The following is a 56,391-nucleotide window of genomic DNA, read 5'->3' as shown; positions in this document are numbered from 1 at the left end:
CTCATCCACGAGAACGAGGGTGTCGGCGCCAAGGCCCTCGAGGCCCTCGGCGTCACCCTCGACGCGGTGCGCGAGCAGGTCCGGGACATCATCGGCGAGGGCAACCAGACCCCGTCGGGGCACATCCCCTTCACCCCGCGCGCCAAGAAGGTGCTCGAGCTGAGCCTGCGCGAGGCGCTGCAGCTGGGCCACAACTACATCGGCACCGAGCACATCCTGCTCGGCCTGCTGCGCGAGGGCGAGGGCACCGCCGTCAAGGTGCTCTCCCGCCTCAAGGCCGAGCCGTCGGCCGTGCGCCAGGAGGTCATCGAGCGGCTCTCGGGCTACCAGGGCAAGGAGCCGGCCACCGCCGGCGGCCCCGCCGAGGGCCAGCCCGCCGGTTCGCTGGTCCTGGACCAGTTCGGCCGCAACCTCACGCAGGCCGCCCGCGAGGGCAAGCTCGACCCGGTCATCGGGCGCGAGAAGGAGGCCGAGCGGGTGATGCAGGTGCTCAGCCGCCGCACCAAGAACAACCCGGTGCTGATCGGCGAGCCCGGCGTCGGCAAGAGCGCCGTCGTCGAGGGCCTCGCGCAGTCCATCGTCGCCGGGGACGTCCCCGAGACGCTCAAGGACAAGCAGCTCTACACCCTCGACCTCGGCTCCCTGGTCGCGGGCTCCCGCTACCGCGGCGACTTCGAGGAGCGCCTGAAGAAGGTTCTCAAGGAGATCCGCACCCGCGGCGACATCATCCTGTTCATCGACGAGATCCACACCCTCGTCGGGGCGGGTGCCGCCGAGGGCGCGATCGATGCCGCGAGCATCCTCAAGCCCATGCTGGCCCGCGGCGAGCTGCAGACCATCGGGGCGACCACCCTCGAGGAGTACCGCAAGCACATCGAGAAGGACGCCGCGCTCGAGCGCCGCTTCCAGCCGATCCAGGTCGACGAGCCCTCCGTGGCCCACACCGTGGAGATCCTCAAGGGCCTGCGCGACCGCTACGAGGCGCACCACAAGGTGACCATCACCGACGGCGCCCTCGTCGCCGCGGCGAACCTCGCCGACCGGTACGTCAACGACCGCTTCCTGCCGGACAAGGCCATCGACCTGATCGACGAGGCCGGTGCCCGCCTGCGCATCCGCCGTCTCACCGCGCCGCCCGAGCTCAAGGAGTTCGACGCCCGCATCGAGGAGGCGCGCAAGAACAAGGAGGAGGCGATCGACGGGCAGGACTTCGAGCTCGCCGCGAGCCTCCGCGACGAGGAGCAGAAGCTCAAGTCCGAGCGCGACGAGAAGGAGAAGGCCTGGCGCCACGGCGAGTCCGACGCGGTGACCACCGTCTCCGAGGAGGTCATCGCCGAGGTCCTCGCGTCCTCGACCGGCATCCCGATCGTGAAGCTCACCGAGGAGGAGTCCTCACGGCTGCTCCACATGGAGGACGAGCTGCACAAGCGCGTCATCGGTCAGAACGAGGCCATCAAGGCCGTCTCCCGGGCGATCCGCCGCACCCGTGCGGGTCTGAAGGATCCCAAGCGCCCCGGCGGGTCGTTCATCTTCGCCGGCCCCACGGGCGTGGGCAAGACGGAGCTGGCGAAGGCCCTGGCCGAGTTCCTGTTCGGCGACGAGGACTCCCTCATCCAGCTGGACATGTCCGAGTTCGGCGAGAAGCACACCGCCTCGCGCCTGTTCGGCTCGCCCCCCGGCTACGTCGGCTACGACGAGGGCGGCCAGCTCACCGAGAAGGTGCGCCGCAAGCCGTTCTCCGTGGTCCTCTTCGACGAGGTGGAGAAGGCCCATGTGGACATCTTCAACTCGCTGCTGCAGATCCTCGAGGACGGTCGCCTGACCGACTCGCAGGGCCGCATGGTGGACTTCAAGAACACCATCATCATCATGACCACCAACCTCGGCACCCGGGACATCGCCAAGGGCGTGTCCATGGGCTTCACCGCGGGCGGCGACCTCTCCACCGACTACGAGCGGATGAAGTCGAAGGTCCATGAGGAGCTCAAGCAGCACTTCAAGCCCGAGTTCCTCAACCGCGTCGACGACGTGGTGGTGTTCCCGCAGCTGTCCAAGGACGAGATCATCCAGATCGTCGACCTCGAGGTCGCGAAGCTGGGTCGTCGCCTGAAGGACAAGGACATGAGCCTCGACCTCACCCCGGCGGCGAAGAACCTGCTGGCCGAGAAGGGCTACGACCCGGTCCTGGGAGCCCGTCCGCTGCGTCGCACGATCCAGCGCGACATCGAGGACACCCTCTCCGAGCGGATCCTGTTCGGTCAGGTCCAGGTGGGCGACACGATCGTGGTCGATGCCGAGGGCGAGGGCCTCCTGGGCGACCTCACCTTCGCCCGCCGCGGCGAGGACGGTGCGCTGTCGCCGATCTCCGACGTGGTGGACGTGGAGACCATGACCCAGGCCCGGGCCGAGGACGCGACCCACGCCGACGGCGCGGGCGCTCCGGACCCGGACGCCCCGGACACCGGCGCCGTGGACACGGACGCCGCGGAGGCCAGCGCCTCCTGAGCACCGCCGTCGGCCCGGCCCCCGCACCCCGGGGGCCGGGCCGACGCCGCTCCCACGGCCGGCACCCAGCCGGGCGTGGGAAGCTCCCGTCGGGGTGATCACCCCGCGACGGGATCAGCCCGCAGCCCCGACCCCGAGGGGGCGCACTCGGGACCCCTGGACGGGAAGGACGCATGGGCTCGTTCATCGATCGACTGCTCTCGCTGACCAGCGTGATCGAGGACTGGATCCTCCAGGTCGCCGACGCATGGTGGGTTCACCTCATCGTGTACGCTTTCGCGGCCCTGGACGGGTTCTTCCCCAGCGTGCCCAGCGAGTCGACGATCGTGACCCTGTCCTCGCTGTGGTCCAGCAGTGGCCAGCCCGCGATCCTCCTGGTCGGCCTCGCCGCCTGGATGGGCGCATGGACCGGCGACAACCTCGGCTACCTGATCGGCAACAAGATCGGGTGGGAGCGCTTCAGGTTCCTGCGCGAGGGCAAGGGCCGCAAGGCCGTCGAGGCCGCCGAGCACGGACTGAACAAGCGCGCCCTGGTCTTCCTCATGACCGCCCGCTACATCCCCTTCGGCCGCACCGCCGTGAACCTCGTCGCCGGCGCCGTCCACTACCCCCACCGCCACTTCTGGCCCCGCTCGCTGCTGTCCACCTTCGTGTGGGCGGTGTACTCCTGCGCCATCGGCGCCGTGGCCGGGGCCTGGTTCGAGGACAACCACCTGCTGGCCATCACCGTCGCACTCATCGCGGCCGTCGCGATGGCGATCGTCGTCGAGCGCGTGATCTCCGCCGTGCACAAGTGGCTGGACCGGCGCGCCGAGCGCCGCGAGGCCGAGGAGGCCGCCGAGCAGGCGGATGGCACCTCGGACCCGTCGGCCGATGCGAAGGAGCCGTCGGGCGATGTGAAGCCCGCTGCGCCCGCCCCCGCACAGGCGGCGACCGCCACCGCCACCGCCGCCGGTGCCCCCGCCGCCGGTGCACCTGCCCCCGAGCCCGCCACTGCGGGCACCACCACTGCGGGCACCACCACCTCCCCCCACTCCCAGGACTCTGCCGAATGACCCCCACCATCCGTCCCGCCCTCCCCGCCGACGTCCGGTCGATCAACCGCCTCGTCGAGCCCATGACCCATACCGGCATCCTGCTGGGCAAGGATCTGGTCTCCTACTACGAGTCGATCCAGGAGTTCCTCGTCGCCGTCGACGAGGACGGCGAGGTCGTCGGCTGCGGGGCGCTGCACGTGATGTGGGAGGACCTCGCCGAGGTGCGCACCCTCGCGGTCCACGACTCCCACCGCGGCACGGGTCTCGGCCACCGGATGCTCGAGTCGCTCCTGGAGCGTGCCGTGCAGCTGGGCCTGCAGCGCGTGTTCTGCCTGACCTTCGAGGTGGACTTCTTCGGCCGCCACGGCTTCGAGGTGATGGCCGAGACCGTCGACCCCGAGATCTACAACCAGCTGCTGCGCTCCCCGGACGAGGGCATCGCGGAGTTCCTCGACCTCGCAAGGGTCAAGCCCAACACCCTCGGCAACACCCGCATGCTCAAGGTGCTCGACCGGCCGGAGTGAGCAGGCCGGAGCGGACGGGCCGGGACCGAGCGCTCAGGGCAGGCGCAGCGCAGGCAGATCCTGCTCGTCCTGCGTTCTCGCAGTGTCCTGTGCACTCGTGACACTCTGGGGATCCCGCACCGCGAGCCCGTCGCTCAGCAGCGAGGTCGCGCAGCGCACCACCCGTGCCGGGTCCGCGGGGTCCAGGGCCGCGAGCTGCTCGGGCTCTGCGCTCCCGTGCTCGCGCAGCAGCGCCATGATCCGCCCGCGCAGCTGACGGTCGGTGCCCTCGAAGGGCTGGCGGCGACGGGTGTCCTCCTCGGGCGCGGGCCGCCCGGCCGCGTACCAGGTGCAGCCGACCTCGGCGAGAGGGCATTGCTCGCAGCGCGGCGCGCGGGCCGTGCACACCAGCGCGCCGAGCTCCATCACCGACTGGTTCCACGCCACCGACTCCTCCCGGTCCGCCGGGAGCATGGCGGTGGCGAGCGCGCGCTCGGCGGCGCTGTAGGAGCGGTCCGGCAGCGCGCGGCCCCGGCGTGCCCGGGCCAGGACCCGGCGGATGTTCGTGTCCACCACGACGGCGCGGCCGTGGTGGGCGAAGGCGGTGACCGCGGCGGCGGTGTACTCGCCGATGCCGGGCAGGGACCGCAGCGCCTCCTCGCCCCGCGGCACCTCCCCGCCGTGCTCGGCGACGATCGCGCGGGCGCACTCCTGCAGGCGCAGGGCGCGGCGGGGATAGCCGAGCCGGTCCCAGGCCCGCAGCACGTCGGCGGTGGCGGCGTCGGCGAGATCGGCCGGGGTGGGCCAGCGCTCCATCCACTCCTGCCAGCGAGGCAGCACCCGGACCACGGGGGTCTGCTGGAGCATCACCTCGGAGACCAGGATCGACCAGGCCGAGGCGTCGTCCTCCCGCCAGGGCAGATCGCGTCGGGCGCGGGAGAACCAGGAGATCGCCGCCTCGACGACGACGCGGGCCGGGACCTCTCGGTCCCGACCCGCGTCGTGGTGGGGCGATGCCACGGCATCGCTCATGCTGTGTGCTCCCGCGAGGCTCAGGCCTGGGGCGGGGTGGTGCCGCGCGCGGTGAGGGCGTCGCGGATCTCGGTGAGCAGCACGATGTCCTCGGACACCGAGCTCTCCTCCTCCTCGGGCAGGCCGCGGCGCTTGCGGTCCATCTTGCGGGCCTGGGAGATCGGGAGGACGAAGACGAAGTAGACCACTGCGGCGGTGATCAGGAACGAGATGATGGCGGACAGGATCGCGCCGAGGTCGATGACGGTCGCCTCGTTGGTGATCTGGAACGCGAGGCCGTTGACGTTCGTGCCGCCGAAGACGTTGATGACAGGCTGGATCAGGTTGTCGACGAACGCGCCGATCAGCGCGGTGAACGCGCTGCCGATCACGACACCGACCGCGAGATCGATGACGTTGCCCTGCATGACGAAGTCCTTAAAGCCCTTCATGGGGAGATCCTTCTCGGGTCGGGGATGAGGAGGTGCCGCAGACGCGGTTCGCACGGACTCTAACCGATCACGGCGATCGTGACAGTTGCCGCGCCGAGAGCGTGAGCGACTTCTCCTGCACGGCCCCGCTCCACGGTGACGAGCGCCTGGCTCGCCCGCGCAGGGCCCTCCGTCCCGAATCCGGAGGTCACGCCGCCGTCGGACCCGCCCGTGATCACCTCGACCACGTCGGCCGGGATCCGGGCTGTGGTCCCTGTCATCGGATCCGCGGTGAGCAGCTCGATGCGGGTCCCCGGCGCGAGGTGAGGGGTGAGGACATCGGGGACCGGCACCGCCATCAGCGCCCGCCCGTCGGGGACCGTCGGGGCGCGTGCGGCGTCGAGCATCGAGGGCAGGAGCGCATGCCCGGCCGCTATCGCGACGCCGGTCTCGGCGCCGAGAAGCTCCTCGGTGCTGCGGGCAGCGTCCTCGGGGACCAGGGCCGGGGCGACGCGCACGGTGCGGAGGTGCTCGGGGGCGAGGACGGTGCCGGCGGGGAGGTCCGCGGCGGCGACCACGGTGTCCACGCCCGTCACCGACGCGGGCACGAGCGCCGGGAGGACCAGGACGGCCGCGGCCGCGAGGGCGAGGACCACGAGGGTGTGTCGCCTCCTGCGCAGGGCACGGCGCCAGAGGGGCAGCTGGGGGCGGAGCCGGGAGAGCATGCCGCCGACGCTAGGCCGCGTCACCCCCGCTCCGAGAGCCCGAGGCGACTGCTGTGGACGGCCGCGCTCTGTGGAGGAGAGGTCGCCCGCTCAGGGACGGCGGCTCAGGAGGCCGCGGCGGCCGGCTGCGAGGAGCTCGACGCGGTGCTGCTCGACGCGGTGCTGCTCGACGCGGTGCTGCTCGACGCGGTGCTGCTCGAGGGCGAGCTGTCCGAAGAGGCGCTGTCCGAGGACGAGCTCGAGGCGCTCGAGGAGGACACGGTCGACGCACCGGAGGTGGCGGAGTCGGTCGAGTAGAAGCCCGGGCCCTTGAAGACGATGCCCACCGAGTCGAAGACCTTGCGCAGTGCCTCCTGCGAGCACTCGGGGCAGGTGGTCAGCGAGTCCTCGCTGAAGCTCTGGTACTGCTCGAAGCGATGTCCGCAGTTCTTGCAGGCGTAGACGTACGTGGGCACGCGGGTCCTCCGGGATGATCGATGTGCGGGGCCGGGCGGGCTCGGAGCAGGAGCGCTCGGGAGGAGCCGGGCCGGCCGGGGACGATTCTACGTCCGGGCGGCCGTCAGGGTCGCGCGGAGGTGACCAGCGAGACGAGCCCCTCGGCGGTGAGGACCTCAGGGATCGGCACGTCGTGCTCCTCGCGCGGCAGCGTCCCGGCCTCGAGCAGCTCGGTGGGGTGGACGACCGCGACGACGCGCGCCTCATCGGGGATCGTGGTCAGCGCCCGGTCGTAGTAGCCGGCACCGTGCCCAATCCGGGTGCCGCCCAGGTCCACGGCGAGCGCCGGAGCGAGCACCAGGGCGACGGTCGTCAGCGCCTCGGTCCCCAGCCGTGGCCCCTCCGGCTCGCGGCCGAAGCCCCTGCCGGGGGAGGGGAGGAACTCCGAGGACCCGTCCCACAGCACCCAATCGAGCTGCTCGCCGCTCGAGGCGGCGGGGAAGACCAGCTCGGCACCATGCTCGGCGAGCAGACGCGCGAGCGGCATCACGTCGGCCTCGGTCGGGGTCGGGTGGTAGGCGGAGACGCGGGGCGCGGGGGAGTCGTCCCCGGCCGCTCGCGACGCGGCGACCAGCTCGTCGACCAGTGCGAGCAGGGGAGCGGCATGGGCGGCGAGGCGCTCCGCCTCCTCGCGTCGGCGCTCGGCGCCCGCCTCCCCGCCGTAGCGCTCGGTCCGCGCGGACCGCAGCCGTCGGCGCAGGTCCTGCTTGCGTCGGGAGGCCTCGGCCGACGGGTTCTCGTGCGCGTGCTCGTCCATGACCTCAGGCTCCCACAGCAGGGCCCGCCCGGGGGAGCGGTCCCAGGACCGCTGCCGTGCGAAGGGCTGGCGCCCTGCGCCGTTACGATGGCGCGATGGTTCACGTGTGGCCCCTGGTCCTGCGCGACGAGGAGCTCACCCTGCGGCCCCTGCGCCGCCGCGACAGCACCGACTTCGAGCAGCTGCGCGCCCGCAACGCCGACTGGCTGCGGCCGTGGGACGCGACGGACCCGCTCGTCGGCGCGTCGGCCCCCGACTTCCGCACCCTGCGCCGCTGGTCCTCACAGCAGGCGCGGCTCGGTGCCGCGCTGCCGCTCGCCATCGTCGCGGACGGACGGCTGGCCGGGCAGATCACCGCCGGGCCCATCCAGTACGGCGCCGTGCGCTCCGCGGTGCTGGGCTACTGGGTCGATCGCGAGCAGGCCGGCCGTGGTCTCGTGCCGAGAGCGGCGGCCCTGCTCATCGACCATCTCTTCGCCGAGCTCGGCATGCACCGCATCGAGGTGACGGTGCGGCCCGAGAACGGCCCGAGCCTGCGCGTGGTGGACAAGCTGCACCTGCGCCCGGAGGGGATGCGCCGCTCGGCGATCCACGTGGACGGGGCCTGGCGCGATCATCTCGTCTTCGCCCTCACCGCGGAGGAGGTCCGGACCGACGACACGGGGCGCGGGGTCCTCGGCCGCCTCCGTCGAGAATTCCCCTCCCGATGATCGCCGGGGGCGTTTCCCCGTGGCGCGGCCCACGGAATTTCCCGCCGACACGCCCGCGGCGCGACCAGGGGAATCACAACGGTGTCATTAAGGTGTGCGTGTGGAGTCGATCAATCTCGGGGCAGTCCTCTTCGGCATTCTCCTGCTGCTGTGGCTGACCTATGCGCTGCCGCGCACCGCCGCCCGGCGCGAAGTCATGGGCCGTGCCCGTGCTGCCGAGAAGGCCGAGATGACCCCGCAGGCGCGGGATCTCTCCGCGGCCGTCCACGCCCGCCGCACGTCTGCCGAGGTGACCTCCCCCATGTCCCAGGACCGTCTGCTCATGCGCCCCGCCGATCCCACCCGTCGGCCTCGCTTCGACGCCTCGCCCGGCACCCGCATCGACCCGCCCGTCGAGCGGGACCGCTCCCGCCGGTTGCTGCGCGTCGTGCTCGCGGTCCTCATCGTCGCGACCGCCCTGCTGGTGGGCCTCGCCGTCGCGCAGGTCGTGGCCTGGTGGGTGCCGCTGCTCGGCGTGGCCGGCCTCGCCGTCTACCTCGTCGGCCTGCGCCGTGCGGAGCTCGAGCGCCGTGCCCGCGCCACCCAAGCGGCGAGCCGCGCCCGCCAGGAGCGCGCCGAGCGGGAGACCGCCCGCCTGCGAGCCGAGGGCCGCAGCCGCGGCGCGCTCGCCGCGAAGCGCCCGTCCGAGTCGGTCGCCCGCGCCGAGGAGACCCGCGGGGCCGACGAGACCCCGTCGGCCGCCGCTGTCGCCACTGCTGCCTCCGCCGTCACTGCCCGCACCGCCGCCGCGACGATCTCCCTGCGCGCCGACATCGCCGTCCGCTCCGTCCCGGACCTCGAGGCCGGCTCCGAGCGTGCCGCTGCCCAGGTCACCCGACCCGGCGAGTGGACCCCGCGCCCCGTGCCGCGGCCCACCTACGCGCTGCGCGGCGAGGTCGACGACCTCGGCACCCGCCACGCGATGCACCGCCGCAGCGTCATGCCGGCCACCACCCCGCTCGAGAGCGGTCGTGTCGAGGAGCTCGAGGCGATCGACGAGTCCTTCGCCCCCGCCCAGGACCTCGGCCTGGACGAGGTCCTCGCCCGCCGACGGGCCTGACGGTCCCGGCGGCACCCTCCAGGCCACGGACCCAGGGCACGACGTCGTGACCGCCCCCGGAGCGCCCCGCCTCGCACGCGACCTCGCCTCCCTCACCGCGCTGCTGGAGCGCGAGGGCTGGGCCGAGCGTCCCGTCGCCGTCCTCGACCTCGACGCGCTGGACGCCAACGCCACCGACCTCGAGCGCCGCGCCGGCGGGACCGGCCGCGCCGCCGGCACCGCCCTGCGCATCGCCTCGAAGTCCCTGCGCGTGCGCGCCCTGCTGGACCGGGTCCTGGCCCGCCCTGGCTGGGCCGGGATCCTCGCCTACACCCTCCCCGAGGCGCTGTGGCTCGTGGAGCACGGCGCCCGCGACGTGGTCGTCGCCTACCCGACCGCCGAGCGGGGCGCGTTGCGCCGCCTCGCCGCCTCCCCGGAGGCGCTCGCGGCGATCACCCTCATGGTCGACGAGACCGCCCACCTCGACCTGATCCTCGACGCCACCGCGGACCTGCGCCCCCGCCCCTCCGGCGCGCGGATCCGCCTTGCCCTCGAGCTGGACGTCTCCTACGCGCCCGTGCCCGGGGTCCGCTTCGGCGCGCTGCGCTCCCCGCTGCGCAGCGCCGCCCAGGCCCGTGCCCTCGCCGAGCAGATCACCGCCCGCCCGGACCTTCAGCTGGTGGGGATGATGGCCTACGAGGGCCACGTCGCCGGGGTCACCGACGCCGCCCGAACCCCCTACGGCGCCGCGGTGCGCACCATGAAGCGCCTGGCGATCCCGGACATCGCCGCCCGCCGCGCCGAGGCCGTCGCGGCCGTCTCCGAGATCGTGCCGCTCGAGTTCGTCAACGGCGGCGGCACCGGATCGGTCTCCTCCACCGCCGCCGAGTCCGCGGTCACCGAGATCGCCGCAGGGTCCGGACTGATCGGTCCGGGCCTGTTCGACCGCTACCGGGACTTCTCCCCGCAGCCGGCCCTCCACCTCGGCGTCTCCGTGGTGCGCCGCCCCGCCCCGCAGGTCGCGACCCTCCTCGGCGGCGGCTGGGTCGCCAGTGGCGTCCCCGGTTTGGACCGCCTGCCCACGATCGACCATCCCATCGGCCTCGCCTTCGCCCCGCAGGAGGCGGCGGGGGAGGTGCAGACCCCGGTCGTCGGCCCCGCCGCGGAGCACCTGCGCGTCGGGGACACGGTGTGGCTGCGCCACGCGAAGGCCGGCGAGCCCGCCGAGCACGTCACCCACTACGTGCTCGTGGCCGGGGACGCGATCGTCGGGACCGCGCCGACGTACCGGGGAGAGGGGGCGGCGTTCCTGTGAGCGCCCTCGTGGCCCGCCCGGGTCGGCACACCCACCGCAACTGGAGCGGCTCCGCCCGCTTCACCCCGCAGCAGGTCCTCACCCCGCGCGGCGAGGACGAGGTGCTCTCCGCCCTCGCGCTCGCCCGGCGGCGCGGCCTCCCGCTGCGGGTCGTGGGCGGCGGTCATTCCTTCACCCCGCTGGTGGCGACCGACGGGGTGCTGCTGAGCCTCGATGAGCACCAGGGCCTGGTCTCCGCCGATCCGGCGACGGGCCTGGTCACCCTGCGCGGCGGCACGAGACTGTGGGTGATCGCGGAGCTCCTGGCACCCCACGGCCTCGCTCTCTCCGTGATGGGTGACATCGACCGCCAGTCCATCGCGGGCGCGATCCAGACCGGCACCCACGGCACGGGCGCCCGCCTCACCGGCTTCGCCGGGATGGTGCGGGCGCTGCGCCTCGCCCTCCCGGACGGCAGCATCGTCGACGTCTCTCCCGAGCGTGAGCCGCACCTGTTCGAGGCGGCCCGGCTAGGACTCGGCACCCTCGGCGTGATCCTCGAGGTGACGCTGCAGTGCGTACCCGCCTACCGCCTCGCACTCCATGAGGCGACCGTCCCGGCCGGCGAGGCGATCGGCTCCTTCCTCGCCGACTCCGCCCTCGCCGACCACCACGAGATCTTCTGGTTCCCGCGCACCGACCGCGCGACCGTGCGCACCATGCGCCGCCTGCCCGCCACCGCGGAGCGCCACCGACCCGCCCGGGCCCTCGAGCTGCTCCAGCGCGAGGTGCTCGGCAACGGCGCCTTCGAGGTGATGTGCCGCGGCGCCGCCATGGTCCCGCCCCTCAGCCGGCCCGTCGCCGAGATCGCCTCGCGCGCCTTCGCGGGGCCGGGGATCGTGGACGACTCGCCCGCGGTGTACGCGGCGCCGCGCCGGGTGCGCTTCCACGAGTCCGAATGGGCGCTCCCGGCCGAGCGGGCGGAGGAGGCGCTCGCCGCTCTCCCGGCCCGCTTCGAGGCGGAGGACGTGCGCGTCACCTTCCCGCTCGAGATCCGCCGGGTCGCGGCCGACGACGTGTGGCTGTCCACGGCGCACGGCCGCGACAGCGTCTACCTCGCCGCCCACCGCTACCACCGCGAGGACGCCGGCCCCTACCTGCGCCTCGTGCAGGACACCCTCGCCCCCTTCGACGCCCGCCCGCACTGGGGCAAGCTGCACTGGCTTGGCGCCGCGGAGCTCTCCCGCCTCTATCCGCGCTTCGCGGACTTCACCGCCGTGCGCCGCGCCGTCGATCCGGACGGACTGCTCATGACGCCGTACCTGGACCGTCTGCTCGGACGCTGAGCGGCCGCACTAGCCTGGCGGGGTGACCACCTCCGCGCTCCGCACCCCGCCCGCCCCGACGCCGTCGCTGCTGCTCGAGTACGCGATCACCGCCGCGAACGCCGCCGCCGTGTACCTGCGCGGCCTCGACCGCGACCACCTCGCCCGGGAGTACAAGACCTCCAGCCACGACATCGTCACCGAGCACGACCGCGCGGCCGAGGAGATCATCGTCTCCGAGCTGCGCCGCCTGCTGCCCACCTGCCGCATCGTCGGCGAGGAGGGCGGCGAGCGCCCGGCCGACGGGGGAGCGGTCCCGGAGCAGGTGAGCTTCTACGTCGACCCCATCGACGGCACCAGCAACTTCGCCGCCGGTCTGCCGCTGTTCTGCATCTCGATCGGCGTGGCCGTGGGCGACGAGCTCGTCGCCGGGGTGATCGACGCCCCGATCCTCGGTCAGGTCTTCGCCGCGGCCGATGGGCCCGCGACCCTGAACGGCAAGGAGCTGAGCCCCCGCGCCACACACGATGCCGCCGATGCGCTGGTGCTCACCGGCTTCCCCGGCCAGCGGGTCGGCAAGGAGTTCCCCGAGTTCGCCGGCCGCGCCTCCCTGGAGCTCGCGAACGGGGTCTCCGCCGTGCGCCATCTCGGCACCGCCGCGCTCGAGCTCGCCTACGTCGCCGCCGGCTGGGCGGATGCGACCGCGCTCGGCACCATCAACCCCTGGGACGTCGCCGCCGGGTTCCACATCCTGCGCCGCGCCGGCGGGACCGTGCGCACCTGGCCCGGCCGCGACGCACGCACGGATGCCACCGCTGCTGAGCGTCCCGATCATCTCCAGCCGGCCTACGTCGCCTGCACGGGCGAGACACGACTCGAGGTGCTCGACCGGCTCCAGGACGAGCTGCAGTCGCTGCGGGACGCGGAGGGCGACAGCGAGCGCGACGCCGACTGAGCCGGACCTGAGCCGGAACCGAGCCGCGCGGCTGTGACCTTCGTCAAGACGGGCCCGGCCGGGTCCTCGGCCGGTCCGCACGGGTGCTAATCTGTCGGGGTCGCACCGCGATGAGGGGCTATGGCGCAGTTGGTAGCGCGTCTCGTTCGCAATGAGAAGGTCGGGGGTTCGAATCCCCCTAGCTCCACAAAACTCCCTGGAACCCCCTGGTCAGGAAACTGGCCAGGGGGTTCTTCGCATCCCCGGCAGGTCCGTCGGGACCGAGGCCCCGGGAGAGGGCGGGGCCCCGCGCGGATCATGGAGACCGTGACCCGCACCCCCAGCACCCGCCGTCCCCGTCCCGCCCGCCGCACGCTGCTCGCCGCCGGCGGTGCCGCGTTCCTCCTGCTCGCCGGGTGCACCGGCGCGGGGACCGGAACCGAAACCACCGCCGCCTTCCTCGCCGCCCACGACCTCGCCGGCATGGACGCCACGCAGATCGTCGAGCATCTGGAGGCGCTGCCGCTGGACGAGCAGCCCACCGACCTGCTCGCCTCGGTCCGTCCGGACGAGCTCGTCCTGGCTGACGACACGCGGGAGATCACCCTCCCGCTGGACGCGGGCTTCCATCTCTCCATCGCCCCGTACGTCCAGCAGACCCACGACTGCTTCCACCACTCGCTGACCACCTGCCGCGGCGAGCTCGCCGACACCGAGGTGACGGTGAAGGTCACCGACGACGCGACCGGAGAGCTCCTCGTCGACGAGCCGATGACGACCTACGAGAACGGCTACGTCGCCATGTGGCTGCCCGCCGACGTGAAGGGCACCGTCGAGATCACCACCGCCGACGGCCTGCGCGGCACCCAGCAGATCTCCACCGGCGAGGACGGCGCCACCTGCCTCACCACGCTGCAGCTCACCGAGGCCTGATCCAGGAGATCAGGGCAGCTCGAACCCCGCGACACCGCCCTGCGCGGCCGACGGGGGAATCGGCCGGAAGCGCCCGGCGTGCCCGCGCGTGAGCACCACCGCGCTCGCCGGGGCGATCGTCCCCACCCGCTCCTCGAGGTGGGCGACGACCGCGGCGAGGGCGGCCCGGGCGGCGGCGTCCTCGTCGGCCGTGCTGCTCGGCTCCACGCCGAAGCGGAGCACGACCCGCCCGATCCGGCGGCCCGCGACGAGCGGCGCCTCGACGTCCTTCGACTCCACGACGTGCAGCGCCGACAGCGCGTCCGCCGCCTCGCGGAGCACGTCCGCGGGGGTGACGCCCTGGCGCAGGTGACCGATCGGCAGGTGCATGCGAAAGCTCGGCATCCGCCCAGGCTAGCCGCGCACCCCGACGCCCGGAGGCCTGGGCAGCGGGGGAGGGCGCGGCGAGACTGCCGCGCACGTCCGCAGGCCGGGCCGCGCGCGCCCGCGGGCCGTGCAGGGTCGAGGACGACCACGACATCCGAGGGGACGCCATGGAGCACCGCAGCACCGCCGGGCCCCGGCGCTGCGCGCTGCTCGCCCCGGTGCTCCTGCTCCTCGCGGCGCTCCTGCTCGCCGGCTGCGGCTCGGCGTCGGCCGACGGGAGCGTCCCACCCGGCACGGTCCTCGATCTCGGGGAGAGCGCGGTGGTCGCGGCGCCTGACCCCTCCGCCGCGTCGACCACGACCCCCGTCCTGGTCGAGCTCGCGGTGACCGGTGTCCGGGAGCGGCCGCGCACGGACATCGCCGCGCTCGAGATCGCCGCGCAGGAGCCTGACCTCGTCCCCTACTTCGTCACCGTCGACCTGGCGGGCGTGGATCCCTCGTCGGCCCGGCTCGCCGGAACGCCGCTGCTCGGCGACGTCCACGCCCTCGCCCGCGGCGGCGAGCCGTCCCGCGACTACCTGGCGAACGTCGACGTGGAGCCCGGGCCCGACGGCGGGTTCTGGCCCTGCGACAGCACGGTGCCGGAGGACTTCGACGAGGGCTCCACGGTCCAGGTGTGCGTCTTCTTCCTCGCCCCGTCCGGCACCGAGATCACCGAGGTGCACTACATGGCCGCCGGCACCGACTACGCCGACCGCCCCGTGGTCTGGAAGCTGGACACCGCGCGCTGAGCCGCACCCGGTACGCTCCGTCCGGGAGTTCCGCGCGGGCGACGAGTCACGCCCGGGCGGGCTCGCTTGCGGCGCCGGAGGTCCCGGGCCGTCCGGCCGACGGGGAGGAGCCCCATGACCCGGAGCATCGTGCTGGTCCATGCCGTGCGCTCCTCCCGCACCATGTGGAAGGGCCAGGTGCGCCGCCTGCGCGACCGCGGCTACGAGGTCATCGCCCCGGACCTGCCCGGACACGGCAGGCGTCGCGGAGAGCCCTTCACCCTCGAGGGCGCGCTCGCGACGATCGAGGAGGCCGTCGGCCGCTGCCAGGAGCCGCCGCTGCTGGCCGGACTGTCCCTCGGCGGCTTTCTCACCCTCCACTACGCGGGCACGCATCCTGGCCGTCTCGCCGCCGTCGTCGCGGCTGACTGCACGATCGTGCCCGGCCCCGCGACGGCGCGGCTGTACGGACTGTGGATGACGATGAAGGACTGGCTGCCGGGGGACTCCGACGCCCGCGTGGCCCGCGCCTTCGCCCGGCAGCACACCCGCAAGGCGGCCCGGCGCTACTACGGCGGCGGACGCGCCCACGGGGTGATCCGCACCGTCGTGCGCATCATCGGCTCCCTCGACCTGCTCGCCGACGTGGCCGCGATCGATGTGCCCCTCACCTTCGTCAACGGCGAGCACGACCCCTTCCGCCGCCACGAGTCGCTGTTCCTCGAGGCCGCCCGCGACGGGGAGCTGGTGATCCTCGAGGACGCGGGCCACATCGCGAACCTCTCGCGTCCCAAGCGCTTCGCGAAGGTGCTGCGGCGGTGCGCGAGGGCGGTGGACGTGCCGGTCGGAGTCGGGGCATGACGGGCAACGCGGTGATCGAGGGGCGGGCCGCCGGCGCCCCGTCCCGCCCCTGGCCCGTGGTCCTCGTCCACGGCACCCGCACCTCGCACAGCCAGTGGGACCCGCAGGTCCCCTCGCTGCGCGCTGCCGGGCACCTCGTGGTGACCCCCGATCTGCCCGGACACGGCAGCAGGCGGGAGGAGCCGTTCACCCTCGAGGCCGCGGTCGCGGCGATCGAGGACGCAGTGAGGGAGGCGTCGGAGCGGGCGGGGTACCCCGCGCATCTCGTCGGCAGCTCCCTCGGCGGCATGCTCGCGATCCACGCCGCCGCCCGGCTCTCCAGCGACGCCCACCACCTCGGCGTCCCGTCCCCGCTGGGCTCCCTCGTCGCCTGCGGCGCCGCAGTGCAGCCCACCCCGCTCACCGCCCGCCTCTACGCGGCCCTGATCGGTGCGACCGACCTGCTGCCCTCGATGCGCACCGGTCAGGGCTCCTTCCCCTTCACGTGGCTGCTGGGGGAGGACGGCGCCCGCGCCTACCTCCGCGGCGGCCGGGCCGACATCTCGGTGGTGGCTCCGGCTTTCGCCGACGTCGCCTTCCTCGACCTGCGCGCCGACCTCGCGCGGATCGGTGAGCCGGTGACGTTCCTCCACGGCCGCGCCGAGCAGCTGCGCCTGCACGAGCGCTCCTTCGTCGCCGCCGCCCCGCGCGGCCGCCTCGAGCTGCTCCCGTACGGCAACCACATGGTGAACCTCGCCCAGGCCCACCGCTTCACCGCCGACCTGTTGCGGGTCCTCGCGCGCGCCCAGCGCGAGAGCGCTGCCGCGTCGGCCCAGCGCGAGAGCGCTGCCCCGTCGGCCGAAGCGCCCGCGGGCCTCTAGGCTGGGGCCATGCACTCCACCACCCTGCGCGTCGGCTTCGTGCCGGGCGTCGAGCCCGACCGCTTCATGCGCCGCTGGAAGTCCGGACGCCGCGAGGCCTGGCTCGAGCTGGTCCCCGTTCCGCTGTCGCGCCAGCACGCCGCGCTCGCCGAGGGCGAGGTGGACATGTGCTTCGTGCGCCTGCCCCTCCCGGACGGCCCTGCGACCGAGGCCCTGCACATGGTGCCGCTGTGGGAGGAGCGTGCCGCGATCGTGGTGGGCGACGAGAACGTGCTGAGCCTGCTCGACGAGATCGGCGAGGACGACCTCGCCGAGGAGACCGAGATCCCCGCCGCGCACGAGGACGACGCCGCCGACCGCGTCGCCGTCGTCGCCGCCGGCGTCGGCTACACCCGCATGCCGCTGTCCGTGGCGCGGCTGCACCATCGCAAGGACGCCGTCTCCCGCCCTCTGCGGGATGGCACCCCCACCCGCATCGCGCTCGCCTGGCCCCGCGCGGCCGACGACCCGGTGCGCCAGGAGTTCGTCGGCGTCGTGCGCGGCCGCACCGCCCGCTCGAGCCGCTGAGACCCGACCCCCTCACCGAAGGAGCCCCCATGACCGAGAACACGCCCCAGCGCATGAACGTCGAGAGCTTCAACCTCGACCACCGCACCGTCGCGGCACCCTATATCCGCATCGCCGACCGCAAGGAGCTGCCCGGCGGGGATGTGCTCACCAAGTTCGACGTCCGCTTCACCCAGCCGAACGTCGAGCATCTCGAGTCCGAGACGGTCCACTCGCTCGAGCACATGATGGCCGAGCACATGCGCAACCACACCGGCGACGTCCTGGACGTCTCCCCGATGGGCTGCCGCACCGGCTTCTACGCGCTGCTGGTCGGCGACCACACCCCGGAGGACTTCGCCCCGGTGCTCGAGGCGACGCTGAACGACGTGGTCGCGGCCACGGAGGTGCCCGCCGCCAACGAGGTGCAGTGCGGCTGGGGCGCTCACCACACCCTCGAGGGCGCGCAGGCCGCGGCCCGCGCCTTCCTCGCCGAGCGCGACAGCTGGGGGCAGGTCACCGCCTGACCCTCACCGCCTGACCCCTCAGCCGCCGATCCCCTCGCGCACCGCCGCCAGCAGGCGCGCGGTGCGCGGATCGGCGGCGATGCCGTCGATGGAGACGGGCCGCCCCTCGGCGTCGGCCAGCGGGATCCGCCAGTTGGGGTACTCCTCGTCGGTGCCCGGCTGGTTCTGGATCCGGTGCTCGCCCACACAGTCCACGAGCGAGACCCCGAGCAGCATCGACGGGGTGCGCGACAGGTGACGGTGCAGGGCGATGACGGTCTCCTCGATGTCCGCGCCCTCAGCCAGCAGCCCCTCGCCGCGCAGCACGTCCAGCACCTGCTCGCGCCCGGCGGCGTCGGCCGCGTGCTCCTCCTCGAGGCTGCGCTCGAGGAGACCGAGCTCGTGGCGCAGGGTGACGTGGTCGCCGGCGAGGTAGCCGGCCGTGGGCGGCAGGTCGTGCGTGTTCACCGAGGCCATGCACAGCGTGCGGTAGTCCTCGGCGCGCAGCGGACGGCCCTCGCCGTCGTACTCGAACCACAGGATCGAGGTGCCCATGATCCCGCGGTCCACGAGGTAGTCGCGCACCCACGGCTCGAAGGTGCCCAGGTCCTCGCCCACGATCAGGGTGCCGGAGCGCTGCGCCTCGAGCGCGAGGATCCCGATCATCGCCTCGTGGTCGTAGGAGACGTAGGCGCCGTCGGCCGCCTCGTGGCCCTCGGGGATCCACCACAGCCGGAACAAGCCCAGCACGTGGTCGATCCTCAGCGCGCCGGCGTGGCGCATGAGGGTGCGCAGCATGTCCCGCCAGGGGCGGTAGGACGCCTCGCGCAGGTGCTCGGGGTGCCACGGCGGCTGGTGCCAGTTCTGGCCCTGCTGGTTGTACTGGTCGGCGGGAGCGCCGACGGCCGCGCCGCCGGCGAGCACGTCCCGCAGTGCCCAGGAGTCCGCGCCGATCTGCTCGACGCCGACGGCGAGGTCGTGCATGATCCCGATCCGCATGCCGGCGTCGCGGGCGGCGGCCTGGGCGGCGCCGAGCTGCTCGTCCATCCACCACTGCACGCGCACGTGGAACTCGATGCGATTCGCGAGCTCGGTGCGGGCGCGCTCGAGGGTCGCCGGATCCAGGTCCTCGAGCACGGTCTCGTCCGGGGTGCCGCGCACGGCCTCGGCGATCGCCGACCACAGCGCGAAGTCCTCCAGGCCCTGCCCCTCACGGGCGCGGTAGGCGTCCAGCAGCGCCTGGCGCCCCGCGGTCAGCGGTACCGCGACGAGCTCCTCGAGGGCGGAGAGCTTGGCGCGCAGGACCGCATCGCGCTCGAGCCGGTCGGTGCGGGTGTTCCAGTCGGCGACCTCGCCGCGCAGCAGCTCCACCTTCTGGCGGGAGAACTCGGGCAGTTCGCGGAACTCGGGCACGTCCTCGATGCGCAGGTACAGCGCCCCGGGAAAGCGGCGCGTCACCGGAAGGTACGGGGACGGCTCGACCGGCGGGGTCGGGTAGGAGGCGTGCAGGGGGTTCACCAGCAGGAAGTCGGCGCCGTGGCGGGCACCGGAGATCGCGGCGAGATCGCGCATGTCGGCGAGGTCGCCGATGCCCCAGGAGCGCTCGGAGCGCACCGAATACAGCTGCGCCTGCAGGCCGAAGGCACGCTTCGCGGCGTACTGCTCGTGCACGGTGAGGCGGGCGGGGGTGACCACGAGGTCGGCCTCGACGGGGCCGGCGGACGTCTCGGCGACCAGGCGGTGCCAGCCCAGCGGCAGCCCCGCGGGCAGGTGGAAGCGGGCCCTGCCGCGCAGGGTGCCCTCCAGCTCATAGGGCGGGGTGAAGTCCTCGCCCTGGGCGAGATCGACGCGGCCCCCCTCCTCGAGCCGCACGTGCATCGCGACCGACGTGCCGTGCTCGACCTGGACCGGCACGCTGGAGTCGCGGTCCTCGCGCATCACCGTCACGGGTGGCAGGGTGCGCGTCCAGGGGCGACGCTCCCGCTCCGCACGGACGGCGGCGATGTCCTCGTGGGAGGAGACCGGCGCGCCGAGGGCGGCGAGGACGGCGTGCAGGGTGGGGTCGGCGACGTCCTTGAGGGTGCCGTCCCACCCCCAGTACTGGGTGCTGACACCGAGGTCGCGGGCTAGATCTCGCAGCGCTGAGGAATCCGAGGACATGGCGTCATGATAACGGCCGCGCGGGGGCTCTCCGAAACGGCTCGGCGGGGTTGCCGTTCAGCTCCCGCTGTGGTCCGGCTCAGGTCCAGCTGGGCAGCCACATCCGGTAGCGCCACTGCTCCAGGTCCAGCACCTGCCCGGTCCAGATCGGCCAGAAGAACGCCGAGACCAGCACGATGAGCGTCAGCAGGGAGGCGACGAACAGCCCGCCGGCCAGACGCCGGTCCCGGTCGGCGTGCTCCGGCCCGATGATCAGGCACAGCACGTAGGTCAGGCACAGGATCAGCCACGGCTCGAAGGCGATCGCGTAGAACGTGAAGATCGTGCGGTCGGTGTACATCAGCCACGGCAGGTAGCCGCCGACGAGGCCCGCGAGCGCGGCGAACGCCCGGCCGTCGCGGTGCACGATCCCGACCACGAGCGTGACGAGGATCGCGAGGGTCCCCAGCCACCAGATCAGCGGATTGCCGACGTCGAGGATGTGCGCCCCGCACTTGGCGACCTCGCAGCCGTGCTCCCCGTACTCGTAGGAGCGGTAGTAGAAGTTCGTGGGCCGGATCTGCAGCAGCCACCCGAGGGGGTTCGCCTGATAGGGATGCTCGGTGTCCAGCCCCACGTGGAACTCGTACGCCTGGCGGTGGTACAGCCACAGCGACAGCAGGGAGTCCAGGATGCCGTTGCCTGTGGCGACCCCGTCGGCCGCCGCGAGGTGGCGGTTGTAGCCGACCGAGGAGGCGAACCAGCCCGCCCACGAGGCGAGGTAGGTGACCATCCCCGTGCCGACCATCGCGAAGAACGCGGGGATCGCGTCGCGCACGAGCCCGCCGGCGAGCCAGTCGCGCTGGGTGATCGTGCGCCGCGCCCACCAGTCCCACAGCACCGTCATGATCCCGAAGACCGCGAGGAAGTAGAGCCCCGACCACTTCACCGAGCACGCCATCCCCAGCAGCATCCCGGCCAGCAACCGCCAGGGCCGCAGCCCGCCGGACACCCCGAGCGGGGGAGGGGCCTCGGCGCTCGTGTGCATCTGCGCCGCAGCGAGGGCGAGCCGCTCGCGGAAGCGGTCGCGGTCCACGAGCAGCGCCCCGAAGGCCGCGAGCGCGAAGACCATCACGAACGGGTCCAGCAGGCTCGTGCGCGAGTGGACGATCGCCATCCCGTCCACCGCGAGCAGCAACCCGGCGATGAGCCCGGCGGTGGTGGAGCGGAACAGGCGCCGCGCGATGAGGGTCAGCATCAGCACCGCGAGGGAGCCCAGGACGGCCGACGAGATCCGCCAGCCCCAGGGGCTGTCGGCCCCGAGCACGGACATGCCGAGCCCGATCAGCCACTTCCCGAGCGGCGGGTGGACGACGTAGGCGCCGGTCGGCTCGTAGGTGTCCACGTCCCCGGCCTCGAAGGCGGCGTCCGGCTCGTCCGGCCAGTTCATCTCCACGCCCTGCTGGGTGAGGGTGTAGCCGTCCTTGACGTAGTAGGTCTCGTCGAAGATCAGCTCGTCGATCTGCCCGAGGCCCCACAGCCGCAGCACGAGCGCGAGGCCGAGCACCGCCATCGCCGCCGCCCAGAACAGGCGGCCCGTGGGCAGGTCCGAGACCCGCAGCCGACGCCGGTAGGAGGCCAGCAGCGCGCCCGGCTCGTCCTGGACGGGGGCGCGGTGGCTCGCGTCCTGCTCCTCCTGCGTGTGCACGCGGTCATGCTAGGTCATGGGCTCGCGCTGGCTAGCATGGCGGGATGCTGCAGCCTGGAGTCCTCACCCTCGCCGCCACCCCGATCGGCAACCCGCTGGACGCCTCCGTGCGCCTGGTGCGGGCCCTCGGCGAGGCGGACCTCATCGCCGCCGAGGACACGCGGCGCCTCCACCGTCTGATGCGCGACCTCGAGGTCGAGACCTCGGCGAAGATCCTCAGCTACCACGAGCACAACGAGGCCGAGCGCACCGAGGTGCTGATGACCGCCCTCGCCGCTGGGCAGCGGGTCCTGATCATCACCGATGCGGGGATGCCGGTCGTCTCCGATCCCGGCTTCGAGGCGGTGCGCGCCGCGGCCGATGCGGGCGTGCAGGTCACGGTGATCCCCGGCCCGTCGGCCGTGCTGACGGCGCTCGCCGCCTCGGGCATCGCCCCGGACCGCTTCGCCTTCGAGGGCTTCCCTCCCCGGCGCGAGGGCCGACGGGCGAGCGCCCTGGAGCCGCTCGCCGAGGAGCGCCGCACCATGGTGTTCTTCGAGTCGCCGCGCCGCACCGCCGCGACCCTCGCCGCGATGGCGGAGGCGTTCGGCCAGGGGCGCCGCGCGGCCGTGGCACGGGAGCTGACCAAGACCCACGAGGAGATCGTGCGCGGCACCCTCGGCGAGCTCGCGCAGTGGGCGGCGGAGCGCGAGGTGCTCGGCGAGATCGTGCTCGTGGTCGCCGGCGCCGAGCCGGTCGCGGCCTCGGCCGAGGACCTGGTCGCCGATGTGCTCGCACGCGCTGCGGCGGGGGAGCGGCTGAAGGACGCCGCCAAGGAGGTCGCCCGCGGGCACGAGGGCGTGGGCGCGAGCGAGCTCTACGACCTGGCGCTCAAGCAGCGGGGGTGAGGGGCGCGGGGTGTTCCCCGGCCCCCCACGCACGATGACGCCCCCGGCACCGAGGTGCCGGGGGCGTCATGACGAGTTCTGCGCGTCGCGCTGAGCGGGGCTCAGTCGTCGATCTGCAGCAGGCCGCGCTGGTAGGCCTTGGCCAGACGGCGCGGGACGTTCGCGGTGCGGCCGCGGACGGTCACCTGCACGAGGTCGGCGTTGTTGGCCTTCCACTGCGAGCGACGGGAGTGCGTGCGGGCACGCGACATCTTGAACTTGGGCACTGCCATGGGACGCTCCTTGACGGTCCGGAGGATGAACGAGCGTTGGCGTCCGTCCCGAGCAGCGACCCGAACCCGGTGCAGGGACCAGGGCAGGGAACCTGCCGGCGGTCTCCGCGCTCGGGGCGCTCGGGTGCACGAAAGGGCGCGCAACGACGACCTATCCTGTCACATCCCGCGAGATTCCGCCTCACCTCGGCCCGTGAGGTAGCACACCGGCGCGCTCGGGAGCCGGACGTCCGGGCGCGGGACGCGGTCCGGGGGAGGGCGCGGAGCCTCCTACGATGTTCGCATGTCGTCACCGCACGAGACCACCAATGCCGCAGAGCTCACTGCCGCCGGGCTCACTGCCGCCGGGCTCCCGCCGGTGCGCGATCGCGAGGACCTCGATCCCCGCGGGAAGAAGCGCGACCGCTCCTGGCCGCCGGCGCCGGAGCCGCTGCCCTTCCCGGTGATCGACAACCACTGCCATCTCGACTTCGCCGACGGCGACGAGCAGCTCAGCGTCCACGACCACGTGGCCCGTGCCGCGGCCGCCGGCATCGACGCGCAGATCACCATCGGCTCCGACCTGGAGGCCGTGCGCTGGACCGCGGCGCTGCTGGCCGCCCCGGACTGCCCGCCGAGCCTGCGCGGCGGGGTCGCCGTGCATCCCAACGAGGCGGCGCTGCACGCCCGCGGGCACGACCACGAGGGCCGCGAGCTGCCGAGCCTCGACGACGCGCTCGCCGAGGTCTCCGACCTGCTGCGCGGCTCGGGCATGATCGTCGTCGGAGAGACGGGCCTGGACTGGTTCCGCACCTCGAAGAAGGACGACCGGGCCCGGCAGGCGCAGATCGACGCCTTCCGCGCCCACATCGCGCTCGCCAAGGAGCTCGACCTGCCGATGCAGATCCACGACCGCGACGCCCATCGCGACGTGCTCGAGATCCTCGAGGCCGACGGGGCGCCCGAGCGCACCGTGTTCCACTGCTTCTCCGGCGACGCCGAGTTCGCACGCGAGTGCGCGGACCGCGGCTGGTACCTCTCCTTCGCCGGCACCGTGACCTTCAAGAACTCCACCGGTCTGCGCGAGGCGCTCGCCGAGGTGGGGCTCGGCCAGGTGATGGTCGAGACCGACGCTCCGTTCCTCACCCCGGTCCCGTACCGCGGCCGCCCGAACTCCTCGTACCTGATCCCGCTGACCATGGCGACGATCGCCGAAGCGGCCGGGGTCGACCTCGAGCCGGCGTGCCGCACGGTGCGCGCCACCACGCAGGACGTGTACGGCTGGCCCGTCGGGGACGCGGCATGAGCGGCGCGGGCTGGGCGAGCGGCAGGCAGGATCCCGGCAGCTCTCCCGAGGGCGCCCCCGAGGGGTCGGGCCTGCTCCTCACCGCGCGGGACATCCGCGAGCTCGCCGAGGCGGCGGGTATCCGCCCCTCCAAGCAGCGCGGACAGAACTTCGTCATGGACCCCAACACGGTGCGGACGATCGTGGGCCGCGCCGGCGTGGAGCCCGGCCAGGCCGTGCTCGAGGTGGGCCCGGGCCTCGGCTCGCTCACCCTGGGCCTGCTCGAGGCGCGCGCCGACGTGGTCGCGGTCGAGCTCGATCGCGGCCTCGCCGAGCTGCTGCCCATGACGCTGCGCGCCCGGGGCGTGGAGGAGGATCGCTTCCGGCTCGTCCATGCCGACGCCCTCCAGGTCACCGAGCTGCCCGCCCTGCCCCGCGCCGGGGAGCCGACGATGCTGGTCGCGAACCTGCCCTACAACGTCGCCACCCCCATCCTCCTCACCATGCTCGAGCGCTTCGGCTCCCTTCGCTCGGCGCTCGTGATGGTGCAGTCCGAGGTCGTGGACCGCCTGACCGCCGGGCCCGGCTCGCGCACCTACGGCGGACCGAGCGTGAAGGCCGCCTGGTACGGCCGCGCCGTGCACGCGGGGCGCATCTCGCGGCAGATCTTCTGGCCCGTCCCGAACGTGGACTCCGCGCTCGTGGAGCTCGTGCGCCACGAGCGGCCGCTCGGGGACGAGGCCGAGCGCGCTCAGGTGTTCGCCGTGGTCGACGCCGCCTTCGCCCAGCGCCGGAAGACCCTCCGCGCCGCGCTCGCCGGCTGGGCCGGAAGCGCCGCCCGCGCCGAGGAGATCCTGCGGGCGGCGGCCGTGGACCCGTCGGCCCGCGGCGAGACGCTCGTGGTCGAGCAGTTCCAGGCCATCGCCCGGGCGGCGGGGGAGAGCGCGCCGGCCGACGGGGCACCCGGCCCGTCGGCCGACGGGGAGATCCCCGGATGAGCCCCGCGCTCGAGCATGTGGTGGTGCGCGCCCCCGGCAAGATCAACCTCTCGCTGCACGTGGGCGGGGTGGACGAGCGTGGCTACCACGCACTCGCGACCGTGTTCCAGGCCGTCAACCTCTACGAGACCGTCACCGCCACGCGCGCCGACGAGCTCAGCCTCGCGGTCGACTCCGAGGTGCCGGGCGAGGTGCCGCTGGACGGCACCAATCTCGCCCTGCGCGCCGCCGAGCTGCTGCGCGCGGAATTCGACGTGAACCTCGGGGCGGCCCTCCACATCCGCAAGCAGGTCCCGGTCGCCGGCGGCATGGCGGGCGGGTCGGCCGACGCGGCCGCGACGCTGGTCGCGCTGGATCGTCTGTGGGGGCTCGGTCTCGGGAGCGAGCACCTGCGCCGGCTCGGCGCGCGCCTCGGCGCGGACGTCCCCTTCGCGATGCTCGGGCACACCGCGCTCGGCCAAGGCAACGGCGCCGACCTCACCACCGTCCTCACGCACGGCGAATGGACCTGGCTGCTGGCCGTCCCGGGCGGTCACCTGTCGACCCCGGAGGTCTTCCGACGGTTCGACGAGATCGTGGCCGCGAGCGGCCGAGGCATCGTCGAGCGACCCGAGATCGACGGTCGCCAGCTGCAGGCCCTCAGCGGCGGCAGCCTCGAGATGCTCGCCGACACCCTCCACAACGACCTGCAGGTCGCGGCCTTCGCACTGCATCCGGGGCTCGAGCCGGTCGTCGAGGCCGCCGAGCGGCTCGGCGCCCACGCCGCGATCGTCTCCGGGTCGGGGCCGACGATCGCCGCGCTCGTCGAGGACGAGGCCTCCGCCCGCACCGTCGCGGCGGGGCTCATGAGCGACGGTCTCGTGGAGTCCTGCCTGGTGGCGCGGGGGTCCGCGCCGGGAGCGAGCGTGCTCGAGGCGAGCTGAGGGCCGTCGGGGAGCTGAGGGCAGTCGGGGAGGGGCCGCTCTCCCTCTGCGTTCGCTCCTGCACAGCACCCGCTCGTCCACAGCCGAGCACCTCGCAGCGTCGTCTGTCGGAGGGGCGTGCGAGCATGAGGCTCCGAAGGGTCACTGTGTGACCAGCTGTTTCTCTCCCGCATTTTCGGAGGACGATTCTCTGTTGCCGAGGATCTGTCGTCGCGGAATGCGGAGATTCGTTATGTCCACAGGATGTTTTCGAGGCGGGATGTCGTTTCTGCGGATGATTTCTCCAGGGGGTGATTGGCACTCCCGCGTCAGGCAACGTCGCCGTCGGATCCCGCGCTGACCGAGCATGATGAGAGGGGCTCCCGCTCCTGGGGTGTGCGGGCGCATCGACCGTTCCTCCCCACGCCTCGGTTATCCACAATTCGAACCTACTTGCGAGTAGTGTCGCTCCGGGTCTTCCGCTCCTCGAACCGCTGTGCGAAAATTGACGCATGACACAGGAGCCGCAGGATCGCGAATTCCCCGAGGAGGCCGGAACCGGTCTTCCGGAGGAGCGCGATGCCCGCTCCGCCGAGCTCGCCGCAGAACTCTCCGCCCCGCCGATGTCCCTCCCGATCACGGCCGACGGCGGGAGTCTCACCATCGGCGACGTCGATCTGCGCGATGCCCGGGAGATCCTCGCCGAGCTCGGCGCCCGCGGCTCGACAGTCCTCGACCGGCTCTCCGCCGAGGAGTCCATCGCCCTGCTTGCCGGGATCGTGGACATCGAAGCGGCGCTCGAGGCAGTCCGCGTGCGCGCCATCGTCCGCCTCGAGCAGGCGGTCAAGGACGACTGCCTCCGCCGCGACGAGAACGCCCGGCAGGCCACGAACGTCGCACGCTCCGAAGCCTCCCGCGTCCTGAAGCAATCGCGCTCGGTGGCCGGACGGAGCATGGCCACCTCCCGCCGTCTCGTCCAGAGCATGCCGGGAATGCTCACCGCCCTTGCCGGGAACGCGCTGCGCGCCCAGTCCGTCCACAAGATCGGGTCGTCCATGGGTCCCGTGACGCCGGAGGTCCGCGAGCAGGTCGACGAGCTCCTCACCGCCCAGCTCTCGGACCTGAAGGACTGCGGCACCGGGGAGATCGGCGACCACGTGGCGAAGGCACTGCACTCGCTGGACCCGGCGGGGGCGGCGGACCGCCATCGGGAGGCGAAGAAGGAGCGCCACGTGACGATCCGCCGCGCCGACCACGGCATGGCGACCGTCACCGCACTCATCCCCGCCATCGACGGCGCCCGGATCCGCAAGGGACTCTCGGTCGCCGCGGAGGGCGCGCGAGCGCACGGGGACCGGCGCGGGCATCAGCAGATCATGGCCGACCTGTTCACCGACGCCCTGATCGGCCGCGGTGACGGCGTCGATCCGAGCGCTCTCGAGGTCTGCGTCGTCATCACCGACCGCTCGCTTTTCGTCCCCGCACACGCCGACGCCGCGAGCATCGAGGGCTTCGGCTCCGTCCCATATGAGCACGTTCGCGAGGAGATGCTGCGCGTCGCTAAGGCGGAGGAGGACACGGAGCTCTCCCTGACGATGCGGCGCCTCTACACCGATCCCGACGACGGCCAGCTCGTCGCCCTCGAATCCAGATCCAGAGCATTCCCCACCTCGCTCACCCGCTTCCTCACCCTTGCCCACCAGACCTGTCGGGCACCGCACTGCGACGGCTCGATCCGGCAGATGGACCACATCGTGCCCTGGTCCGAAGGCGGGGAGACCTCCCTCGAGAACGGCAACGGGCTCTGCGCCGCCGACAACCAGAAGGAGAGCGCCGGCGAGAAGGTCGAGGTGGTACTCGGCGAGGACGGAGTGCGCCGCACCGTCCGCTGGACCAGCCGCTACGGGCAGTCGGCCAGCCGGCGGGGCATCAACTTCGACCCGGTCGGCACGTACACCCGCCAGCTCGAGAGGGAGCGCCGACAGCGCGGCGAGCTCTCGCCGGGGCCGAGTGCGCCGGAGCAGAACTCCTCTCTCCTCCGCGCTCTCGAGAACCTGCAGCTGCGCCTGCCCGACGTCCCGCTCCCCGCGAGGATCATCCGCCCGCAGGACCGCGTCGACGTCTACTGCCTGGGACATCACCCCCGACAGTGACGGGCGGGATGCAAGTCGCCCGAGGTCGCACAGTTTCACGCCACCGACACGACCTCATCCTGGCCGCGCTTCATCCCGTCCGCACAGCCGTCACCTCACCCGCACAGCCTCACCCCAGCTGCTCGGACAGCTCCAGCCAGCGCTCCTCGAGCTCCTCGTTCTCCTGCTCGACCTCGCGCAGCTCCGCGGTGATCTCCTGCAGGCCCTGATAGTCCGTCTGATCGTGGTCCGCGAGCTTGGCGTGCAGCTTCTCCGTGGTCCTCGCGAGCTTCTGCATCCGACGCTCCACCGCGCCGAGCTCCTTCTGCGCCGCATGCGCCTCCGCGCCGGTCAGCGAGGGGGCCCCGTCGGACGCCCCACCCGTCCCGGACCCGCCGCCCGAGCCACCCGACGCACCCGCCGCGGCCTCGCTCGCCGCGCGCAGGTCGAGGTACTGCTCCACGCCCCCCGGCACGTGCCGCACCTTCCCGTCGAGCACCGCGTACTGCTGATCCGTGACGCGCTCGAGCAGGTACCGGTCGTGGGAGACGACGATCAGCGGCCCGGGCCAGGTGTCCAGCAGGTCCTCCATCGCCGCGAGCATGTCGGTGTCCATGTCGTTCGTCGGCTCGTCCAGGACCAGCACGTTCGGCTCCTCCAGGAGCGTCAGCAGCAGGTCCAGTCGGCGCTGCTGACCACCGGACAGCGCCCCGACCTGCACCTTCTGGTGCGCGGCGGTGAAGCCCAGCCGCTCAAGCAGCTGACCGGGGGAGACCTCGTCCTTCCCTGCCGCATACGAGCTGCGGTACCGGCCCACCAGGTCGCTCACCCGCGTGCGCAGATGGTCCTGCAGACCCTCGAGCCGCTGCGAGACCTGCCGCACCGTCACCGTCTTGCCGCGCTTGACCCGGCCGGTCTGCGGCTCGAGGTCCCCGGTGATCAGCGCCAGCAGCGTCGACTTGCCGGCGCCGTTCGGGCCGAGCACGCCGATGCGGTCGGCCGGACCGATGTGCAGCGTCACGTCGTGCAGCACCGTCGTCTCGCCGTAGCCGGCGTCGACGTCGAGCAGGTCGATCACGTCGCGGCCCAGGCGCGAGGTCGCCAGCTGAGTCAGCGCGACCGTGTCGCGCACCGGCGGCTCGCCCGCGATCAGCTCGTTCGCGGCGTCGATGCGGAACTTCGGCTTCGAGGTGCGGGCCGGGGCACCGCGCCGCAGCCACGCGAGCTCCTTGCGCATGAGGTTCTGCCGCTTCGACTCGATCGCCGCGGCCTGCCGGTCGCGCTCCACGCGCTGGAGCACGTAGGCCGCGTACCCGCCCTCGAAGGGCTCGACGATCCCGTCGTGCACCTCCCACATCCGGGTGCAGACGGCGTCGAGGAACCAGCGGTCGTGCGTGATGACCACGAGCCCGCCGTCCTTCGCGCTCCACCGCCGGCGCAGATGCTCGGCCAGCCATGCGATGCCCTCGACGTCCAGATGGTTGGTCGGCTCGTCCAGCAGCAGCACGTCCCAGTCGCCCACCAGGAGCTCGGCGAGGTGGACGCGGCGCAGCTGACCGCCGGAGAGGTCGGTGAGCGGCGCCTCGAGATCGATGCCGCCGAGCAGCCCGGCGAGCACGTCGCGGATGCGCGCGTCGGACGCCCACTCGTACTCGGGCCGGTCGCCGACCACCCGCTGGCGCACCGTCGCCCCGACGGTCGCCTCGTCCTGCTGGGAGAGCACGCCGACGCGCACCCCGCCGCGCACGGTGACCCGGCCGTCGTCGGGCTCCTGGGTGCGGGCGAGCAGGCGCAGCAGCGTCGACTTGCCGTCTCCGTTGCGACCCACCACGCCGATGCGATCGCCCTCGTCGATGCCGACGGTGATGTCGTCGAGCAGCACGCGATCAGGCAGTGCGACGTGGAGGGACTGGGTGCCGAGCAGATGGGCCATGCGGTGGTGTCCTCGAAGGGTGGGTGTGTCAGGGTGGCGCGAGCGGTCAGCGCATCAGGGGTGGTGAGCGCGCGAGGGGTTGGTCAGCGCGCGAGGGGGTCCGAGGTCTCGAACGTGAGCAGCAGCGCGCGCAGCATGCCGGCGAGCTCGGAGCGGTCCGTGTCCCCGAGCGGGGCGAGAAGCTCGCGCTCCGCGGTCAGGAGCCGCTCCATCGCCGCGTCGACCCGCGCGACGCCGTCGGGCCGCAGCCGCACCTCGACCGACCGGCCGTCGTGCGGGCTGCGGTTCTTCGAGACCAGCCCGCGGGCGACGAGCTTGTCGATCCGAGTGGTCATGGTGCCGCTGGTCACGAGGGTCTCGCGCATGAGCGCGCCGGGGGAGAGGGCGTCCTCGGCGCTGCGGCGCAGGGCCGAGAGCATGTCGAACTCCCAGCCCTCGAGCCCCGCGTCGGAGAACGCCTCGCGCCGCGCCGTCTCGAGGAAGCGGGACAGGCGGGAGATGCGGGAGAACACCGCGAGCGGTGCGACGTCGAGATCCTCGCGGGCGCGGGCCCAGCCCTCGACGATGCGGTCGACCTCGTCGTGGGGCGGCGCGAGGGCGCCGTCGGGTGCGGCAGGGGTCGTGGGCATGAGGCGAGTCTAGGTTCTCGCGTCCGACGGGGCGCTCAGCCCCGGGACTCGCCGGGCTCCTCGCGCTTGCCGCCCGTCCCTTCGCGCTTTGCGCCGAGCTCCGGCTTCTTCTGCAGCGCGCTCAGCCCGTACCAGGAGAGGTTCACCATCCGCGCGGCGACGATCTCCTTGGACGGCTTGCGGGTCTCCAGCCACCACTGCCCGGTGTAGGCGACCATCCCCACCAGCATCTGCGCGTACAGCGCCGCGTCCTTCGGAGGATAGGAGTGCAGGCGCAGCTGGGCGGCGAGAATCTCCTCGACCCGTTGGGCGACGTCGGTGAGCAGGGAGGAGAAGGTGCCGACCGAGTGGCTGACGGGGGAGTCGCGCACGAGGATCCGGAAACCGTCCTCGTTCTCGTCGATGTAGGAGAGGAAGGCGAGCGCGGCCCGCTCCATGAGCACCCGCGGATGGGCGCGCTGATCGAACAGCGAGGTCTCCAGATCGGAGAGCAGCGTCGAGACCTCGCGGTCCACGACCACGGCGTACAACCCCTCCTTGCCGCCGAAGTGCTCGTAGACGATGGGCTTGGAGACCTTGGCGCGGGCGGCAATCTCCTCGACCGTGGTCATGTCGAAGCCCTTCTCCGCGAAGAGCCGTCGGCCGACGGCGACCAGCTGTTCGCGCCGCTCCTTGCCCGTCATCCGGGTCGACCGGCCGCGAGGGGCCCCGTTCTCCGCCATGCGGCGATCCTGCCACAGCTCGCGTGCGCGCCCCGTGCACGTCACCGCGTGCACGTCACATGCGTCCCACCGGCCCCGTCGGGCCCCGTGGCGCGGTCGCCGGGCGATAGGATCGGGCCGCGCCCGCGCCGGTCGGCCCCTGCCCTCCGGCGCTCCCTGCCTGCGGTGCGCCCCGGCGGAGTGCTCTCCGACCGAGGGCTGCCGAAGCGCCGGGAGGGACGCGGTCCGCCATGGTGTAATCGGCAACACCTCAGATTTTGGTTCTGAAGTTTCAGGTTCGAGTCCTGATGGCGGAACGCCCGCCGTCCCGAGGGGACGGTGCGCCGGACCCACCCGTCGATCCCACCCTCGATCTCTAGGAGCTGCCGACGTGGCCACAGCCGAGACCACCGCACCCGCCGCCGTCATCGTCCTCGCCGCAGGCGCCGGGACGCGCATGAAGTCCTTTACCCCGAAGGTGCTCCACCAGCTCGGGGGCCGCTCCCTCCTGGTGCATGCGCTGACCGCCGCCGAGGGCACCGGTCCCGGTGAGCTCGTCGTGGTGCTGCGCCACGAGCGCGACCGCGTCGCCGAGCACCTCGCCGAGCACGCCTCCGAGGTGCTCGTCGCCGACCAGGACGAGATCCCCGGCACCGGCCGCGCCGTCCAGTGCGGTCTCGAGAAGGTCACCGCCACCGCGGGCACCGTGCTCGTGACCTACGGCGACGTGCCGCTGCTGGATCCCGCGACCCTGCGCGAGCTGGTCGCCGCCCACGAGTCCGAGGGCGCCGCCGTCACCGTGCTCAGCGCCCGCGTCGCCGACCCCACCGGCTACGGCCGCATCCTGCGCAGCGAGGACGGCACCGAGGTGCTCGGCATCGTCGAGCACAAGGACGCCACCGACGAGCAGCGCGCGATCGACGAGATCAACTCCGGCATCTACGCCTTCGACCTCGCGGTGCTCCGCGACGCGCTCGGCCGCATCACGACCGACAACGCGCAGGGCGAGATGTACCTCACCGACGTGCTCGCGATCGCCCGCGAGGACGGCCGCTCCGTCCGCGCCGTGGTCACCGAAGACGTGATGATGGTCGAGGGCGTCAACGACCGCGTACAGCTCGCCCAGCTCGGCGCCGAGATGAACCGCCGCATCCTCGAGCGCCACATGCGCGCCGGCGTCACCATCGTCGACCCCTCCACCACCTGGATCGACGCCGACGTCACGATCGGCCAGGACGCGATCATCCTGCCCGGCGTGCAGCTCCACGGCGCCACCGACATCGGCGCCGAGGCGACGATCGGCCCCGACACCACCCTGCGCGACACCGAGGTGGGCGCCGGTGCCGAGGTGGTCCGCTCCCACGCCCTGCTCGCCGTGATCGGCGAGGGCGCGACCGTCGGCCCCTTCTCCTACCTGCGCGCCGGCACCGACCTCGGGGCCAAGGGCAAGATCGGCGGCTTCGTCGAGACCAAGAACGCCGTGATCGGCGAGGGCGCGAAGGTGCCCCACCTCAGCTACATCGGCGACGCCGAGATCGGCGAGGGCACGAACGTCGGCGCCGGCACGATCGTGGCCAACTACGACGGCGTCAACAAGCACCGCACCACGATCGGCAAGCATGTGCGCGTCGGCTCGGACAATGTGCTCGTCGCCCCCGTCACCATCGGCGACGGCGCGGCGACCGGCGCCGGGACCACCGTCCGCAAGGACGTCCCCGCCGGCGCGCTGGGCGTGAACGCGGTCTCGCAGCGGAACGTGGAAGGATGGACCCTGCGACGCCGTGCCGGGACCCCGGCGGAGAGCGCGGCCCGGGCCGCCCTCGACGCCGAGGACGGGTCCTCCGCGCAGACGCCCGCACCCACTGCCGCCGAGGAGCACAAGGAGCACGAGCAGCGATGAGCGGAATCGTCACCACCGGGGAGAAACGACTGGTCCTCGCCTCCGGACGGGCCCACCCGGTCCTCGCGCAGGAGGTCGCCGCCGAGCTCGGTGTCGAGGTCCTGCCGATGGACGCCTGGGACTTCGCCAACGGCGAGATCTACGTGCGCTACGGGGAGTCCGTGCGCGGCACCGACGTGTTCGTGCTCCAGTCCCACCCCGCGCCCATCAACACCTGGGTGATGGAGCACCTCATCATGATCGACGCGCTCAAACGCGCGTCGGCCAAGCGCATCACCGCGATCGCGCCGAGCTTCCCCTACGCCCGCCAGGACAAGAAGCACCGCGGCCGCGAGCCCATCTCCGCCCGCCTCATGGCGGACCTGTACGAGACCGCGGGCGTGGACCGCATGATCTCCGTGGACCTCCACGCCCCGCAGGTCCAGGGTTACTTCAACCGCCCGCTGGACCACCTCATGGCCCTGCCGATCCTGGCCGACTACATCCAGGAGAAGTACGGCCAGGAGGACATCGCGGTCGTCTCCCCGGACGCCGGCCGCATCCGCGTGGCCGAGCAGTGGTCCAAGCGCCTCGGCGGCGTGAACCTCGCCTTCATCCACAAGACCCGCGACACCACCCGCCCCAACCAGGCGGTGGCCAAGCGCGTGATCGGCGACGTCGAGGGCAAGACCTGCATCCTGGTCGACGACATGATCGACACCGCCGGCACCATCGTGCAGGCCTCGGACGCGCTCATGGCCAACGGCGCCGCCTCGGTCGTCATCGCCACGACGCACCCGATCCTCTCCGACCCCGCGACCGAGCGGCTGAAGAACTCCGAGGTGCGCGAGGTGGTGTGCACCAACACGCTGCCGGTGCCGCCGGAGAAGCAGTTCGACCGCCTCACCCAGCTCTCGATCGCCCCGCTGCTGGCCCGTGCGATCCGCGCCGTCTTCGACGACGGCTCGGTGACGAGCCTCTTCGACGGCGCGGTCTGAGCCGGGCGGCTGAGCCGACCAGCACGCAGCACCCCGGAGCGCCGCGTCGGGACCGAAGGGTCCCGGCCCGGCGCTCCTGTCGTGGGGCGGCTGATTTGGGGCGGCCGACGGGCACAGCAGAAGGCCCCGTCCCTGGGTGAGGGACGGGGCCTTCTCTGTCGTCGGCGCCGCTGCCGGCGGGGGGCCGGGTGGAGGGGGGGGATCCCGGTTCGGTCGGGGGTCTCAGACCAGGAACTTGTTGCCCTTGACGAGACGGTTCCACTGCTTGCCGAAGCCGACGTGGTCACCGGCGGCGAGACCGGCCATGGCGAGCACGGCGACGGCGAGCAGCAGGTGGGTGTCGTACAGCGGGTTGGTGGACATGGGGAAGGCGGCCAGGTACATCAGGGTGTACATCGCGGCGGCCGAGACGGAGGCGACGCGGGTGCCGATGCCGAGCATGAACGCGGCGCCGACGCCCAGGAGGCCGAGCATGAAAAGCACGTCGGTCACGGGGTTGATCGAGAGGAAGAAGTTCCACACGCCCGCGAAGAGGTTGCCGCCCTCGATCGAGCCGCCGAGGAAGCCGGCGGTCGGGGAGCCGCCGTTGATCCAGGCGCGCTCGGTGGGGGTGGAGAAGCCGAGGCCGAAGAGCTTGTCGAAGAAGGCCCACAGGAAGGTGAAGCCGACCATCAGGCGGGTGACGCCGAGGAGGGTGTAGCCCCAGCTCTTCTGCTCGGTGCCGGCGAGGTCGGTCGCGGCGGCGGTGGTGGCGGAAGCGGCGGCGGGGGTGGCGGCGGTGGCGCTCACGGGAGATGCCTTTCGGTCGTCGATCCGGGGGCCGGATCTGTGGGTGTCGTGTTCGACTGACAAGAATGAGAATAGGAGGGCGGACGGGGTCGCCGCGGGGACCTTGGTCATTGATTTCTCGTCCTGACCTGCAGGGACGTTGGTCCCTGTGGGAGAGCTGGGAGATGTGGGTGCCGGGAGGTGCAGTCAGGGGTGAGGGCAGCGGCGCGGGGGAGCGGCCCGGATCCTGGCAGCACGCCGCTGCGGTTCCGCTCACGTCCGGACTCTCTCCACGGGCCGACGGCGCGGGTGCGTGCTAGATTCTGCGGGTCACTTCGGCGAGGGAGCGGGCACATGCCCCTCCGTGATCGACGCGGTGCGGATCCCCGGGAGGCGAGCCTCCCTGTGCCCCGTGCGTCGCTCATCGTCGAGCCACCGCAAGCACGAGGAGCACCATCATGGCTGAGAAGCTGAACGTCGAGCTGCGCGAGAACTTCGGCAAGGGCGCTGCCCGCCGTCTCCGCGCCGAGCACCGCGTCCCTGCCGTCCTGTACGGCCACGGCGAGGACCCCATCCACCTGTCGCTGCCGGGTCACGAGACCGCCCTGGCCGCCCGCAACGCGAACGCCCTGCTGGACCTGCAGCTGTCCGACGGCACCTCGCACCTCGCGCTGATCAAGGAGATCCAGCGCCACCCGCTCAAGCGCACCCTGAACCACCTCGACCTGATCATCGTCCGCAAGGGCGAGAAGGTCGAGGTCGACATCCCCGTCGTCCTGACCGGTGAGGCCGAGGCCCCCGCGGTCGCCATGGTCGACCTGCAGACCCTGACCCTGTCCGTGGACGCGCTGAACGTCCCCGAGCAGATCGAGATCGACGTCGAGGGCAAGCAGGAGGGCTACCAGGTCTTCGCCGGCGATGTCACCCTCCCGGCCGACGCCGAGATGGTCACCGACGCCGAGATCCTCGTCGTCGCCGTCCAGGTGCCGCGCGTGGCCGAGGAGGACCTCGAGGCCGTCGTCTCCGAGGACGAGGAGTCCGAGGGCGCCGAGGGCGAGTCCGCCGAGTCCGAGGGCGAGGGCTCCGAGGAGGAGTGACCCTCCGGAGCGCCCTGCGCTCCGTTGCTCACACCGCTTGACCGGGGCGTCGCGCATCGCGCGGCGCCCCGGTACGGTATCCGGGGTCGTGAGGCCGGGCGGCACAGTCCCCTGGCCTGGGCCGCATGACCATCCCGTCCCGACGCAGCAGCGAGGAGCCAGCCCATGACCGCGAGCGACCGTCGGCCCGGACCGTACCTGGTGGTGGGGCTCGGAAACCCCGGCCCGAAGTACGCCGCGACGCGCCACAACATCGGTCAGATGGTGCTGGACCACATCGCCGACGCCGCGGGCGGGCGCTTCGCCGCCGCCAAGCGCGCCCAGGCGGTGGTCCTCGAGGGCCGGCTCGGCGCCCCCGGCACCGGCGAACGCGTCATCCTCGCCAAGACCACCACCTACATGAACACCTCCGGCGGCCCGGTCAAGGCGCTCGCCGACTACTACGGCATCGCCCCCGAGCAGGTCGTCGTGGTCCACGACGAGGTCGACATCCCCTTCGACTCCGTGCGCCTGAAGCGCGGCGGCGGCGAGGGCGGGCACAACGGCCTGCGCGACATCACCAAGGCGCTCGGCACCAAGGACTACCTGCGGGTGCGGGTGGGTGTGGGCCGGCCCCCGGGCGGCAAGGACACGGCCGACTTCGTGCTCTCGCCCTTCACCGCCACCGAGCGCAAGACCCTCGAGATCCTCATCGCGGACGCGGCCGACGCCGTCGAGTCCGTGGTCCTCGAGGGCCTCACCGCCGCCCAGCAGCGCTTCCACTCCCGGGAGACCCGATGAGCCCTGCCCCGCAGAAGAGCGCTGCCCCGCAGAAGAGCGCGCCGAAGAGCCCGCAGAAGAGCGCTGCCCCGCTCGCGCCCCTGCTCGACCAGCTCGCCGCGGGCGCCGACCTCACGGCCGTCCGCGCGCTCGTCGAGGAGGGAAGCTCCACCGGCGAGGGCGGTTCCGTCGTCGCCGCGACGGGTCTGTTCCCCTTCGTCGTCGCCGACCTCGCACGCCGCGCGACCGCCGAGGCGCCCCTCGTGGTCGTCACCGCCACGACCCGCGCCACCGAGGACCTGCGCGCGGCGCTCTCCGCCATGGTCGGCACGGAGCACCTCGCCGAGCTGCCCGCCTGGGAGACCCTGCCCCATGAGCGGCTCTCCCCGCGCGCCGACACGGTCGCGAAGCGCCTGAAGACCCTGCGCCGCATCGCCCATCCCGAGTCCGAGGACCCGGTGCACGTGCTGCTGATGCCGGTGCGCTCCCTGCTCCAGCCGCTGGCCACCGGACTCGGCGACCTGCGCCCGGTCCGCGCGCAGGTGGGGGACACCTACCCGCTCGAGGACATCGAGCGGGACCTCGTCGACGCCGCCTACGTGCGCGTGGACATGGTCGAGAAGCGCGGCGAGTTCGCGGTGCGTGGCGGCATCCTCGACGTCTTCCCGCCCACCGAGCCGCACCCGGTGCGCGTGGACCTGTTCGGGGACGAGATCGACGACGTGCGCTACTTCTCCGTCGCCGACCAGCGCTCCCTGGACCCCGCCCCGCAGGGCCTGGACGCCCCGCCCTGCCGCGAGATCCTGCTGACCCCCGCCGTGCGCGAGCGCGCCCGCGCCCGCGCCGAGGAGCTGCCCGGCGTGCGCGACCTGCTGCTGCGCATCGCCGACGGCATCGCGGCCGAGGGCATGGAGTCCCTCAGCCCAGTGCTCGTGGAGAGCATGGAGCAGGTCGCCGACGTGCTCCCCGCTGGTGCCCGCTTCCTCGTGGTCGACCCCGAGAAGGCCCGCGCCCGCTCGGAGGAGCTGGTCGCCACGACCGACGAGTTCCTCGCCGCGGCCTGGTCCAGCGCCGCCGCAGGCGGCGGCCTCCCGATCGACGTGGACGACGCCAGCTTCGTCTCGCTCGCCGAGGCGCACGAGCACGCCCGCGAGGGAGGCCGCGCCTGGTTCACCCTCGCCGCCTTCGGGCTCGACGTCGACGTGGACCTCACCGCCTCGGCGACCACCACCCACCCCGGCTACTCCGGCAAGCCCGGCGACGCCGCGAAGGACCTCGAGCGCCGCCGCTCCGAGGGCTGGTCCGTGCTGTCGACGATGGTCGGCCCGGGCGGCGCCCGGCACGTGGCCGAGAACCTCCGCGCCGAGGGCATGCCCGCCGTCTACGCCGAGCGGCTCGAGGGCCCCGTCGTCCCCGGCGAGGCCGTCGTCACCGTCGGCCCCTTCGTCGAAGGGCTCATCGCCGAGGACCTGAAGCTGGTCCTCGCCTCCGAGCGCGACCTCACCGGCAAGTCCGGGGCGCGCCGCGGCGAGGAGCGGAAGATGCCCTCGCGCCGCCGCAACGTCGTGGATCCCCTGCAGCTGAAGCCCGGGGACTTCGTCGTCCACGCCCACCACGGCGTCGGCCGGTTCGTCGAGATGACCAGCCGTGTCGTCGGCGCGGGCGCGAAGCGCACCACCCGCGAGTACCTCGTCATCGAGTACGCGGCCTCGAAGAAGGGCCAGCCGGGGGACCGGCTGTACGTCCCGAGCGACCAGCTGGACCAGGTCACCAAGTACGTCGGCGGCGAGGAGCCGAACGTCAACCGCATGGGCGGCGCCGACTGGGCCAAGACCAAGTCCCGCGCCCGCAAGGCGATCCGCGAGATCGCCGACGAGCTGGTGCGCCTGTACTCCGCGCGCCAGTCCGCGCCCGGGCACGCCTTCGGCGCCGACACCCCTTGGCAGCGCGAGCTCGAGGACTCCTTCGAGTTCGTGGAGACCCCGGACCAGCTCTCCACCATCGAGGACGTCAAGAAGGACATGGAGAAGGCGGTCCCGATGGACCGCCTGATCCTCGGCGACGTCGGCTACGGCAAGACCGAGATCGCGGTGCGCGCCGCGTTCAAGGCCGTCCAGGACGGCAAGCAGGTCGCCGTGCTCGCGCCGACCACCCTGCTCGCCCAGCAGCACCTGGACACCTTCACCGAGCGGTACACCGGCTTCCCGGTCACCGTGAGGGGACTGTCGCGCTTCCAGAGCGCCGCCGACTCCGAGGCGACGATCGAGGGGCTGCGCGAGGGGAGCGTCGACGTGGTGATCGGCACCCACCGCCTGCTCACCGGCAGCGTGCGCTTCAAGGACCTGGGCCTGCTGATCATCGACGAGGAGCAGCGCTTCGGCGTCGAGCACAAGGAGACCCTCAAGGCCCTGCGCACGAACGTGGACGTGCTGTCCATGTCCGCGACCCCCATCCCGCGCACCCTCGAGATGGCCGTGACCGGCATCCGCGAGCTGTCCATCCTCGCCACCCCGCCGGAGGAGCGCCACCCGGTGCTGACCTACGTGGGCGTGCAGGAGGACGCGCAGGTCACCGCCGCGATCCGCCGCGAGCTGCTGCGCGAGGGCCAGGTCTTCTACATCCACAACCGGGTCGAGGACATCGACCGGGTCGCCGCCCATCTGCGCGAGCTGGTGCCGGATGCGCGGGTCGCCGTCGCCCACGGCAAGATGAACGAGAACCAGCTCGAGCGGGTCATCGTCGACTTCTGGGAGCGGGACTTCGACGTTCTGGTGTGCACCACCATCGTCGAGACGGGCCTGGACATCGCCAACGCCAACACCCTGATCGTCGAGCACGCGGACCGCTTCGGCCTCTCCCAGCTGCACCAGCTGCGCGGCCGCGTGGGCCGCTCGAGCGAGCGCGCCTACGCGTACTTCCTCTACGACGCGTCCAAGCCGCTCACCGAGACCGCGCACGACCGCCTCACCACGCTGGCGACCAACACCGACCTCGGCGCCGGCATGCAGGTGGCGATGAAGGACCTCGAGATCCGCGGCGCCGGCAACCTGCTGGGCGGGGAGCAGTCCGGGCACATCGCCGGGGTGGGCTTCGACCTGTACGTGCGGATGGTGGGGGAGGCCGTGGCGGCCTTCCGCGGCCAGAGCACCGCGCCGGAGAAGGAGATCCGCGTCGAGCTGCCGCTGGACGCCCACATCCCCCACGACTACATCGGCTCCGAGCGGCTGCGCCTGGAGGCGTACTCCAAGCTCTCCGCGGTGCGGGAGATGTCCGAGATCGAGCAGGTCCGCGCCGAGCTCACCGACCGCTACGGCACCCCGCCCGCCCCGGTCGAGGTGCTGCTGGACGTGGCCCGCTTCCGGATCGACGCGCGCACGGCCGGGGTCGACGAGATCCAGGCCCAGGGCAAGATGATCCGCTTCGCCCACCTCGAGCCCGCCGATTCCGTCGCCATGCGGATGAAGCGCCTGTACCCCGGCACGGTGCTGAAGCCGGCGCTGCGCCAGGTGCTCGTGCCGCGCCCGATGACCTCGCGGCTCGGCGGCACCGAGCTGCGCGACCACGACCTGCTCGAGTGGGCGCGCGAGGTGCTGAAGGTGCTCGTCCCGTCGGCGGCCGACGAGATCTCCGCCCCGGTGGTGCAGGCGGCGAAGTAGCCTCGCTGCTGTGAGCGATGCACCGGTGGACGAACCCCTGACCGCACCCCAGCCCGTGCCCGCGGCCGGGGCCGAGCCTGCGCCCGGGCCCCGCGGCAGCGTGCTGCTGCGGGCCGTCGAGGTGATGGAGGCGCTGCGCGCGCCCGATGGGGACGCGTGGACGCACCAGCAGACCCACGCGTCGCTCGCCCGGTACCTGCTCGAGGAGACCCACGAGGTCCTCGAGGTGATCGACGACCCGGCCTCCCACGGCCCCGGAGCGCTCGCCGACGAGCTCGGGGACCTGCTCTTCCAGATCCTCTTCCACGCCCGCGTGGGCGAGGAGGAGGAGCCCGCCTGGGACATCGACGACGTGGCCCGCTCCTTCGTCGCCAAGATGGAGCGGCGCAACCCCCACGTCTTCGGCGAGGACCGCGAGGCGGCGCTCGCCGACCCGGCCGACGTCGACGCGATCATCGCCCAGTGGCATGCGGTGAAGGCCGCGGAGAAGCAGGCGGCGGAGAAGGAAGCGGCCGCGTCGTCCGCGGACGGGGGAGACGCGGGCAGCGCCCCTGCCCGCGGCTGGTTCGACGGGATCCCCTCGCGCCTGCCCGCCCTGCAGACCGCCGCAAAGGCCGTGCACCGCGCCCGCTCGGACGGGCGCCTCGACGAGCTCCTCGCCGCGGCCGACGAGGCCGCCGCCGCGCCCGACGCGGAGGACTGGGGCGGAGACATCTCGCGCGCCCTGCTCGACCTCGTGGTCGCCGCCGAGGCCCGCGACGACGACCCCGAGACCGCGCTGCGCACCCTGCTCGCCCGCACCCGCACCCTGACCGTCGGCGGGGCACCGAGCGGGACCTCCGTCCCGCAGGGCGCCGACGCGCCCGGCGCGCCCAGCTAAGCCGGGAGCGCAACCGCGGGCACCGACGAGCGTGAGCGTCGTCGCACGGCCTAGACTGTCCGGCAGACGGTCAGTGCCGACCGGACGATTCGAACTTCATCACCGAAGGAAGGAACAGCCCATGGCAGTCATCGATGCCGTCCACGCCCGCGAGATCCTCGATTCCCGCGGAAACCCCACCGTCGAGGTCGAGGTGCTCCTCGACGACGGCACCTTCGCCCGCGCCGCGGTCCCCTCCGGCGCCTCCACCGGCGCCTTCGAGGCCGTCGAGCGCCGTGACGGCGACAAGGGCCGCTACCTCGGCAAGGGCGTCCTGGACGCCGTCAGCGCCGTCATCGCCGACATCCAGCCCGCGATCCTGGGCATGGACGTCCAGGAGCAGCGCGCGATCGACGCCGCGATGCTCGAGCTCGACGGCTCCGCCAACAAGGGCACCCTCGGCGCCAACGCCATCCTCGGTGTGTCCCTCGCCGTCGCCCGCGCCGCCGCGGACTCCGCGGGTGTGCCGCTCTACCAGTACGTCGGCGGCCCCAACGCCCACATCCTGCCCGTCCCGATGATGAACATCCTCAACGGCGGCTCCCACGCGGACTCCAACGTCGACATCCAGGAGTTCATGATCGCCCCGATCGGCGCGGAAACCTTCTCCGAGGCCCTGCGCGTCGGCGCCGAGGTCTACCACGCGCTGAAGTCCGTGCTCAAGGAGCGCGGCCTCGCCACCGGCCTCGGCGACGAGGGCGGCTTCGCCCCGAACCTCGAGTCCAACCGTGCGGCCCTGGACCTGATCGTCGAGGCCATCGGCAAGGCCGGCTTCGAGGCCGGCAAGGACGTGGCCCTTGCGCTGGACGTCGCGGCCTCCGAGTTCTTCGAGGACGGCTCCTACACCTTCGAGGGCGAGAAGAAGACCTCCGCCGAGATGATCGACTACTACGCCGAGCTCGTCGACGCGTACCCGCTGGTCTCCATCGAGGATCCGCTGGACGAGGAGGACTGGGACGGCTGGAAGGCCATCACCGAGCGCATCGGCGCCAAGACCCAGCTCGTGGGCGACGACCTGTTCGTCACCAATCCCGAGCGCCTGGGCCGCGGCATCGCCGAGGGCGCCGCGAACGCTCTGCTGGTGAAGGTCAACCAGATCGGCTCGCTCTCCGAGACCCTCGACGCCGTGGACCTCGCGCACCGTGCGGGCTTCAAGGCGATGATGTCCCACCGCTCCGGCGAGACCGAGGACACCACCATCGCGGACCTCGCCGTCGCCACCAACTGCGGCCAGATCAAGTCCGGAGCCCCCGCCCGCGGCGAGCGCGTCGCGAAGTACAACCAGCTGCTGCGCATCGAGGAGGAGCTCGGCGAGGCCGCCCGCTACGCCGGCGCCTCCGCGTTCCCGCGCTTCACCGCCTGATAACTGCGGCCTGAGAACTGCGGCCTGAGAAACACAGCCTGAGAACCACAGCCTGAGCGCAGTTCCCTCCCGGGGCCTGCGGCGGTGACACCCTCCGGGGTGATCACCGCCGCAGGCCCCGCGTTTCACCTCGGGGCATCCAGGGCCGAGGTCGTATCCTCGTCGGCATGAGCAGCAGACGACCGGGCGCCCCGAGGACGACGAGGCGCTCGGTCCCCGCGTCCGGGGGCCGACGCGGCGCCTCGCGGCCGACCTCCCGCCCGTCGGCCGCCCCCGCACGAGCCGGCACCGGCCGCACGAGCAGGCGCCCCGCGGGCTCCGCCGCCGGCGACCGCAGCCGCGGGCCCGCCGCCGCCTCGCGGCCCGCGCGCACCACCCCCGAGGGCCCCGAGCAGGACGGCCCCGGCATCACCATCACCCGCCGCACCCTCGCGCTCGTCGCGATCGTGGTGGTGGCCCTCGCGGCCCTTGTGCCCACCGTCAACTCCTACGTCGACCAGCGCCAGCAGCTCTCGGAGCTGCAGGCCCAGGTCTCCCAGCAGGAGGCCGAGGTCGAGGCGCTGCGCGAGCAGGTCGCCCGCTGGGAGGACCCCGCCTACGTCGCCGCCCGCGCGCGCGAACGGCTCCTGTTCGCCATGCCGGGGGAGACTCAGTACCGCCTCACCGACACCTCCGGCCAGGACGTGCCCCTCACCGAGGCCCAGCAGGCCGAGGAGGCCGCCAAGGAGGGGGAGTGGTTCTCCACCCTGTGGGAGAGCGTCGAGGGCTCCAGCCGCCTCACCCCCGAGGACATCCCCGACGAGACCGGCTCCACCGACCAGGACGTCCAGGACCAGGACCCCGCTGACGGCACCGTCGATCCCGCGGACGCCACCGATCCCGCCGCCCCCTCAGATCAGGACAGCACCCCGTGACCACCCTCGCGCCCCTCCCCGCCGAGACCCCCGCCTCCGCCCATGACCTCGAGGTGATGCGCGCCCAGCTCGGCCGCGACATGCGCGGGGTCGTCTCCATCGCGGCCCGCTGCGGCTGCGGACGCCCGGCCGTGGTGCGCACCGCGCCCCGCCTCGAGGACGGCACCCCGTTCCCGACCTCGTTCTACCTGACCCTGCCCTGGCTCACCCTCGAGCTCTCGCGCCTGGAGGCGACCGGCCTCATGGCCGAGCTCACCGAGCGCCTCGGGCAGGACGAGGAGCTCGCCGCCGGCTACTCCCGCGCCCACGAGCTGTACCTCGCCCGTCGCGCCGAGATCGGCGACGCCGAGGAGGTGCGCCACGTCAGCGCCGGCGGCATGCCCACGCGGGTGAAGTGCCTGCACGCGCTGGCCGGTCAGGCCCTCGCCGAGGGGCCCGGCACGAACCCCGTCGCCGACGAGGTCCTCGCGATGGTCGAGGGGGTCGCGCTCGAGGACGGCTCCACCGACGGCGCCGCGTGGGCGCTCGCCTGCCGTTGCCAGGGCGATGGCCCCGGTGCGGGGCAGGAGCAGGGCGCGGCCGACGGCTCCGCGGAGCACGCCGATCAGCCTGATCATGACGAGGAGACCCGATGAGCACCCCCGTCGCCGCGATCGACTGCGGCACCAACTCCATCCGCCTGCTCATCGCCCGACGCGACGAGGCGAGCGGGCGCATGGTCGACCTCGAGCGCCACCTCGAGATGGTCCGCCTCGGCCTCGGCGTGGACCGCACCGGCCGCTTCGACCCGGTGGCCGTCGAGCGCACCCTCGACGCGGCCCGCCGCTACAAGGTCCTCATCGACCATCACGGTGTCGCCCCGGAGGACATCCGCTTCGTCGCCACCTCCGCAACCCGCGACGCCTCCAACCGCGACGTGTTCATCGACGGGATCCGCGAGATCCTCGGCATCACCCCCGAGGTCATCACCGGCCAGGAGGAGGCCGAGCTGTCCTTCCGCGGCGCGGTCAGCACCGTCGAGGGACTGCCTGACGGCCCCGCACTGGTGATCGACATCGGCGGCGGCTCCACCGAGCTCGTGCTCGGCACCGACCACCCCACCCACCGCATCAGCCTGAACATCGGCTCCGTGCGCCTGACCGAGCGCCACCTGCGCTCCGATCCGCCGACGGACGAGGAGATCGCCGCGGCCACCGCCGACATCGACGCGATGCTCGATCAGGCGGAGCAGGAGGTGCCGCTCGCCGACACCGCCGCGCTCGTCGGCGTCGCCGGGACCGTGACGACCGTCACTGCGGTCGCCACCGGCATCCGGGACTATCGTCCCGACGTCACCCACGGCGCACGCCTGGACGCCGGCGAGGTCGAGCGGCTCTGCCTGACGCTGCTGGGGGAGACCCGCGAGGAGCGCTCGCGCCACGCCGTCATCCACCCCGGACGCATCGACGTGATCGGCGCCGGGGCCCTGATCTGGGCACGCGTCGTCCACCGGGTGGTCGCAGCCGCCGGGATCACCGAGACCCGCACCAGCGAGCACGACATCCTCGACGGCATCGCCCTGGACCTGCTCGACCGGGTGCCCTGAGCGCCCGGCGGCCGCACCCCGCCAAGGCGGGGCCCGGCCGCCGGATGGCCCCGCCCGCGGGCGGGGTCGCGCGCCTGCCTGACCACTTGACGGGCGCTTTTGTCTCAGGGACCCGACGGTCATAGTCTGTTCCGCATGACCAACACCTTCGGCGGCAAGCCCCATGTCCTGATCCTCGGCGGCGGTTCTGTCGGCCTGACGACCGCGTCCGAGCTGCGCAAGTCCCTCGGTGCGGAGGTCGCGATCACCGTGGTCGACCCGCGCCCGTACATGACCTACGCGCCCTTCCTCCCCGAGGTCGGCGCCGGCAGCATCGACCCCCGCAACGTCCTCGCGCCCCTGCGCAAGGTCCTCACCGGCACCAAGGTCGTCACCGGCTCCGTGGCCGCGATCCGCTCCGCGGAGCACACCGTGGTCGTCGAGACCGAGGAGGGCGAGAAGCTCGAGATCTCCTACGACTACCTCGTCGTGGGCCTCGGCTCCGTGCCGCGTCTGCTCCCGATCCCGGGCCTGGCCGAGAACGCGATCGGCTTCAAGCAGGTCGAGGAGGCCGTGTCCGTCCGCGACCGCATCCTCGCCAACCTCGCCGAGGCCGCGACCACCAAGGACCCCAAGGCCCGCAAGCGCCTGCTGACCTTCACCTTCATCGGCGGCGGCTTCGCCGGCGGCGAGGCGGTCTCCGAGGCCGAGGACATGGTCCGCGACGCCCTGCGCTACTACCCCGACCTGCACGCCTCGGACATCCGCTTCGTGCTCGTCGACGGCGCGCCCTTCATCTTCCCCGAGCTCACCGAGGAGCAGCGCGCCTACGTGCTGAACCAGCTGCGCGAGCGCGGCATCGAGGTCAAGCTCGAGACCTTCCTGAACTCCGCCGAGAACGGCCTGATCAAGACCAGCGACGGCGACGAGTTCGAGACTGACCTGCTGGTGTGGAACGCGGGCGTCAAGCCGAACCCCGTGCTGTCCGACGACGAGGCCTCCGATCTCCCCGTGGTCACCGAGCGCGGCCCGCTCATGGGCAAGGTACAGGTCCTCCCGGACCTGCGCGTGAACACCGAGAACGGCCCGCTGGACGACGTCTTCGCCGCCGGCGACTGCGCCGCCGTCCCGGATCTCGCCTCCGGCGAGGGCAAGTTCTGCCCGCCCAACGCCCAGCACGCCGTGCGTCAGGGCAAGCGCCTGGCCGACAACATCGCTCGCTCCGTCCAGGGCCGCCCGCTGGTGGACTACTACCACAAGAACCTCGGCGTCTTCGCGACCCTCGGCATGTACAAGGGCGTCGGCCGCCTGATGCTGGGCGACAAGGAGATCGACGTGCGCGGTCTGCCGGCCTGGGCCATGGCCCGCGGCTACCACGTGTACGCGATGCCGACCCTGGGCCGCAAGGCCGCCGTGATCGCCGGCTGGGCGGCCAACCTCATCTCCCGCCGCGACATCATCGGCATCCCGCAGGCCGAGACCCCGCGTGCGGCCTTCGAGTACGCCGCCAACTCCGGCAAGAAGAAGTGACCCTCCCTGTGATCCGCAGGTGACCCGCAGGGGGCACTGACCCCGCAGGGCCCCTGCCCTCGCACCACGGACGCCGTCGCGCAGCAGCGCGGCGGCGTCCGTGCATGTGCGGGCGGACATCAGGGCGAATATCCCGGAGCGAGTGCGCCTGGGGCGAACGGGGTGCCCGCCGGGATGCACCCGCCGTCGTGACCGACTATGTTCATTTCAAGAGGTCGATGAGCAGAAATCGTCACCGTGCGGCGGGGCTCGATGCGGTCCGCAGCGCGAGCGAGGAGAGGCGGTACCCCATGGAGATCCACATCGTCGCCGACGCCGAGGCCGGCGCCCGGGTCGTCGCCGACGTCTTCGCGCGGACCCTGCGGGAGGCTGCGGTCGCCGGCGAGGAGGGCCGCGGCGCCGTGCTGGGCCTGGCGACCGGCTCCTCGCCGGTGCCCGCCTACCAGGAGCTGATCCGCCGCCACCGCGAGGAGGGGCTGTCCTTCGCGGGCAGCCGTGCCTTCCTGCTGGACGAGTACGTGGGCCTTCCCGCCGGGCACCCGCAGAGCTACCACCGCTTCATCCGCGAGCAGTTCACCTCCCACGTCGACATCGACGACGCCGCGGTGCTCTCCCCGGACGGCGCCGCCGCCGACCCCCGCGCCGAGGCCGCCGCCTACGACATGCGGATCCGCGAGGCCGGCGGAGTGGACCTCCAGATCCTCGGCATCGGCGCCAACGGGCACATCGCCTTCAACGAGCCCAGCAGCTCGCTGGCCTCCCGCACCCGCGTGATCGGCCTGACCCGTCGGACGGTCGAGGACAACGCCCGCTACTTCGACTCCCCGCAGGACGTCCCCGTGCGCGCCCTCAGCCAGGGACTGGGCACCATCCTCGAGGCGCGCCGGATCGTGCTCACCGCCTCCGGGGAGAACAAGGCCGAGGCCGTGGCGCAGATGCTCGAGGGGCCGATCAGCGCCCGCTGGCCCGCCACCGCCCTGCAGCTGCACGGCGACGTGACCGTGGTCGTCGACGAGGCCGCCGCCTCCCGCCTCGAGCTCGCCGACTACTACCGTCACCTGCGCCGCCTCGACGAGGAGCATCCGGTCACAGCGACCGCCTGAGCAGGGCGGGCGGCCCGGCAGTGCGCCCGGACGGGCGGATACGATCGCCGCATGCAGCAGGCTGATCCCTCCCCCTCCTCGGGCGCGCAGGCCACCGCCACGGCGCCCCGCTCCTCCCTCGACCGCTTCTTCCACATCAGCGAGCGCGGCTCGACCGTGCCCCGCGAGATCCGCGGCGGTCTCGTCACCTTCTTCTCGATGTGCTACATCGTGGTGCTGAACCCGCTGATCATCGGCACCGTCCCGGACTCCACGGGCATGTATCTCGGCGGCGGCACCGAGCCGAACCTCCCCGCCGTCGCCGCCGGCACCGCGCTCATCGCAGGCATCCTGTCGATCTTCATGGGCGCCTGGGCGAAGTTCCCGCTCGCGCTCGCGGCGGGCCTGGGCCTGAACGCCTACCTCGCCTACTCCGTGGTGCCGCTGCCCGGCATGACCTGGGGCGGGGCGATGGGCCTGGTGGTCATCGAGGGCGTGGTCATCCTGATCCTCGTGCTCACCGGCTTCCGCAAGGCCGTGTTCGACGCGGTCCCGCCCTTCCTGAAGACCGCGATCGCCGTGGGCATCGGCCTGTTCATCGCGTTCCTCGGGCTGTACAACGCCCGCTTCGTCACCACCGCCGGGGGCACCCCCGTGCAGCTGGGCAACGACGGCTCCCTCACCGGCTGGCCGACCCTCGTGTTCGTCCTCGGGCTGGTGCTCATGTTCGTGCTGTGGGTGCGCAAGGTCCCCGGCGCGATCCTCATCTCCATCGTCACCGCCACCATGCTGTCGATCATCCTCGAGCGGGTCCTCCACCTCGGCGCCCACGCCTCGGTGGACGAGAACGGCCCCGGCAACCCCGGCGGCTGGGCGATGAACGTCCCCACCGTCTCCGAGTTCCCGATCCAGGTCCCCGACTTCGCGACCCTGTTCACCGTCGACCCGATCGGCGGCATCACCGCTGCCGGCGTGATCGGCGCGAGCGTCATCGTGTTCTCGCTGCTGTTGGCCGACTTCTTCGACACCATGGGCACCATGGTCGGCGTCGCCTCCGGCGCGGACCTCGTCGACGAGACGGGCGACATCCCCTACTCCCAGCGCATCCTCGTGGTCGACTCCGCGGCCGCGATCGCCGGCGGCATCGGCGGCGTCTCCTCCAACACCAGCTTCGTGGAGTCCACCTCCGGCGTCGCCGAGGGCGCCCGCACCGGCCTCGCCTCCGTGGTCGTCGGCATCCTCTTCCTGCTCTCGACGTTCCTCTCGCCGCTGGTCGCGATGGTGCCCTACGAGGCGGCGACCCCGGCGCTGGTCATGGTCGGGTTCCTGATGATGACCCAGATCACCGACATCGACTTCACCGATGTCGAGGTCGCGATCCCCGCCTTCCTCACGATCATCCTCATGCCCTTCGCGTACTCGATCACCGTGGGCATGGGCGCCGGCTTCATCATGTACGTGCTGATCAAGCTCGTGCGCGGCAAGGCCCGCTCGATCCACTGGCTCATGTACGTGATCGCCCTGATGTTCGTCGCGTACTTCCTGCGCGGCGCGGTCGAGGGCCTGCTGCTGTGAGCCGGGGCGGGCACCGGGAAGGGGAGGCGCCGGCCGACGGGGCCGGGCCCGCGGGCACGTCGGCCGACCGGGCTCGGGCCGACGAGCCGGCGGCCGCCGACGGGGTCGCGGAGCTCGCGGCGGAGATGCAGCGGGTGCTGCTGGTGTCCTCGCGGATCCTGCGCTCGCACACCGCCTCGCAGGACGTCTCCGCCCCCCAGTTCTCGGTGCTCGCCTACCTCCACCGCGCCGGGGAGTCGACGCCCGGCTCCCTCGCCGACTTCGAGCACGTCTCCCCACCCGTCATGACGAGGATGCTCGGACGGCTCGAGGAGGCCGGACTCGTGCGGCGCAGCGCCCACCCCGGCGACGGCCGACAGGTGCTGGTCGCCCTCACCGATGCCGGACGGGCCGCCGTGCTCGCCGGCCGCGAGGAGCGCGACGCCTGGCTGCGCTCCCGCCTCGGGGAGGTCACCGAGGCCGATCGCGAACAGCTGCGCGCGGCGACCGCACTGCTGCGCCGCACCCTCATCGCGCCGCGGGACTGACGCGGAGCGGTCCCGAGAGGGCCGGCATCCGCCGCCGCCGGACACGACGAGGGCCCCGTCCGATGGACGGGGCCCTCGTGGCGTCCCCGGAGCATCGCGGCTCCGGAGGAGGATGAGGAGGAGGGTCAGGCGATCGCGTCGGCCGAACGGTCCAGTACGAAGTCCAGCACCTCGATGAGCGCGGCGGTGTCCGCCTCGTCGACCGCGGGGAAGGTCGCGATGCGCAGCTGGTTGCGACCCAGCTTGCGGTAGGGCTCGATGTCGACGACGCCGTGGGCGCGCAGCACCGAGGTGATGGCGGTCGCGTCGATCGAGTCGTCGACGTCCAGCGTCGTCACCACCTGCGAGCGGGCCGCGGGATCGGCGACGAAGGGGGTGATCTCCTCGCGGCGCGCGGCCCAGTCCTGGAGCATGCCGCTCGTGGCGCGGGTACGTTCGTCGGCCCAGGCGAGACCGCCCTGGGCGACCATCCACTCGATCTGCTCGGCCATCAGCACGAGTGTCGCCACCGCCGGAGTGTTCAGCGTCTGGTTCTTGCGCGAGTTGTCGATCGCGGCCGTGAGCGACAGGAACGCGGGGATCCACCGGTCACCGGCGGCATCGAGGCGCTCGGCCCGTTCGATCGCGGCGGGGGAGAGGACCGACAGCCACAGGCCGCCGTCCGAGGCGAAGGCCTTCTGCGGGGCGAAGTAATACGCGTCGGTCTGCGCGATGTCCACCTGTGCGGCGCCGGCGACGCTGGTCGCGTCCACGAGGACGAGCTGGTCCTCGCTCGAGCCCTCGGGGCGGCGGACCGGGACCATCACTCCCGTGGAGGTCTCGTTGTGCGGCCACGCGTAGACGTCGACATCCTGGGACGCGCTCGGGGCCGGGCAGGTGCCGGGATCGCCCGTGATGATCTGCGGCGCGTCCAGGTGCGGGGCACCGGCGGACTCCGCGGCGAACTTCTGGGAGAACTCGCCGAGCACGAGATGCTGCGAGCGCTTTTCGATGAGGCCGAAGGCGGCGATGTCCCAGAACGCGGTCGAGCCGCCGTTGCCCAGCACGACCTCGTACCCGTCGGGGACGGAGAACAGCTCGGCGAGGCCGGAGCGGACACGACCCACCACGTCCTTCACCGGGGCCTGGCGGTGCGAGGTGCCTATGACGGTGCGGGAGACCGAGGCCAGCGCCTCCATCTGCGCGTCGCGCACCCTTGAGGGACCGGAGCCGAAGCGACCGTCCGCCGGGAGGATCTCCGGGGGCAGGGTCAGGGCGCGCAGGGCGTCCGAGCGTGCAGTGCTGGCAGCGGACATACGGGATCTCCTTGCAGGACGGGTCACGGGCACCCACGGAGCCGGGCGCTCGGCCCCTATTGTTCCAGTGACACGGCTCCCGGGCACGGGCGGTCCGCGGGCAGGGCGGCGCGACGGGGCTGCCGGCGGGCGACGCGCCGGGACGTGCACGGGCCCGAGCTGGGACGGTGAGGAGCATGGGACGTGCGAGGATCAGGGCATGAGCCGTGCCGATCTCGAGAAGAAGCCCTACGACGTCGCGACCATGTTCGACGGCATCGCCAAGCGCTACGACCTGATGAACGACGTCGCCGCGATGGGCCAGGTGGACATGTGGCGCGAGCTCATGGTCGATGCGCTCGAGCTCCGCGAGGGGGACAGGGTCCTGGATCTCGCCGCCGGCACCGGCACCTCCAGCGCCGCGATCGCGAAGGCCGGCGGACGGGTGGTCGCCGCGGACTTCTCCCTCGGAATGATGGCGGAGGGCAGGCGACGCGGAGCCCCGGTGCCCTTCGTCGGCGCCGACGCGCAGCACCTCCCCTTCGCCGACGACTCCTTCGACGCGGCCACCATCTCCTTCGGTCTGCGCAACGTGCACGAGCCGACGGCGGCGCTTCGCGAGATGACCAGAGTGGTCCGCCCTGGCGGGCGCGTGGTCGTGTGCGAGTTCTCGACCCCGAGCTGGGCGCCGTTCCGGGCCGTGTACGAGAAGTACCTGCTGCGCGCACTGCCGGCGGTCGCGAGCCGGATCGCCTCGAACAGCGAGGCCTACGAGTACCTCGCCGAGTCGATCCTCGACTGGCCCGATCAGCCGGCGCTGCGCGGGTGGTTCCAGGGGGTCGGACTCGAGCAGGTCCGCTACCGGAACCTCAGCGGCGGCATCGTCGCCCTGCACCGAGGCATCGTCGCCACCTGACCTGCGGAGATACCCGCCGGCGGTGCTCTCGAAGCCACGCAGCGCAGGCAATGTGGTCGAGGCCACCTCGGAAATGGCCGTTCTAGCTTGACGGGGTGGTTCCGGGGCCCGTAATGTTCTTCCTCGTGCCCAGGAGATCGGGACAGCGGGAAGGACGAGAGTCCAGCCAGCGAAACCGGTCGTGACCTGGGGCGGAAGGTCTCTCGGAAGAGGATCGCGACGCGGATCACACCGCAGCGATTTGACTTGGGAGAGCGGAAGTCCTAAGTTATCAGGGTTGCCTCGGAGCGAGGAACCGCGAGAGCGGTTCGGTAGCACTGAGTGCGCGTGTTGCTTGATATCTCAATAGCGTGTCTGTTTATCGATGCCATTATTTTTGAATGGCAAATCATAACGGATGATACAGCAGTTTAATGCTGGTCGTTTGTTTATTTTGTCAGGTTATAGTTTTTCATGATTTTCATGGAGAGTTTGATCCTGGCTCAGGACGAACGCTGGCGGCGTGCTTAACACATGCAAGTCGAACGATGACGGTGGTGCTTGCACCGCCTGATTAGTGGCGAACGGGTGAGTAACACGTGAGTAACCTGCCCCTCACTTCGGGATAACCTCGGGAAATCGTGGCTAATACCGGATATTAGTGTGCACCGCATGGTGCGTGTTGGAAAGATTTATCGGTGGGGGATGGACTCGCGGCCTATCAGTTTGTTGGTGAGGTAATGGCTCACCAAGACGATGACGGGTAGCCGGCCTGAGAGGGCGACCGGCCACACTGGGACTGAGACACGGCCCAGACTCCTACGGGAGGCAGCAGTGGGGAATATTGCACAATGGGCGAAAGCCTGATGCAGCGACGCCGCGTGGGGGATGACGGCCTTCGGGTTGTAAACCCCTTTCAGTAGGGAAGAAGCGAAAGTGACGGTACCTGCAGAAGAAGCGCCGGCTAACTACGTGCCAGCAGCCGCGGTAATACGTAGGGCGCAAGCGTTGTCCGGAATTATTGGGCGTAAAGAGCTTGTAGGTGGCTTGTCGCGTCTGCCGTGAAAACCCGAGGCTCAACTTCGGGCGTGCGGTGGGTACGGGCAGGCTAGAGTGTGGTAGGGGAGACTGGAACTCCTGGTGTAGCGGTGAAATGCGCAGATATCAGGAAGAACACCGATGGCGAAGGCAGGTCTCTGGGCCATTACTGACACTGAGAAGCGAAAGCATGGGTAGCGAACAGGATTAGATACCCTGGTAGTCCATGCCGTAAACGTTGGGCACTAGGTGTGGGGGACATTCCACGTTTTCCGCGCCGTAGCTAACGCATTAAGTGCCCCGCCTGGGGAGTACGGCCGCAAGGCTAAAACTCAAAGGAATTGACGGGGGCCCGCACAAGCGGCGGAGCATGCTGATTAATTCGATGCAACGCGAAGAACCTTACCAAGGCTTGACATGCACCGGACGACTCCAGAGATGGGGTTTTCTTCGGACTGGTGCACAGGTGGTGCATGGTTGTCGTCAGCTCGTGTCGTGAGATGTTGGGTTAAGTCCCGCAACGAGCGCAACCCTCGTTCTATGTTGCCAGCACGTCATGGTGGGGACTCATAGGAGACTGCCGGGGTCAACTCGGAGGAAGGTGGGGACGACGTCAAATCATCATGCCCCTTATGTCTTGGGCTTCAAGCATGCTACAATGGTCGGTACAATGGGTTGCGATACTGTGAGGTGGAGCGAATCCCAAAAAGCCGGCCTCAGTTCGGATTGGGGTCTGCAACTCGACCCCATGAAGTCGGAGTCGCTAGTAATCGCAGATCAGCAACGCTGCGGTGAATACGTTCCCGGGCCTTGTACACACCGCCCGTCAAGTCACGAAAGTCGGTAACACCCGAAGCCAGTGGCCCATCCTCGTGAGGGAGCTGTCGAAGGTGGGATCGGTGATTGGGACTAAGTCGTAACAAGGTAGCCGTACCGGAAGGTGCGGCTGGATCACCTCCTTTCTAAGGAGCATCACCAATTATGGTGGCCATCGTCGTCCGCGAGTGTCGGGCGGGTGGTTGCTCAGGGTGGAACATCGATGAATAGGCACTTCATCCGAGATCGGACGAGCAAGTACTTCCCAGTAGGGAATGGAACGCGAGACTGGTGGAGGGTTTGAGGTGGAGGCACGCTATTGGGTTGTGAGGCTGCACGCACCCCCGGAACTTTCGGGTTGTGGGGTGTGTGGCTGGTCCTCCCTCATTTCTGAGCACTTTGTGTGTGAGGTTGTGGGTGTGGGGTTGTTTTTTGAGAACTGTATAGTGGACGCGAGCATCTTGTAAGCAATTTTTATATGCAAAGAGTGTCTTTGTGTTGCCGTAAGTTTTAAAGGGCGCACGGTGGATGCCTTGGCACAAGGAGCCGACGAAGGACGTGTGAGTCTGCGTTAAGCCTCGGGGAGTTGACAACTAAGCTGTGATCCGAGGATGTCCGAATGGGGAAACCCACCAGGGGTCATGCCCTGGTACCCGCTGCTGAATGTATAGGCAGTGTGGAGGGAACGCGGGGAAGTGAAACATCTCAGTACCCGCAGGAAGAGAAAACAAATAGTGATTCCGTGAGTAGTGGCGAGCGAAAGCGGAAGAGGCTAAACCTGGTCTGTGTGATACCCGGCAGGGGTTGCAGGCTTGGGGTTGTGGGACGTGTCTGATGGGTCTGCCGGCTTGTCGACGTGTACGTGTAGTGGTAGTCGAAGTCGTGGTGAGTGCGACGGCGTAGAGGGTGTGACCCCCGTAGACGAAACTGCTGCACGGCGTGACGCTGTTCCCGAGTAGCACCGGGCCCGTGAAATCCGGTGTGAATCTGCCAGGACCACCTGGTAAGCCTGAATACTACCTTGTGACCGATAGCGGACAAGTACCGTGAGGGAAAGGTGAAAAGCACCCCGGGAGGGGAGTGAAATAGTACCTGAAACCGTGCGCTTACAATCCGTCGGAGCCTTGAGGGGTGACGGCGTGCCTTTTGAAGAATGAGCCTGCGAGTTAGTGGTCGGTGGCGAGGTTAACCCGTGTGGGGTAGCCGTAGCGAAAGCGAGTCTGAACGGGGCGTTCAGTCGCCGGCTCTAGACCCGAAGCGAAGTGATCTATCCATGGGCAGTGTGAAGCGCGGGTAAGACCGCGTGGAGGCGCGAACCCACTTCAGTTGAAAATGGAGGGGATGACCTGTGGATAGGGGTGAAAGGCCAATCAAACTTCGTGATAGCTGGTTCTCCCCGAAATGCATTTAGGTGCAGCGTTGCGTGTTTCGTGCCGGAGGTAGAGCACTGGATAGGCGATGGGCCCCACCGGGTTACTGACCTTAGCCAAACTCCGAATGCCGGTACGTGAGAGCGCAGCAGTGAGACTGTGGGGGATAAGCTTCATAGTCGAGAGGGAAACAGCCCAGAACATCAGCTAAGGCCCCTAAGCGTGTGCTAAGTGGAAAAGGATGTGGAGTTGCTGAGACAACCAGGAGGTTGGCTTAGAAGCAGCCACCCTTGAAAGAGTGCGTAATAGCTCACTGGTCAAGTGATTCTGCGCCGACAATTTAGCGGGGCTCAAGCACACCGCCGAAGCTGTGTCATTTCAGCGTTTTGCTGGGATGGGTAGGGGAGCGTCGTGCAGCCGGTGAAGCCGCGGGGGAACCCAGTGGTGGAGGCTGCACGAGTGAGAATGCAGGCATGAGTAGCGAAAGACGGGTGAGAAACCCGTCCGCCGATTGATCAAGGGTTCCAGGGCCAGGTTTATCCGCCCTGGGTTAGTCGGGACCTAAGGCGAGGCCGACAGGCGTAGTCGATGGACATCGGGTTGATATTCCCGAACCGATCGTAGGAGGACCCATACCGAGGCGTCTGATGCTAACCACCCGAGCTTTCCCCATACCCTTCGGGGTGTGGAGGTTGGTGAGGCTGGGAACCAAGGTCGTAGTAGGTCAGCGCGAGGGATGACGCAGAGAGGTAGCTTCCGCGGACTTAATGGAATAGTCCGTCTAAGCGTGCAGCCCGTTCCCGGGTAATGCTGGGAACATTGAGGGTCAGACGTGATGGGGATCCCGTATGGGCGTAGGTGAGTGATCCTGTACTGCCAAGAAAAGTTCCGGCGTGACGAATACGGTCGCCCGTACCCTAAACCGACTCAGGTGATCAGGTAGAGAATACCAAGGCGTTCGAGAGAATCGTGGTTAAGGAACTCGGCAAAATGCCCCCGTAACTTCGGGAGAAGGGGGGCCCGACCTGTGAGAGCGGGAAGGGCCGCAGAGACCAGGGAGAAGCGACTGTTTACTAAAAACACAGGTCCGTGCGAAGTCGTAAGACGCTGTATACGGACTGACGCCTGCCCGGTGCTGGAAGGTTAAGAGGACCG

At 71.4% G+C, this 56,391-nt stretch carries 48 protein-coding genes, 2 tRNA genes, 2 rRNA genes and 1 pseudogene (2 of these 53 cut by a window edge); 39 read left to right on the top strand and 14 right to left on the bottom strand.

Annotation, left to right across the window (positions count from 1 at the left end; all coding sequences use genetic code 11):
• The 3 genes from HNR70_RS07865 to HNR70_RS07855 all read left to right on the top strand — a co-directional run.
• Positions 1-2,505: the 3' portion of an ATP-dependent Clp protease ATP-binding subunit gene (locus HNR70_RS07865; RefSeq protein WP_246375179.1), read on the top strand. Its footprint begins 108 nt before the window's first position; the window shows 2,505 of its 2,613 coding nt (coding positions 109-2,613); the start codon falls outside the window, past its left edge; the stop codon is at positions 2,503-2,505.
• A gap of 173 nt (positions 2,506-2,678) precedes the next feature.
• The gene (locus HNR70_RS07860) at positions 2,679-3,560 is read left to right on the top strand and encodes a DedA family protein (protein ID WP_246375178.1); all 882 of its coding nucleotides are present in this window, start codon (positions 2,679-2,681) and stop codon (positions 3,558-3,560) included.
• Positions 3,557-4,066: an amino-acid N-acetyltransferase gene (locus tag HNR70_RS07855; protein ID WP_184325150.1), complete on the top strand. Its 510-nt coding sequence runs from the start codon at positions 3,557-3,559 to the stop codon at positions 4,064-4,066. Before HNR70_RS07860 ends, HNR70_RS07855 begins: the two co-directional genes overlap by 4 nt.
• A 33-nt stretch (positions 4,067-4,099) precedes the next feature.
• Here the strand turns inward: HNR70_RS07855 and HNR70_RS07850 are convergent, their stop codons facing one another.
• Genes HNR70_RS07850 through HNR70_RS07840 form a run of 3 tightly spaced genes read right to left on the bottom strand, consistent with a single transcriptional unit; the run spans position 4,100 to position 6,212 of the window.
• The gene (locus HNR70_RS07850) at positions 4,100-5,077 is read right to left on the bottom strand and encodes an iron-sulfur binding domain-containing protein (protein WP_184325149.1); all 978 of its coding nucleotides are present in this window, start codon (positions 5,075-5,077) and stop codon (positions 4,100-4,102) included.
• 20 nt (positions 5,078-5,097) lie between these two features.
• Positions 5,098-5,508 (bottom strand): large conductance mechanosensitive channel protein MscL, encoded by a 411-nt coding sequence (mscL, locus tag HNR70_RS07845; protein ID WP_184325148.1) that lies wholly within the window; start codon positions 5,506-5,508, stop codon positions 5,098-5,100.
• Between the two features lie 59 nt (positions 5,509-5,567).
• Positions 5,568-6,212, bottom strand: coding sequence for an SAF domain-containing protein (locus HNR70_RS07840; protein ID WP_184325147.1), 645 nt, complete (start codon positions 6,210-6,212; stop codon positions 5,568-5,570).
• A 144-nt stretch (positions 6,213-6,356) separates the two neighbouring features.
• Between HNR70_RS07840 and HNR70_RS16500 the strand changes: the two genes are divergently transcribed.
• Positions 6,357-6,509 (top strand): hypothetical protein, encoded by a 153-nt coding sequence (locus HNR70_RS16500; RefSeq protein ID WP_376768841.1) that lies wholly within the window; start codon positions 6,357-6,359, stop codon positions 6,507-6,509.
• Between the two features lie 14 nt (positions 6,510-6,523).
• Here the strand turns inward: HNR70_RS16500 and HNR70_RS16495 are convergent.
• Together HNR70_RS16495 and HNR70_RS07830 are read right to left on the bottom strand one after the other, a co-directional pair.
• Positions 6,524-6,667: pseudogene (locus tag HNR70_RS16495) on the bottom strand (FmdB family zinc ribbon protein); the annotation flags it as partial.
• A gap of 104 nt (positions 6,668-6,771) precedes the next feature.
• Positions 6,772-7,464, bottom strand: coding sequence for a 5-formyltetrahydrofolate cyclo-ligase (locus HNR70_RS07830; RefSeq protein ID WP_184325145.1), 693 nt, complete (start codon positions 7,462-7,464; stop codon positions 6,772-6,774).
• Positions 7,465-7,559: 95 nt separating this feature from the next.
• On the opposite strand from HNR70_RS07830, the gene HNR70_RS07825 reads away from it, so the two are divergent.
• The 7 genes from HNR70_RS07825 (at position 7,560) to HNR70_RS07795 (ending at position 13,738) form a co-directional block, all read left to right on the top strand.
• On the top strand, positions 7,560-8,174 hold the full coding sequence (locus HNR70_RS07825) for a GNAT family N-acetyltransferase (protein ID WP_184325144.1): 615 nt from the start codon (positions 7,560-7,562) through the stop codon (positions 8,172-8,174).
• Between the two features lie 100 nt (positions 8,175-8,274).
• Positions 8,275-9,273 (top strand): hypothetical protein, encoded by a 999-nt coding sequence (locus tag HNR70_RS07820; protein ID WP_184325143.1) that lies wholly within the window; start codon positions 8,275-8,277, stop codon positions 9,271-9,273.
• 46 nt (positions 9,274-9,319) lie between these two features.
• A complete protein-coding gene (locus HNR70_RS07815; protein WP_312857609.1) occupies positions 9,320-10,567 on the top strand; it encodes an alanine racemase in 1,248 nt (415 codons plus the stop codon).
• A complete protein-coding gene (locus HNR70_RS07810) occupies positions 10,564-11,892 on the top strand; it encodes a D-arabinono-1,4-lactone oxidase (protein WP_184325142.1) in 1,329 nt (442 codons plus the stop codon). The genes HNR70_RS07815 and HNR70_RS07810 overlap by 4 nt, the downstream gene beginning before the upstream one ends.
• A 22-nt stretch (positions 11,893-11,914) precedes the next feature.
• Positions 11,915-12,826: an inositol monophosphatase family protein gene (locus HNR70_RS07805; RefSeq protein ID WP_184325141.1), complete on the top strand. Its 912-nt coding sequence runs from the start codon at positions 11,915-11,917 to the stop codon at positions 12,824-12,826.
• 114 nt (positions 12,827-12,940) lie between these two features.
• A tRNA-Ala gene (locus HNR70_RS07800) sits at positions 12,941-13,013 on the top strand.
• A 119-nt stretch (positions 13,014-13,132) separates the two neighbouring features.
• Complete coding sequence (locus HNR70_RS07795) at positions 13,133-13,738, top strand: CueP family metal-binding protein (RefSeq protein ID WP_184325140.1); 606 nt, start codon at positions 13,133-13,135, stop codon at positions 13,736-13,738.
• A 9-nt stretch (positions 13,739-13,747) separates the two neighbouring features.
• Here HNR70_RS07795 and HNR70_RS07790 read toward each other — a convergent pair whose 3' ends face one another.
• A complete protein-coding gene (locus HNR70_RS07790; protein WP_184325139.1) occupies positions 13,748-14,122 on the bottom strand; it encodes a hypothetical protein in 375 nt (124 codons plus the stop codon).
• Between the two features lie 149 nt (positions 14,123-14,271).
• Between HNR70_RS07790 and HNR70_RS07785 the strand changes: the two genes are divergently transcribed.
• The 5 genes from HNR70_RS07785 (at position 14,272) to HNR70_RS07765 (ending at position 17,668) form a co-directional block, all read left to right on the top strand.
• A complete protein-coding gene (locus tag HNR70_RS07785; protein ID WP_184325138.1) occupies positions 14,272-14,895 on the top strand; it encodes a hypothetical protein in 624 nt (207 codons plus the stop codon).
• Between the two features lie 114 nt (positions 14,896-15,009).
• Positions 15,010-15,735, top strand: a complete 726-nt coding sequence (locus tag HNR70_RS07780) for an alpha/beta fold hydrolase (RefSeq protein ID WP_184325137.1) — start codon at positions 15,010-15,012, stop codon at positions 15,733-15,735.
• Positions 15,732-16,595 (top strand): alpha/beta fold hydrolase, encoded by an 864-nt coding sequence (locus HNR70_RS07775; RefSeq protein ID WP_184325136.1) that lies wholly within the window; start codon positions 15,732-15,734, stop codon positions 16,593-16,595. Before HNR70_RS07780 ends, HNR70_RS07775 begins: the two co-directional genes overlap by 4 nt.
• Positions 16,596-16,604: 9 nt before the next feature.
• The gene (locus tag HNR70_RS07770; RefSeq protein ID WP_184325135.1) at positions 16,605-17,162 is read left to right on the top strand and encodes a LysR substrate-binding domain-containing protein; all 558 of its coding nucleotides are present in this window, start codon (positions 16,605-16,607) and stop codon (positions 17,160-17,162) included.
• Positions 17,163-17,191: 29 nt separating this feature from the next.
• On the top strand, positions 17,192-17,668 hold the full coding sequence (locus tag HNR70_RS07765) for an S-ribosylhomocysteine lyase (RefSeq protein ID WP_184325134.1): 477 nt from the start codon (positions 17,192-17,194) through the stop codon (positions 17,666-17,668).
• A gap of 18 nt (positions 17,669-17,686) precedes the next feature.
• Here HNR70_RS07765 and malQ read toward each other — a convergent pair whose 3' ends face one another.
• The gene (malQ, locus tag HNR70_RS07760) at positions 17,687-19,807 is read right to left on the bottom strand and encodes a 4-alpha-glucanotransferase (RefSeq protein ID WP_184325133.1); all 2,121 of its coding nucleotides are present in this window, start codon (positions 19,805-19,807) and stop codon (positions 17,687-17,689) included.
• 79 nt (positions 19,808-19,886) lie between these two features.
• Complete coding sequence (locus HNR70_RS07755; RefSeq protein ID WP_184325132.1) at positions 19,887-21,494, bottom strand: dolichyl-phosphate-mannose--protein mannosyltransferase; 1,608 nt, start codon at positions 21,492-21,494, stop codon at positions 19,887-19,889.
• Between the two features lie 44 nt (positions 21,495-21,538).
• Between HNR70_RS07755 and rsmI the strand changes: the two genes are divergently transcribed.
• Entirely contained in the window at positions 21,539-22,381 is an 843-nt protein-coding gene (rsmI, locus tag HNR70_RS07750; RefSeq protein WP_184325131.1) for a 16S rRNA (cytidine(1402)-2'-O)-methyltransferase, read from the top strand.
• A gap of 101 nt (positions 22,382-22,482) precedes the next feature.
• Here rsmI and rpmF read toward each other — a convergent pair whose 3' ends face one another.
• On the bottom strand, positions 22,483-22,653 hold the full coding sequence (rpmF, locus tag HNR70_RS07745) for a 50S ribosomal protein L32 (RefSeq protein WP_184325130.1): 171 nt from the start codon (positions 22,651-22,653) through the stop codon (positions 22,483-22,485).
• A gap of 283 nt (positions 22,654-22,936) precedes the next feature.
• Here rpmF and HNR70_RS07740 point away from each other — a divergent pair, with 283 nt between their 5' ends.
• The 4 genes from HNR70_RS07740 (at position 22,937) to HNR70_RS07725 (ending at position 27,970) form a co-directional block, all read left to right on the top strand.
• Positions 22,937-23,938 carry a TatD family hydrolase gene (locus HNR70_RS07740; protein ID WP_184325129.1) on the top strand — a complete coding sequence of 334 codons (1,002 nt, stop codon included), beginning with the start codon at positions 22,937-22,939 and terminating at the stop codon, positions 23,936-23,938.
• Positions 23,935-24,915 carry a 16S rRNA (adenine(1518)-N(6)/adenine(1519)-N(6))-dimethyltransferase RsmA gene (rsmA, locus tag HNR70_RS07735; protein WP_246375177.1) on the top strand — a complete coding sequence of 327 codons (981 nt, stop codon included), beginning with the start codon at positions 23,935-23,937 and terminating at the stop codon, positions 24,913-24,915. The genes HNR70_RS07740 and rsmA overlap by 4 nt, the downstream gene beginning before the upstream one ends.
• Entirely contained in the window at positions 24,912-25,838 is a 927-nt protein-coding gene (locus tag HNR70_RS07730; protein ID WP_184325128.1) for a 4-(cytidine 5'-diphospho)-2-C-methyl-D-erythritol kinase, read from the top strand. Before rsmA ends, HNR70_RS07730 begins: the two co-directional genes overlap by 4 nt.
• Before the next feature lie 491 nt (positions 25,839-26,329).
• Positions 26,330-27,970 (top strand): HNH endonuclease signature motif containing protein, encoded by a 1,641-nt coding sequence (locus HNR70_RS07725; protein ID WP_184325127.1) that lies wholly within the window; start codon positions 26,330-26,332, stop codon positions 27,968-27,970.
• 109 nt (positions 27,971-28,079) lie between these two features.
• Here the strand turns inward: HNR70_RS07725 and HNR70_RS07720 are convergent, their stop codons facing one another.
• The 3 genes from HNR70_RS07720 to HNR70_RS07710 all read right to left on the bottom strand — a co-directional run bounded on the left by HNR70_RS07720 (position 28,080) and on the right by HNR70_RS07710 (position 31,233).
• Entirely contained in the window at positions 28,080-29,882 is a 1,803-nt protein-coding gene (locus tag HNR70_RS07720) for an ABC-F family ATP-binding cassette domain-containing protein (protein ID WP_184325126.1), read from the bottom strand.
• Between the two features lie 83 nt (positions 29,883-29,965).
• A complete protein-coding gene (locus tag HNR70_RS07715) occupies positions 29,966-30,511 on the bottom strand; it encodes a MarR family winged helix-turn-helix transcriptional regulator (protein ID WP_184325125.1) in 546 nt (181 codons plus the stop codon).
• Positions 30,512-30,546: 35 nt separating this feature from the next.
• Positions 30,547-31,233 (bottom strand): TetR/AcrR family transcriptional regulator, encoded by a 687-nt coding sequence (locus HNR70_RS07710; protein WP_184325124.1) that lies wholly within the window; start codon positions 31,231-31,233, stop codon positions 30,547-30,549.
• Positions 31,234-31,457: 224 nt separating this feature from the next.
• Here HNR70_RS07710 and HNR70_RS07705 point away from each other — a divergent pair.
• The 3 genes from HNR70_RS07705 (at position 31,458) to HNR70_RS07695 (ending at position 34,089) form a co-directional block, all read left to right on the top strand.
• A tRNA-Gln gene (locus HNR70_RS07705) sits at positions 31,458-31,529 on the top strand.
• 74 nt (positions 31,530-31,603) lie between these two features.
• Positions 31,604-33,112, top strand: a complete 1,509-nt coding sequence (gene glmU, locus HNR70_RS07700) for a bifunctional UDP-N-acetylglucosamine diphosphorylase/glucosamine-1-phosphate N-acetyltransferase GlmU (RefSeq protein ID WP_184325123.1) — start codon at positions 31,604-31,606, stop codon at positions 33,110-33,112.
• Positions 33,109-34,089 (top strand): ribose-phosphate diphosphokinase, encoded by a 981-nt coding sequence (locus tag HNR70_RS07695; RefSeq protein ID WP_184325122.1) that lies wholly within the window; start codon positions 33,109-33,111, stop codon positions 34,087-34,089. The genes glmU and HNR70_RS07695 overlap by 4 nt, the downstream gene beginning before the upstream one ends.
• 222 nt (positions 34,090-34,311) lie before the next feature.
• On the opposite strand, the gene HNR70_RS07690 is transcribed toward HNR70_RS07695, so the two are convergent.
• On the bottom strand, positions 34,312-34,878 hold the full coding sequence (locus HNR70_RS07690; RefSeq protein WP_312857608.1) for a hypothetical protein: 567 nt from the start codon (positions 34,876-34,878) through the stop codon (positions 34,312-34,314).
• Positions 34,879-35,315: 437 nt separating this feature from the next.
• On the opposite strand from HNR70_RS07690, the gene HNR70_RS07685 reads away from it, so the two are divergent.
• The 12 genes from HNR70_RS07685 (at position 35,316) to HNR70_RS07630 (ending at position 49,843) form a co-directional block, all read left to right on the top strand.
• On the top strand, positions 35,316-35,954 hold the full coding sequence (locus HNR70_RS07685) for a 50S ribosomal protein L25/general stress protein Ctc (protein WP_184325120.1): 639 nt from the start codon (positions 35,316-35,318) through the stop codon (positions 35,952-35,954).
• A 165-nt stretch (positions 35,955-36,119) separates the two neighbouring features.
• Positions 36,120-36,734: an aminoacyl-tRNA hydrolase gene (pth, locus tag HNR70_RS07680; protein WP_184325119.1), complete on the top strand. Its 615-nt coding sequence runs from the start codon at positions 36,120-36,122 to the stop codon at positions 36,732-36,734.
• Positions 36,731-40,369 (top strand): transcription-repair coupling factor, encoded by a 3,639-nt coding sequence (mfd, locus tag HNR70_RS07675; RefSeq protein ID WP_184325118.1) that lies wholly within the window; start codon positions 36,731-36,733, stop codon positions 40,367-40,369. Before pth ends, mfd begins: the two co-directional genes overlap by 4 nt.
• A gap of 10 nt (positions 40,370-40,379) precedes the next feature.
• A complete protein-coding gene (locus HNR70_RS07670; RefSeq protein ID WP_312857607.1) occupies positions 40,380-41,249 on the top strand; it encodes a MazG nucleotide pyrophosphohydrolase domain-containing protein in 870 nt (289 codons plus the stop codon).
• Between the two features lie 121 nt (positions 41,250-41,370).
• Positions 41,371-42,651 (top strand): phosphopyruvate hydratase, encoded by a 1,281-nt coding sequence (gene eno, locus HNR70_RS07665; RefSeq protein WP_184325117.1) that lies wholly within the window; start codon positions 41,371-41,373, stop codon positions 42,649-42,651.
• A gap of 167 nt (positions 42,652-42,818) precedes the next feature.
• Positions 42,819-43,565 carry a septum formation initiator family protein gene (locus HNR70_RS07660; RefSeq protein ID WP_184325116.1) on the top strand — a complete coding sequence of 249 codons (747 nt, stop codon included), beginning with the start codon at positions 42,819-42,821 and terminating at the stop codon, positions 43,563-43,565.
• Positions 43,562-44,200: a DUF501 domain-containing protein gene (locus HNR70_RS07655; RefSeq protein ID WP_312857606.1), complete on the top strand. Its 639-nt coding sequence runs from the start codon at positions 43,562-43,564 to the stop codon at positions 44,198-44,200. The genes HNR70_RS07660 and HNR70_RS07655 overlap by 4 nt, the downstream gene beginning before the upstream one ends.
• A complete protein-coding gene (locus HNR70_RS07650) occupies positions 44,197-45,150 on the top strand; it encodes a Ppx/GppA phosphatase family protein (protein ID WP_184325115.1) in 954 nt (317 codons plus the stop codon). Before HNR70_RS07655 ends, HNR70_RS07650 begins: the two co-directional genes overlap by 4 nt.
• Positions 45,151-45,285: 135 nt before the next feature.
• Positions 45,286-46,659, top strand: a complete 1,374-nt coding sequence (locus tag HNR70_RS07645; protein ID WP_184325114.1) for an NAD(P)/FAD-dependent oxidoreductase — start codon at positions 45,286-45,288, stop codon at positions 46,657-46,659.
• A 290-nt stretch (positions 46,660-46,949) separates the two neighbouring features.
• On the top strand, positions 46,950-47,762 hold the full coding sequence (gene nagB, locus HNR70_RS07640; protein WP_184325113.1) for a glucosamine-6-phosphate deaminase: 813 nt from the start codon (positions 46,950-46,952) through the stop codon (positions 47,760-47,762).
• 51 nt (positions 47,763-47,813) lie between these two features.
• A complete protein-coding gene (locus tag HNR70_RS07635) occupies positions 47,814-49,316 on the top strand; it encodes an NCS2 family permease (protein WP_184325112.1) in 1,503 nt (500 codons plus the stop codon).
• Positions 49,313-49,843 carry a MarR family winged helix-turn-helix transcriptional regulator gene (locus HNR70_RS07630; RefSeq protein ID WP_312857605.1) on the top strand — a complete coding sequence of 177 codons (531 nt, stop codon included), beginning with the start codon at positions 49,313-49,315 and terminating at the stop codon, positions 49,841-49,843. The genes HNR70_RS07635 and HNR70_RS07630 overlap by 4 nt, the downstream gene beginning before the upstream one ends.
• A gap of 125 nt (positions 49,844-49,968) precedes the next feature.
• Here the strand turns inward: HNR70_RS07630 and serC are convergent, their stop codons facing one another.
• Positions 49,969-51,138, bottom strand: coding sequence for a phosphoserine transaminase (gene serC / locus HNR70_RS07625; RefSeq protein ID WP_184325111.1), 1,170 nt, complete (start codon positions 51,136-51,138; stop codon positions 49,969-49,971).
• Positions 51,139-51,337: 199 nt separating this feature from the next.
• On the opposite strand from serC, the gene HNR70_RS07620 reads away from it, so the two are divergent.
• From HNR70_RS07620 to HNR70_RS07610, 3 genes are all read left to right on the top strand, one after another.
• Positions 51,338-52,033: a demethylmenaquinone methyltransferase gene (locus tag HNR70_RS07620; protein WP_184325110.1), complete on the top strand. Its 696-nt coding sequence runs from the start codon at positions 51,338-51,340 to the stop codon at positions 52,031-52,033.
• A 459-nt stretch (positions 52,034-52,492) separates the two neighbouring features.
• Positions 52,493-54,012, top strand: a 16S ribosomal RNA gene (locus HNR70_RS07615).
• Between the two features lie 355 nt (positions 54,013-54,367).
• Positions 54,368-56,391: ribosomal RNA gene (locus HNR70_RS07610) — 23S ribosomal RNA — on the top strand; it runs 1,045 nt beyond the window's last position.
• Together the 16S and 23S rRNA genes form the textbook arrangement of a ribosomal RNA operon.

It is taken from the genome of Brachybacterium aquaticum, from assembly GCF_014204755.1.
Taxonomy (GTDB): domain Bacteria; phylum Actinomycetota; class Actinomycetes; order Actinomycetales; family Dermabacteraceae; genus Brachybacterium; species Brachybacterium aquaticum.
This window is presented reverse-complemented; position numbering and strand designations above follow the sequence as displayed.

What these genes read in the sequence shown, in the direction of transcription:
- HNR70_RS07790 (WP_184325139.1), bottom strand. Translation starts at nt 14,122, where the DNA reads ATGCCGAGCTTTCGCATGCACCTGCCGATCGGTCACCTGCGCCAGGGC.
- HNR70_RS07770 (WP_184325135.1), top strand. Translation starts at nt 16,605, where the DNA reads ATGCACTCCACCACCCTGCGCGTCGGCTTCGTGCCGGGCGTCGAGCCC.
- HNR70_RS07620 (WP_184325110.1), top strand. Translation starts at nt 51,338, where the DNA reads ATGAGCCGTGCCGATCTCGAGAAGAAGCCCTACGACGTCGCGACCATG.
- HNR70_RS07720 (WP_184325126.1), bottom strand. Translation starts at nt 29,882, where the DNA reads ATGGCCCATCTGCTCGGCACCCAGTCCCTCCACGTCGCACTGCCTGAT.
- HNR70_RS07830 (WP_184325145.1), bottom strand. Translation starts at nt 7,464, where the DNA reads ATGGACGAGCACGCGCACGAGAACCCGTCGGCCGAGGCCTCCCGACGC.
- rsmI (WP_184325131.1), top strand. Translation starts at nt 21,539, where the DNA reads ATGCTGCAGCCTGGAGTCCTCACCCTCGCCGCCACCCCGATCGGCAAC.
- HNR70_RS07740 (WP_184325129.1), top strand. Translation starts at nt 22,937, where the DNA reads ATGTCGTCACCGCACGAGACCACCAATGCCGCAGAGCTCACTGCCGCC.
- serC (WP_184325111.1), bottom strand. Translation starts at nt 51,138, where the DNA reads ATGTCCGCTGCCAGCACTGCACGCTCGGACGCCCTGCGCGCCCTGACC.
- rsmA (WP_246375177.1), top strand. Translation starts at nt 23,935, where the DNA reads ATGAGCGGCGCGGGCTGGGCGAGCGGCAGGCAGGATCCCGGCAGCTCT.
- HNR70_RS07645 (WP_184325114.1), top strand. Translation starts at nt 45,286, where the DNA reads ATGACCAACACCTTCGGCGGCAAGCCCCATGTCCTGATCCTCGGCGGC.
- HNR70_RS07695 (WP_184325122.1), top strand. Translation starts at nt 33,109, where the DNA reads ATGAGCGGAATCGTCACCACCGGGGAGAAACGACTGGTCCTCGCCTCC.
- HNR70_RS07660 (WP_184325116.1), top strand. Translation starts at nt 42,819, where the DNA reads ATGAGCAGCAGACGACCGGGCGCCCCGAGGACGACGAGGCGCTCGGTC.
- HNR70_RS07710 (WP_184325124.1), bottom strand. Translation starts at nt 31,233, where the DNA reads ATGGCGGAGAACGGGGCCCCTCGCGGCCGGTCGACCCGGATGACGGGC.
- HNR70_RS07785 (WP_184325138.1), top strand. Translation starts at nt 14,272, where the DNA reads ATGGAGCACCGCAGCACCGCCGGGCCCCGGCGCTGCGCGCTGCTCGCC.
- mfd (WP_184325118.1), top strand. Translation starts at nt 36,731, where the DNA reads ATGAGCCCTGCCCCGCAGAAGAGCGCTGCCCCGCAGAAGAGCGCGCCG.
- HNR70_RS07825 (WP_184325144.1), top strand. Translation starts at nt 7,560, where the DNA reads ATGGTTCACGTGTGGCCCCTGGTCCTGCGCGACGAGGAGCTCACCCTG.
- HNR70_RS07725 (WP_184325127.1), top strand. Translation starts at nt 26,330, where the DNA reads ATGACACAGGAGCCGCAGGATCGCGAATTCCCCGAGGAGGCCGGAACC.
- malQ (WP_184325133.1), bottom strand. Translation starts at nt 19,807, where the DNA reads ATGTCCTCGGATTCCTCAGCGCTGCGAGATCTAGCCCGCGACCTCGGT.
- HNR70_RS07765 (WP_184325134.1), top strand. Translation starts at nt 17,192, where the DNA reads ATGACCGAGAACACGCCCCAGCGCATGAACGTCGAGAGCTTCAACCTC.
- eno (WP_184325117.1), top strand. Translation starts at nt 41,371, where the DNA reads ATGGCAGTCATCGATGCCGTCCACGCCCGCGAGATCCTCGATTCCCGC.
- HNR70_RS07715 (WP_184325125.1), bottom strand. Translation starts at nt 30,511, where the DNA reads ATGCCCACGACCCCTGCCGCACCCGACGGCGCCCTCGCGCCGCCCCAC.
- nagB (WP_184325113.1), top strand. Translation starts at nt 46,950, where the DNA reads ATGGAGATCCACATCGTCGCCGACGCCGAGGCCGGCGCCCGGGTCGTC.
- HNR70_RS07855 (WP_184325150.1), top strand. Translation starts at nt 3,557, where the DNA reads ATGACCCCCACCATCCGTCCCGCCCTCCCCGCCGACGTCCGGTCGATC.
- HNR70_RS07860 (WP_246375178.1), top strand. Translation starts at nt 2,679, where the DNA reads ATGGGCTCGTTCATCGATCGACTGCTCTCGCTGACCAGCGTGATCGAG.
- HNR70_RS07635 (WP_184325112.1), top strand. Translation starts at nt 47,814, where the DNA reads ATGCAGCAGGCTGATCCCTCCCCCTCCTCGGGCGCGCAGGCCACCGCC.
- HNR70_RS07840 (WP_184325147.1), bottom strand. Translation starts at nt 6,212, where the DNA reads ATGCTCTCCCGGCTCCGCCCCCAGCTGCCCCTCTGGCGCCGTGCCCTG.
- mscL (WP_184325148.1), bottom strand. Translation starts at nt 5,508, where the DNA reads ATGAAGGGCTTTAAGGACTTCGTCATGCAGGGCAACGTCATCGATCTC.
- HNR70_RS07685 (WP_184325120.1), top strand. Translation starts at nt 35,316, where the DNA reads ATGGCTGAGAAGCTGAACGTCGAGCTGCGCGAGAACTTCGGCAAGGGC.
- HNR70_RS07730 (WP_184325128.1), top strand. Translation starts at nt 24,912, where the DNA reads ATGAGCCCCGCGCTCGAGCATGTGGTGGTGCGCGCCCCCGGCAAGATC.
- HNR70_RS07850 (WP_184325149.1), bottom strand. Translation starts at nt 5,077, where the DNA reads ATGAGCGATGCCGTGGCATCGCCCCACCACGACGCGGGTCGGGACCGA.
- rpmF (WP_184325130.1), bottom strand. Translation starts at nt 22,653, where the DNA reads ATGGCAGTGCCCAAGTTCAAGATGTCGCGTGCCCGCACGCACTCCCGT.
- pth (WP_184325119.1), top strand. Translation starts at nt 36,120, where the DNA reads ATGACCGCGAGCGACCGTCGGCCCGGACCGTACCTGGTGGTGGGGCTC.
- HNR70_RS07780 (WP_184325137.1), top strand. Translation starts at nt 15,010, where the DNA reads ATGACCCGGAGCATCGTGCTGGTCCATGCCGTGCGCTCCTCCCGCACC.
- HNR70_RS07775 (WP_184325136.1), top strand. Translation starts at nt 15,732, where the DNA reads ATGACGGGCAACGCGGTGATCGAGGGGCGGGCCGCCGGCGCCCCGTCC.
- HNR70_RS07650 (WP_184325115.1), top strand. Translation starts at nt 44,197, where the DNA reads ATGAGCACCCCCGTCGCCGCGATCGACTGCGGCACCAACTCCATCCGC.